We start from the raw sequence: 53,910 nt of genomic DNA on the forward strand, positions 1-53,910 counted from the left end.
CGGACTGAAGTCCGCACTACTAACCTTGTTCTTCCTGGTTCGTAGTGAGGACTTTAGTCCTTCTGATTGCGGACTGAAGTCCGCACTACTAACCTTGTTTATGATTATTTATCGGTCATGTTTTGAGATTCAGGCGACAAAAATTTTTCTTCAGGAACAGCACGAGAATCATGAAACTGCTTCCATACTTCTAAACTTAAAATGCAAGCAAGCAGCCACACAAAACCCGCAATATAACCAGCAATAACATCGGTAGGCCAGTGAACTCCGAGATAAAGCCGGCTCGAACCAATACCAGCAATTAATACAACTGTCAAGCCGTAAATCAACCAGCGCTGTCTCGGAAAGCGCGCACCCAAAAAATATCCTAGCAAACCGTAAACAACCATTGAAATCATTGCGTGTCCGCTAGGAAAACTGTAAAACTTTACCTCAACCGCGCGCTCCCAAAGTTGAGGTCGATCGCGCGCAAACAGTTGTTTTAAGAGCATATTTAAACCGATCGCCCCAGCGCCCGTAATTGCGATCGTTGTAGCTTCCGATCGATGTTGGCGCACCCACAACATAATACCCAAACTCACGCTCAGCATCAGCAGCAAATTGGGTTCCCCCAAAAATGTCAAGGCGAGCATGATGCGATCGCGCACCGGAGTGTGCAGGATCCTCAGATATAGTAAAATTGATTTATCGAAAGCGTAGGTTTCCTTTTCCAAAACCTCATGGGCAATGGTGGCAAAGGCCCACATCGCCAAAGCAGCAACAGCCAGGCCACCAAGCCGAATTGTCGAAATTAGCGATCGAATTTTAGAGAGCATTTTTTAATTAATTAACAATTAACAACGAAAAACAGGGAACAAAAAGTAAATATACCTAATTAAGCGTCAAATCCCGATCGCTAAAAGGCTTGCTGTGTATCTCTTCTTCCGACTTCCTTCTTCCTTCTTCCTTCTACTTACAACAAATCTAGGAAACGAAAACGCCCGATCGATCGTCTAGATTCCTGAGCAACTGTATTTTGAATGATTAATTGATTTTTCACTACCCACCTCGGCTTTACATCCCACCGGCGAATGATTTTACTATCAAAAAAACAGATTTTTGCAATTTTGTTGGCCTTGGGGTTGACAAATCTTTCTAGCTGTGCAAAAGATACCGGAGTAAGTGCGCCGATCGCCCAAGCCAACTCGATCGCCCAACGCCTCGTCTCCTCAGCAGTCGCCCAACAGCCCAACAGCCCCAAATTCGGTCAGCCGATCGCCTGTACCCTAGGAAAAGACTGTTTTGTCATGCACTACTTCGATCGCGATCCAAGCCCCGCCGCCGTTGAATTCGGCTGCGGGCGGCAAACCTACGACGGGCACGACGGCATAGATTTTGCGATTCCCGACGCCAAAGCAATGGCGAAAGGAGTACCAGTTGTCGCTTCGGCTGCGGGCAAAGTTTTGCGAGTGCGAGATGGTGTAGTCGATCGGCGCTTGCAAAACCAGACAGACAAAACCAGCGTCGCAGGTACAGAATGTGGCAACGGCATGGTAATCGATCACGGCGCCGGCTGGGAAGCCCAATATTGCCACCTCCGGCAAAACAGCGTGGTTGTCAAACCGGGAATGCAGGTACAAAAAGGCACTGTTTTGGGCATGGTAGGAAACTCCGGCGAGGCATCTTTCCCCCACGTACACGTCACTTTTCGCTATCAAGGTAAGCCCGTAGATCCGTTTGTTGGCCCCGATGCCAAAATAGGCTGCAACACCGCCCGCAATCCAATTTGGGACAAGCCGATCGACTATGTTCCCACCGGTTTAATTCGCGCCGGTTTTGCCCCCAAGCAGCCGGATGAGAACACTGTCTGGGCGGGACAATTTTCTGAGACTGCACTACCTGTAAATAGCCCGGTTTTACTGTTTTGGGTGCAGAGTTACGGAGTCCTTAAGGGCGATCGCGAACAATACAAAATATTTGCACCCGATGGCAAAACTATCGTCAACGACAGCAAGGAAATTCCCGCCCCCAGCCGCACTTGGTTGCCTTATGCCGGCAAAAGAAACAGCACAAATTCTCCCCTCACTCCCGGAGTGTGGCGCGCCGAATACCGGCTGACGCGGGGCGATCGGGTTTTAGCAGAAGTCAAGCGAGAAGTTGAATTGCGTTAGCGGCTAAGTTATACAATAGACAAGGTTACATAAATCTTTGCTAGATTGAGCTACCGCAGATTTAAGGCAGATTAACACAGATTAACGCAGATGCTTTTCCTGATTGGAAAGCGACGAGACATTTAAGTGAGTCCTGGTTAATTTAAATTTTTGTGGGCGTTGCTTCTAGCCCGCCCCTAAAAGTCAAAACTCAATGCACAACACCTTAACAATGTCATACAGTCAATTCACCAACCTAGAAATGATTGAAACCAACTTTGGCATCACCATTGCCGACCAAGTTGGTATTTTTGCCAATTTACCCAAATCCGAGTATAGCGACCTTCTCAGTCAAACCCTGCAAGAAAATATTTCTTTAGCTTTAGCAATTAATACCGAAAAAAGTCGATCTGAATTAATAGTTACACCTATTTTAGTGGAACTTAGAAAGCAGTTTAATTCTCAAATTAGCTTTTTCTCAGGAAAAGAGTTTAATGTAGATTTAGAAAAAGGATTGACGGGTTTTTGTGATTTTCTAATTAGTCGTTCTCCAGAACAACTTTTAATTAAAGCCCCGGTTGTCGCCTTAGTAGAAGCTAAAAATGATAATATCCAAGCTGGATTGCCACAATGTATGGCAGAAATGATTGCAGCTCAAATTTTTAATGAAAGACGAAACAATAATATTTCCGAAATATATGGAGTGGTCACAACCGGAACCAACTGGAAATTTTTACGACTTAGCAATCAAATTATGGAAGTCGATTTAAATGATTATTTTATTGATAATATTAGTCAAATTATTGGCATATTAAAATATTTGATAAGATAAGACGGCGAAGGTCATTCGCGACTACACAAATGAAGTCCGCCGGACGCCAACTCAAGAAGATCGCGTAATTTTAATCGTCCGGTTTTCAACCCGCTATACAAGCGGGTTTTGTTTGTACAGACGCGAAGGACCTTCGCCGTGTCTTTTTCTTCAACCGCGGTGTCTTCTTCAGATTTTCACAATGATTAGGGCAAATTTTCCCAAGCTTGAGCCACAATCTCACTCAGCCAGCGCCTTTGAGCCAAATCGAGCAGATTGTCGTCGGCGAGTACCTCAGCCTTTAACTCATCCAAAGACTGCGATCGCGATCGGGCTATTTGAATCACACCCGCGATCGCAGATGCCACCAATTCTTCATTCAGCGGCTGCTGTCGCAAAGCAATCATTTCTTGAGGATTCGTAGGAATGGGATAATTCATGAGATTGCATACCGAAGAAAGTAGATATTCAGCCACTGCGGGGCTTCCAGCCAATTAGCTAAAAGTCTGAGAACAATGTAAACTTATTTAAAACTAAATAAGTATTTGGGAGTATAGCTTACTTTGCTCCCTTGTCAACTCCCCCATCTTTATGAATTTATTGAGAATTGAGACCGTAAAATGCAAGAAATTCTTTATTTAGAAGTCCCGACACCGGATACAGCAGCCGTCTGCACTTGGTTGCAACAGGAATTCGATCCCGGAATCGGAGAAAAAATTATTACTCCTGACGGTTTTCGCCTGCTTTCCAACGTAACAGCAGCCGAATTGGTCAAATCTGGATCTCAAAATGCTAATCTAAAACCGACATTCGCTGATACTAAGTCAGAAAATCATAATTCGCGATCGACAGAACTTTCCACCTTTGTCTGGTCAGTCCAGCGCACAACTTATTTAAAAGTCTTTCGTCTAGAAGACGCGCCCGCTGGAGAAAGAAAGTTCCTGGAAACTCTGAATCAGGCTGTCAGAAACAAGTTTCCAGAACGATACCCGGAACCCCCCCTCATAGACCTCTCCAAACAGTCAATTTTTGACGCTCTTGCCCCCTATTACCCCCTCACCGTCAAATACTTCCAAAAAATGCCCAAAGGCGAATACGACCTTCAGCGCGTCTACTGGTGGGAGCAGCGCTGGCGCGAAGGCACTCGCAATCCTCAAAAGCCAAAGCAAGTAGTGTTCTTGAAGGAAGAAGGAAGAGGGAAGAAGGAAGAAGGAAGAGGGGAGAGGGAAGAAGGTTCGGCAACGGATCATGTAACGGATGTAGCGGATGTAACGGATGTTAAGGAGAAGAAAGAAGGTACAGTTTCGGTGTCGGATGTTGGCGATAGTGTTTACGACTTGATTTATATTGGCGGGGCTTTGGGGGTAATTCACGCCGCGGTTATGGCGAGATTGGGCTACCGAGTGCTGCTGCTGGAAAGAATGCCTTTCGGGCGGATGAATCGTGAGTGGAATATTTCGCGGGATGAAATTCAAAGCTTAATTGATTTGGGTTTGTTTACTGCTGCGGAAATCGAAACTTTGATTGCTAGAGAATACAAAGATGGCTACAACAAGTTTTTTGATGCTAACAATCCAACCGTTGCTCGCTCCCCAATTCTGCACACGCCAAAGGTGCTGAATATAGCTTTAGATGGCGAGAAATTGCTGTATTTGGCGGGAGTTAAGCTAACAGAAGCTGGCGGGGAAATTTGGGATGAAACTGAGTTTATCAGAGCCGATGTTGAAGCGAAAAAAGTAGTGGTTCAAGCCAGCCACTTGCCCACAAAAGCCGATCGCACAACCTCCGCCAGACTGCTCGTGGATGCCATGGGTTCAGCCTCTCCCATCGCTTGGCAATTGAACGGAGGACGGGCGTTTGACAGCGTTTGTCCCACCGTCGGAGCTGTCATTGACGGAGGATTTGAGCCTGGGGTTTGGGATTCTGAGTACGGGGATGTCCTCTACAGTCACGGCGATATCTCCCGGGGGCGCCAGCTTATTTGGGAACTGTTTCCCGCTGCTGGTGGAGAACTCACAGTTTATCTTTTTCACTACCACCAAGTACATCCCGAAAATCCCGGTTCTTTGCTGGAACTGTACGAGGACTTTTTCGCTATTTTGCCTGAGTACCGCCGCTGCGATCCCGACAAATTGGTGTGGAAAAAGCCGACTTTTGGTTATATTCCGGGGCATTTTAGCAGCAACAGCAGCGATCGCGCCGTGGCAGTCGATCGCCTAATTGCGATCGGCGACGCAGCATCCCTGCAATCTCCCTTAGTATTCACCGGTTTCGGCTCCCTCGTCCGCAATCTTTTCCGTTTAACTGACCTTTTGGATACAGCATTAAAACACGATTTATTAAGTGCCAATCACTTAAACCAAATTCGCGCTTACCAGAGCAACGTGTCAGTAACTTGGCTGTTTTCTAAAGGGATGATGGTTCCCACCGGCCGCAGTTTGCCGCCCCAAAGAATTAATTCAATTCTCAATACATTTTTCGGTATTTTGGCAGAACAAGAACTCACTGTAGCAGAAACTTTTATCAAAGATAGAGTCGATTGGCTAACTTTCAATAGATTGGCGATTGAAGCCGCCGGAAAAAATCCTTCTCTCCTGCTGTGGATTTTAGATTTTGTCACCTTGGGCGATGTTTGGCGCTGGTTGGGTAGTTACTTGACTTTTACTCTACTGGCTTTAGCTAGTTGGCTGTTTGGATGGCTGCCCAGCTTCGCCCGCAAGGTACAGCCTTGGTTGGAGCCCCGATATCCGGGTGTTTGGCTGTGGCTGTTGGCTACCAGCTATGCTCTCACCTACGGCATGGGAAAGGGGAAAAAAGAGTTTTGAGTTGATAGCTGAGTGCCGTCTCGATCGCCTTGAACACGGGAGGATCTCGCTGACGTTGAACACGCGAGCGAGACGCTCGCACTGCACTCAAAATAATATTTTTCCGGTCAAAACGCAAACGACGATCGGTATTTTTGGTAATTGGTAAATTTGAGCAATTACCAATTACCATAAAGAATTGGTTTAAAGCCGGAACCCCGATCGGGAGAAATTAAAAGAAGACGATTCATTACTCCAATCCTCGGACTTATGATTGTCAACGGTCAACGGTCAACGGTCAACGGTCAACCTATCGAAAACTCGGCAATTCAATTTCAGCTAGCGATCGGCGTTTTTTAGAAGCCCGCAGCGGATTGGAAATCAAGCTCAGCCAGTCTGGTTGTCCGACTGCTGTCGGTTTGACCGGGATCGATCGCACTTCCTGAAGGCCAAAGGTTTCAACAGAATTCAAAATTTGAACAGCCCTGCCCAATTCTGGGCTGCCTAATTTGGCCGCAGCAGTTTCTGGTTCAGGTTCAGCCACCGGCAGTTGAGGTTCCGCAACCGCAACGGGCGACTCGGTTTCTGGCTCAAACGGCTGGTCGGTTTCGCTCGGATGCAATTGAATTCCGGATGCTTGGGCTAATTTGTTAAGTTCCATATTTGCGATCGATTCAGGGTCGATCGCATATTCAGTCAGCGCTGCCTCTAGATGCTCTTCGGGATCTGACCAAGCTTCGACAGGAGAAGCGTTGAAGGCTGGTGGCACCCGACTATGAGAGCTTCTTACCGCTGCGAGCAAGGATTCTAATTGCTTGTGGGCGCTCTCCTCCGCATCATGAGGCGGCTCAATAATTGGAGATTTCTGTGGCCTTTCCAGACTTTTTTCCAAAGCCGCTTTGAATTGCAGGGTGTGGCGCTGCTGGCGGTGCAAGCGCGATCGCAATTCCCTGCAAACATTTTCTGTAGCTACTAGCTGGTGAAACTGTTCGTTGTAGCGCTGCACAGTAGACGCACATTCTCGCTCAACAACCGCTAACCTGGTTTGGCTGGTGGCTAACTGACTGCTTAAACTCTCCACTAAAATTTCTTGATTTTGCAGAGTTTGATGGGAAACTTCCACTTTCCCAAACAGCCGCGTCAATTGTTCTTGAGTGTTTTCTAGTTCAGCAGTCCGCTGTTCTAGCAAAACTTCGCGATTCTCCAAGTTTTTATGGGACTCTTCAAGAGCCGTCTCTAGCTGAGCGATGCGCTGCAAAAGGTCGCGGTTGCATTCGTGCAGCGCTTGCATGAGGGTGACTGGGGTCGATCCTTTGCTCTGACGCTGTTCGGCATTGCCGAGCAGATTTTTGAGATTGTCTGAAATCGCGGGCGATCCCGCATATGGCGGCTGTGTCTGAGATGGCAAATTGTTCGCCGAGGGTGTTGTGGGAATTGCATCTACGCTGATCGCGTTGGGAAAATCTACTGTTTGCCAGTCTTCTTCTGGCTGTTGGGGCACCCTTGCGGGAGTATCTATCGGATGGGGGGCGATCGGCTCAAAACCCCCAGCAGCAGCAAAATTTGACTGCAATCGTTCGTTGTCGGATTGAACAGCAGGGTGCGGTTGGTGCTGACTGGCTCGAAGATCAGCTTCTGACATGGCTTTTTGTCCCAATAGTCACAGAGTCTCAGATACAGTCTATCCTTATATATTCTCTATAAGGAAGTCATTGGTCATTGGGCATGGGGCATGGGGCATGGGGCATTGGTCATTGGGCAGAGAGGGCATGGGGCATTGGGCGTTGGCCAAACAGGGCGGAGCGAAGCGGAGGGATGGGGCATTGGTCAGGAGTCACAAGCAAAATTCTCCGACTCGGACACTCGGACATTCGGACATTGCGCGCGATCGGCTAAACTTTAACAACTGCAAAATGTTTGTCAACAATTGCTGGAACTTCCGCAGGTTTGATGCGACTGTAGCGAGTTTTGTCCGGCATCACAACTATATTTGGCCCTGCTTTGCACTGTTTGAGACATCCGGTGCCCTGAACAGTCACTTGCTCTTCTAAACCCCTCGCATTCAAAGCCTTTTCTAAAGCTTTACAGACTGCTGCGCCGCCCCGCTTCTGGCAGTCAGATTTTTGACATACTAATATTTTGGTTTGAGTTTTTGCCCTAGCTTTGACAGTCTGAACTGCTGTGGGACTGGTGACTTCGGTTTTGCCGATCGCGCTATCCTCTATCAATACCCCAGCAGGTACACTGGTAGAGTCGATTTGTTCGGGCGATCGAGCCAGAGTCAGACTGCGAGCTTTAAGTTTTATTTTACCGTTTTTCAAATTAAGTTCTTTCTCACCTGCCACTTTTACTCTCAACCCAGGAGTCAAAACAGGCGCTAAAAACGATCGTAATTCCTTGGCAAGTTTAACCAGATATTCTATTTTGCGATCGGTGCCAATCCGCAAATATTTAAGTTTATAACCATCTTCAATAATCAGGCTGAGGATTTCGCCTTCTAAACTGAATTCCGAAAGTTGCTTACCAGACTGATACATTGTCATAACTCCTTTACATCCGTTACATCCGTTACATCCGTTACCCCATCCGTTGCCGAACTTCCTTCAGGCTTTACCCGATTTGCCAGCAGCACTCCAGCAACTGCACCAATTCGCGCCGAGGGGCACTAACTTGTCTCAACACGCTTCGGAGCTGAGCAGCTTGTCTGACAGTATTGACTTTTGCCCGCAAAGGTTGATCGACCGCACACCAGCAGGGAATTTCGAGTTCTTGCAAGCGTTTGTAAACTTGCCACCTGTCTAGCCAACTAACTTGCACAATCTCACAAACTTCTAATTCTGGATCTGCTGGATTCATTTTTTAACAACAGTAATAATTTGCATTAATTTTTAGCCGGACCGATCGCGGGCAGAAGTTAAAAACCAGATTTCCGAAGAAAATCAGGGATTGTCAAAAGCCCTTTCTGAAAAATTCTGCCTTTTGCCTGCTGCTTTCTGCCTTCTGAAGATTTGCCCCACTTTCAGGAAGCATTCAGAACGAGCATCTTTTCCAAGCATAACCCAACTGCTAATTATTCTCAATAGGTTTACAAAAAAATTTTTCTACTCTACAAAATCTTCCACTATCGAGGCAGACCCTGCTTGACGGGCAAATCTGGGATGCTAAACTAACTCTATTGGCAACAAAACTGCCTATTGAGAGGAAAACACACATGGCCCAGAGTCAGAGTGCATTGAGACCGTTTGGCCACATAGCCGAAAACCCTGTTCTACTGGAACATTCAGTCACAGCACCGATTTGTGAAGGGATGAACGCGCTGCTGGCCAGTTTTCAGGCTCTATACCTGCAATATCAAAAACATCATTTTGTGGTGGAAGGGGCAGAATTTTACTCCTTGCACAAATTCTTTGAAGAAAGCTACGGAGAAGCTCAAGATAGCGTCCACGAATTGGGCGAGCGCTTGAACGGATTGGGCGGCATACCTGCAGCTAGCTTTAGCAAATTAGCCGAGATGTGCTGTTTCGAGCCGGAAGCCGACGGCGTGTATTCGTGCCGCCAAATGCTGGAACACGATTTGACAGCAGAGCAAGCAATTATAGGTTTGCTGCGCCGTCAAGCAGGGCAAGCAGAAAGTTTGGGCGATCGAGCTACGCGCTACCTCTACGAAAAAATCCTGCTAAAAACAGAAGAGCGAGCTTATCACATTTCCCACTTCCTCGCCCCCGACACCTTAGTCCAGTTCAACTTGAATTAACAACAGGTTCGTAGTGAGGACTTCAGTCCTTCTTCTCTTAATCAAGAAGGACTAAAGTCCTTACTACAAACCAGGTTCGTAGTGAGGACTTCAGTCCTTCAGGTTCGTAGTGAGGACTTCAGTCCTTCTTCTCTTAATCAAGAAGGACTAAAGTCCTTACTACAAACCAGATCAAAAAAAGCGAGCAGTGTTTTGAACTGCCCGCTTTTTTATACAAAGTGCGATGAACCCCCGAAAATTAAGGAGCTAAAGCACTACCGCGCAACAAGCTACCAATGGTTTTCGCAGTAATCTTCATTTGAATCAAGGGATTAGCCGGTACTACAGTCTTATACAAGTAGCTATCGAATGTGAGTTTCTGCACATCGCGATCGGCACACATTTCCACAAAAGCTTCGCGAGTAGCATCGGAACGGTAGAACACGCGCTGCAAAATGTCAAGCACCTTGTAAGTAATACCGTAAGCCTTATCCCACCGCTTGAGGTAGAGCTTAATTTCTTGTTCAGTCGGAATCCGCGCGCCCTTATTGGAAATCTCCACAATAGTTTCAGCGCACATCCGTCCAGACTTAGCAGCAAAATAGATACCTTCGCCCGAAGACTTGGTAACATAACCGGCGGCGTCACCGACGAGAGCAACTCGGCCGACAACCCGGCGGGGACGCGGATGTTCGGGGATGGGGTGGGCTTCCACTTTAATGATTTCACCGCCGAGGAGTTTTTTGGCAGCGCGGGCGCGGACTCCTGCTTGCAGCTTTTTGATATCGGCTTGATTGACTTTCATCGTGCCGGTACCGACAGCTACGTGGTCGTATTTGGGGAACACCCAGGCGTAGAAGTCGGTGGAAACATCATCGCCGACGTACATTTCGGCTAGACCTTCGTAGTAAGCCATTTTATCTTCTGGCAGGCGGATGCGTTCTTGGAAGGCGATCGCATAATTGTAGTCGCCAGCATCAATCGCCTTGGCTACGCGGGAGTTAGCGCCGTCAGCGCCGATTACCAAATCCACTTTCAGAGTTTTCTGAGTTCCCACAGCGGTGCCGTTGGAGTGGTCGGCGTAGTGGAGAATGTAGGGGTCAGTGTTGTTGGCAGGAATTTCTAATGTGTGGACGGTACCGTTAATTAGTTTGGCACCTAAGGAAGCGGCGCGATCGCGCAAAAAGCCATCGAGCACTTCGCGGCGGCACATACCGATATATTCGTGTTCGTTTTCGATGTTGATGTCCACCTCTACATTGGAGGGGGAAATCATTTTCATTTTTCTGACTTGGCGATCGATAATGCTTTGTGGCAAGTCAAATTCTTCGACCATGCACAGAGGAATTGCCCCGCCGCAGGGTTTAGCGTTGTCTAATTTGCGTTCAAATAAATAAGTTTCGATGCCTGCTTTTACCAATGTTTCGGCGGCGCAAGAACCCGCTGGTCCCGATCCAACAACTGCAACCCGTAGTGTCAAAGCTTTTCTCCCAATTTTTTCTATAAGTCTTTACCCAGTCAGATGTGATGGTATCACGGAGTTTCTGTGCTGTGGGGTGAGAATGGGAGATTTAAATGAAATGCAACAGAGCTTAACAATTGGATACAAAAATGGGGTTTTTGATGCTGGTTTCTATGCAAAATCTTAAATTTTTCATGGTAGATGAATGCGGATTGACGCTGATGTGCGATCGAATGAATTACTTTAGGGAAACGGGCCAAAGCCGTGTTAACTTAAGCCCAAAAGACCGCCAGGGACTGAAGTCCCTGTCTAATAGCGAAAGTCCTCTGAAGAGGACTGAAGAACTCATTAGTGCTCAGTCCTCTAAAGAGGACTTTCGCTATGAGGCAGGGGTTTAAACCCCTGCCGGACTGCGGGTTTGACCTTAAGCCCGATCGAACTGGGTGCAATTACGTTACATTTAAGTTAAGTAAAGCTCCTATATAAAATTTCAAATTGCTATGCTAGGTAATTTTCAACAAAGCCAACTGCGGATTGAGGTTGAAGCTTCGGAGACTGCGATTCGGGACAGTTTGCTGCGTCCCGTGCAGTTGCAGCAGTGGCTGTGGCCTCAGCAGTTTTCTCAGGGTTTGCCGGAAATGCTCGATCGAGAATTGACATTCACGAGTTGGATAGGCCCGGTAGCGGTGCAGCACTATGTTGATATTGCCGAGTCAAATTGTCTGCGACTGTTGTTGAGTCAGGGAATTGACGGGTTTCACGAGTGGTATTGGGGCGACGGTTGGGTGCAGTCTCGGTTGGAGGGAGTGTCGCTGCTACCGCTGAATTTGGGACAAACCGCTAGTTTGTTGCGTTTGCGGGAGTTTTTGGCGGGGAAGGGGAAGGGGAAGTAGGGCTAGGGAAATCGATCGCCCGATCGACTCAGCACAAATGGGATGAATCAAATCCATCATCATCATCACCCGCTCTGACGGCGAAAATGTAGCCTTAATTGCCGCTGACGAATTGGCAAGCTTAATAGAGACAGTATATCTGCTGCGATCGCGTGTTGATTACTGATGAAGCATTTGGTCTTATTTCTTATCTAGTAATTAGCTTACCTTGATTTCTTGCGGCCGTAATTACATTGTGGTTAGCAGTAAAAACTTTGATACCAGGAACAGTCACATAATCACCATCATCAGTAATTACTTGAACTACCCCTGCTTTATCCATTGCTTCGAGAATTAGAAGATCGTAGCCATCTAAAAGTTGAGTTTGAAATCTAATTAAAGATGCGTTAGTTGTAGTTTCATCAATAGTTACATCAGTCGATACAGCAATAGATGTTACCTGACCCCAAGCCGCTATAACTTCAGCTACTACGTTAGCTCTCTCTGTTGGCTCGTTATGGCGATATTCTTTTGGTTTTAATGTAGTCGAAAAAATTGCTCGTTCCGCTTGTTCAATATTATGTGCTAACTCTGCCAAAGAAAGCCCACAATATAAAAGCAATCCTTGAGCAGAAAGAATTTTTGTTAAATAAGCAGGATAATCATTTATTTGATAGCTCCTCGCAGAGGTACTGGCTGGAGTGTATGTCAGCCAGTACCATACATTAGTATCTACCAGAAAAATGTCATCCTTTTGAGGTATGTCAGACCCGATATCAACTACCTCGGCATTGACTGTATATTGGATTGCCATTATACATTTCCCACCTGTTGGCTGACAATTTCATTGATTGCATTGCGGGTTGCATCATCTGCTGCATAGTAGCGCTTTGAGTTCTTAATCACCTGTTTGAGTATTTGATTGCCTACACTATTAAGATGAGAAAATGTCAGCAGACGGTTTAAAGTGTCTGGGGAGATATCCCTAAGTAGCTGTCCAATGGCAAAATTGAAGAACGGAGATGCAAAAATCTCTACACCAGCAAAGTCAAGCTCCACAGCGTGCTCTGCCCGTAGTTCGGGGTATGTCAACTCATACACCTTCATACCGTCATCGGGTGTCATGCAAGTTTTCCCAATCAAAGTGCCAATCTTGTAAGATTTCATATTTCAGAAGTTCCCTCAGAAAAGTGGGGCGTCGCCGTCGGTGTCAGAAGCCAGCACATAAATGGCTTCATCACATTGGAGAGTAATGTTAACCAGTGTCCCTCCGAAAAAGGTTGGGCGATTTTGGTAAGTTTCCTCATCTTTGTTAATCAGGACATACCCATTGTGACTGAAAAACTCCAACTTTCCTCTATTCATCTTTACAAATCTTTTCAGATAGTCAAGTCCAACGCCCCCAGTTACATTACCGCGTCTGGTGGTATTTCCGGCTTCAAATGCCCATTTTAGGGCTTTGTCTGCTGGTAAATCAGGGAGATTTTGGAATAGGCGGACATTTTTGGGAATCCCAACACCGAAGTCAACCACAGTGAGTTTGAGTTCCTTTTTTTTAGGGTAGTGCTGTCCACAGCTAAAGACTCCGATTTCTGTTTGACCATGCTCAAAGGCGTTAGCGTAGATCTCCCAAACGGTTCCTACGATGACGTTTTGCAATTTTTGACTTATATCAACCCAGTCTCGTCCTAGCCATTTTTCTCCTAGGTAGTCAACCAAGCCATCTTTATCTTGTTTTTTATCTTCTCGATAAGGGATAGAATTACCCTGCCAAGATTCTTTATTCTCACAAAAAGCATACATGAATCCGTTTTGTTCAAGATTCATTTTTATGTTCTTATGAATACTATCCCAATTAATGTTTAATTTTATCGAGCGGGATTGAATGATACGAATCAATCCTCCCAGAAAAGCTACGGCATTTTGTCTGAGAAAAAAACATTTAGAAAAGTCAATAATTACTTCTGAGCAATCCTCATTTAGTTGCTCCGAAAGCTGAAACAGATTGTCAAAATCGTTCAGATTATCATTGATTGTAGGGATGTTAAGAGTCACGCTCATAATTATTCTATGGAAGGCTTGAGCCAGAAAGAAATTTAGTAAAATATCAATCAGCCGATCGCACTGTCAACCTCTGCGGTTCAATTCCCCCTACCTACCTAGCCCGCACCACCAACACCGAACAAGGAGCCTCAGCCACAACCTCAGCACTCACCGAACCCTCCAAAATCCGCTTCAAACCAGTCAAACCCCGACAGCCGATCGCAATTAAGTCTACTTTATGAATATTCGCCAAACGCAAAATCTCCTCGGCCGGTTCCCCCGCAACAATCTCCAACTCACTCTGGCAAGGCAACATTTCCTGATAAGATTGCAACAACTTCTCTACTTCTCGGTAAGCAATCTCATTTCCCTGAGCGTGAGGTCGATCGACCACCGCATCAAAATCCAGCGTATCAGAACTCACAACATGAACTAAAATCACCTTCGCCGTAGGTTCTAGTTTAAACTGCCCCACAGCTTGCAAAACCTGTGCTGCAAACTCAGAATTGTCGATCGCCACCAAAACAGTATTCAATATAATGCACCTTTAAATCTCAGATATTAAACTTTAAACTTCTCATTGATAGTCGCCTACTTTCCACAATTTAGCGCTTCCCACCAACATTATCATTAACTACACAGAAACCCGGTTTCTTAACATAATTGCGTAATTTAAGCAAGATATTGGAAGAAACCGGGTTTCTTAAGCCCGAAGTGCGTAAATCTCGATCGCCAACCTCAACTCTACCATCAAAAAATCACCCTCCCTCTTTATCAGTCCGCAAGCGCACCGAATCAGCATGAGAAGGTAAACCCTCAGCTTCCGCTAACACATTAATCGCCCTACCCACCTTTTTCAGTGCAGCCGGCGAATATTGAATCAAACTCGAATGCTTCATAAAAGTTTCCACACCCAGCGGCGAAGCATAGCGCGGAGCTCCAGAAGTCGGCAAAGTATGATTCGGGCCAGCCAAATAATCGCCCACAGCTTCCGGCGTCGATAAGCCCAAGAAAATCGCCCCAGCGTGCCGAATTTGGTCGAGCAAAGCCCAGGGATCTGCCACTTGCAATTCCAAGTGTTCGGGAGCAAACTCGTTAGAGAGTTCCGCCGCCGCCTTCAGGGACTCAACTACTACTACTAAACCGTAATTGGCGATCGCCTTTTCAGTCAAAGTCCGGCGCGGGTGATTTACCAATTGTCTGTCAACCTCAGCCACGACTTTTCTAGCCAACACCGAATCCGCCGTCAGCAAAATCGCCGACGCCATCGAATCGTGCTCGGCTTGAGCCAACATATCCGCAGCTACGTGTACGGGATTCGCCGAAGCATCAGCAATAATCAGCACCTCCGAGGGCCCCGCCAGAGAATCGATCCCGACTGTTCCGTAAACCAGCTTTTTCGCCAGCGTTACGTAAATATTCCCCGGCCCGGTAATTAAATCTACCTTGGGAATAGTTTCTGTACCGTAGGCCAAAGCTGCGATCGCCTGCGCCCCGCCTACCCGATAAATCTCATCAACTCCCGCTTCCTGAGCCGCTACCAGCACCGCAGGATTCATTTTCTTCTCCTGTCCGGGGGGAGTACACATCACCAGTTTCGGCACCTTGGCGACCTTGGCAGGCACCGCATTCATGATCACCGAACTCGGATAGGACGCCTGACCGCCAGGGATGTAAATTCCCGCGCGATCGACCGCAGTGTAGCGCTTGCCCAAAACAACCTCATCATCACCAAACTGCACCCAAGACTTGGGGACGCGCTGTCGGTGAAACGCTTCTACCTGTTTGCAAGCCAAGCGGATCGCATTTAATAATTCTTTCGATATTTGCTGGTAAGCAGCATCCAATTCGGCGCCACTCACGCGCAAATCCGTCGCATTTAGAGTCATGCGGTCAAATTCAGCAGTATATTGCAGCACAGCCTGATCGCCTTTGCGCCTTACAGCTTGCAGCACCTCCCGCACGGTGGCTTCTTTGTGAATAACAAGTTCGTCGTGGGTGCGATCGCAGATTCGTCGCAGTTCAGCTTGTGCCTCAACCCACTGAGTAATAATTCGCAGCATGGAGATTAGGAATGCCGTCAATAATTCACTAACATTTGCTTGACAATTGGGGATTTTTGTGACTATCTCCTGGATAAGTCAGCCACCACCAGTCCACAAGCTTCAACCGCGAGATTCGCGGCAGTTTCAACCGCTTCAGTGCAGCGTTGTAAATCTCTGTCGATGATTTTGCAACACTGAGAGCTTTTCTAGGAATTGCTCGCCAGAGCATCTGGTGCGGAGGGATAGAGGGAGGGAGAGGGGGAGAGGGCGAGAGGGGGAGAGGGGGAGAAGGTGCGGAGGGAGAGGGGAAAAATCTTCTGCCCTCTGCCTTCTGCCTTCTTCCCTCTTCATTCTTCCTTCTGCCTTCTTCCTTCTTCATTTTTCCCTTCTTCCCTCTTCCTTCGACGAAGCCCAAATAACCCGTACTCTTTGTTATAGCTTAACTTGGATTTTTCCGGGAATGGGATTTTGAGCCGAATTGATGCTATATTAGTTTTTTCAACACCTGATAATTTTTTATAAAAAAAACGCCAAGTTATTGTATACTTGAAAATTGCGCGCAATAAACCGTGACTTTAACTCGTGACGGTGGAAACCTCGCAAAACGCCTCGATCGCAACCTTGTCATACCTTTGGGTATCGTCACAGGTAAAAAAAAGGCCGTTAAATGAGTCAATTAAAAATTATTGCGCGATCGCCCTTGAAAAAGTAGCTGGAGGCTCAGCTTGAATCTGAGCGATCGGCTCATGGCTGACTCAGCTTTAAAAAAAATCAAGCTTTTTGCGGCTCGCACCCGAAAAGATTGTCCCTCAAAAACTCCGTGTCTTGAGACTATCTTGAGACTGTGATGTATCAATCAATACCTACTTCCACAAACTGAACTATGGCAAATATTAAGTCCGCCGTCAAACGAGTCAAAATCGCCGAGCGCAACCGCTTGTACAACAAGTCCTACAAGTCAGCGGTAAAAACTTTGATGAAAAAGTATTTTGCAGCCGTTGAGAAATACGCAGCAGCTCCGACACCAGAATTAATGCAAGAAGTCCAGCAGCGGATGTCTGAGGCCTACAGCAAAATTGACAAAGCTGTGAAAAAAGGTGTACTGCACCGCAACAACGGCGCTCGCAAAAAGTCCCGCTTGGCAAGAACCCTCAAGCCCCACGAAACACAAGTAGCATCCTAAGACAGAAGAAGGAAGTTCGGCAACGGATTTTGTAACGGATGTAACGGATGGAAGTCCGATGGATGTCGGAAGAAGGAAGAAGTTCGGTAACGGATGTAACGGATGTAACGGATGGAAGTCGGAAGAAGGAAAAAAGCAGCAGGAAGTAAGGAAGAAGGAAAAAAGTAGCAGGAAACAAGGAAGAGAGAAGATTTTCCCCCTCTCCCCCCTCTCCCCCTCTCCCTCTCCCCCTCTCCCCCTCTCCCCCCTCTCCCCTCTCCCCTCTCCCCCTCTCCCCCTCTCTCTCTCATTCGCCCATGCAGCTCATCGATACTCACGTTCATATCAACTTTCAGACTTTCAAGTCGGAGTTAGAAGCCATTCGAGAACGCTGGCGCGAAGCTGGTGTGGTTCGATTGGTTCATTCTTGTGTAGAACCCGAAGAGTTTGCTGGAATTCAAGCAATTGCCAATCAGTTTGCAGAAGTCTCTTTTGCGGTGGGGCTCCATCCCCTAGATGCCACCAAGTGGAAAGACGAAACTGCAAGCCTGATTAGGGAATTAGCAAGTTCTGACTCTCGGGTAGTGGCGATCGGCGAAACTGGACTAGACTTTTTTAAGGCTGACGATCGCCAACAGCAGTTTAAAGTGTTTGAGGCACAGCTTGAAATTGCCCGGGAACTTGACAAACCAGTGATTATCCACTGCCGCGACGCCGCTGCCCCGATGGCCGAAATGCTGCGGAACTTTTGGCAAAAACGCGGGCCCGTGCGCGGGGTGATGCACTGCTGGGGAGGTACGCCCGAAGAAACCCAGTGGTTTTTAGATCTGGGTTTCTACATCAGTTTTAGCGGCACAGTCACCTTTAAAAAAGCCTTGCAAATACAAGAATCAGCTTGTATGGTAAATAGCGATCGCATCCTAGTCGAGACAGATTGTCCTTTTCTCGCGCCCGTACCCCAGCGGGGAAAACGCAACGAACCAGCTTACGTCTACTACGTAGCCGAGCAAGTTGCTAAATTGAGAGGAGTTTCTCTCTTGACTTTGTCCCAGCAGACAACCGAAAATGCCTGTCAGCTATTCGGGTTGTCACTTTAGCTACTAGCGCATAGAGAAACGAGGAAAACAGGTGGAGTTCGGGGGAAAAGATAGGAAAAATCCCATCTATATCCTGATACAAAAACCGGATTCATCCTTAATCTCAGATTCTTTGGGAGTTGCCGTAGTGCGATCGGATTTGCGTCCTATAATAAAAAGAACCGACCGATCGGGCGATCGCTGGCGATCGGGCCCCATCGCAGTCACCAAACAGCTAGCTTAGGCTGCGCTAACCAACCTTCCGGGCAGACAAAAACCTCAAGCAATACCTCAAACTTACACTCAATTTTACACATCAAAAGCAACTTGGAAATTCAGCAATTTGGCAATAGCTGTCCAGTCAATTTTAGGAGTCAAATGTGTAGGGTATTTATCCTGGAGTACCAAGAGATCGGAGCTAAAAAAATCTCGATCGCAGCCAGAACCCGCACAAAAAAAATGCGAGCAACCAATAAAAATAACCGTTGCAGCAGTTGGTAGGCGATCGAAAACATCATATAAATTCTCTCACACAATCCATCAAAAAAACGCAACAAGGTAAAAAAGCCCAGCCTTGGCGCCATGTAAAAAGCTAGAGCCACTGCGGAAAAAGGACACCCATGACCACTAAAGATTACACAGAATTCGCCTTCACCTTGCCCGATTTGATCGAAATCCAGCGGGCAAGTTTTCGCTGGTTCCTAGAAGCCGGACTGATCGAAGAACTCGACAGCTTCTCCCCGATTACAGACTACACGGGAAAGCTGGAACTCCACTTCATCGGTAAAGACTTCAAACTAAAGCGCCCGAAATACGACGTAGACGAAGCCAAGCGCCGGGACAGCACCTACTCGGTGCAAATGTACGTCCCCACCCGCTTGATTAACAAAGAAACAGGCGAAATCAAAGAGCAAGAAGTCTTCATCGGCGATTTGCCGTTGATGACCGAACGCGGCACTTTCATCATCAACGGGGCGGAACGAGTAATCGTCAACCAAATCGTGCGATCGCCCGGCGTATACTACAAATCGGAAACCGACAAAAACGGTCGCCGTTCCTACAACGCCAGCCTGATCCCCAACCGCGGCGCGTGGCTCAAGTTCGAGACCGACAAAAACGATTTAGTCTGGGTGAGAATCGACAAAACCCGCAAGCTGTCAGCCCAAGTTCTGCTCAAAGCCCTAGGCCTGACAGACGGCGAAATCTACGACAGCCTGCGCCATCCCGAATACTTCCAAAAAACGATCGAAAAAGAAGGACAATTCGGCGAAGAAGAAGCTTTGATGGAACTCTACCGCAAACTGCGACCGGGCGAACCCCCCACCGTAGCCGGCGGCGAACAGCTCCTCAACTCGCGCTTTTTCGACCCCAAACGCTACGATTTGGGCCGGGTAGGTCGGTACAAACTCAACAAAAAACTGCGGTTGACAGTCCCCGATACGATGCGGGTACTGACATCCCAAGATATCTTGACGGCGATCGACTATTTGATCAACCTGGAATTCGACATCGGCTCCACCGACGACATCGACCACTTAGGGAACCGCCGCGTCCGCAGCGTCGGCGAACTGCTGCAAAACCAAGTCAGAGTCGGATTGAACCGCCTAGAACGGATTATCCGCGAACGGATGACAGTATCCGACGCCGACTCCCTCAGCCCCGCCTCCCTAGTCAACCCCAAACCGCTGGTAGCAGCAATCAAGGAATTCTTCGGTTCCTCCCAGCTATCCCAGTTCATGGATCAGACAAACCCCCTAGCAGAACTCACCCACAAACGCCGGCTGTCCGCCCTCGGCCCCGGAGGCTTGACCCGCGAACGCGCCGGATTTGCAGTGCGGGACATTCACCCGTCCCACTACGGCCGGATTTGCCCCATTGAAACACCAGAAGGCCCCAACGCCGGACTGATCGGTTCCCTAGCAACCCACGCCCGCGTCAACCCCTACGGCTTCATCGAAACACCTTTTTATCCAGTCGAAAAAGGACAAGTATTGCGGGACAAAGCCCCCGTATACATGACAGCCGACGAAGAAGACGACTTGCGCGTCGCCCCCGGAGACATCAGCCTCGACGAAAACAACAACCTCTTGGGCGAAACCGTAGCCGTGCGCTACCGCCAAGAATTCACCACCACCACCCCGATGCAGGTGGACTACATGGCGATTTCGCCAGTCCAAATCGTCTCTGTGGCAACATCGCTGATCCCGTTCTTGGAACACGACGACGCCAACCGAGCTCTCATGGGCTCCAATATGCAGCGGCAAGCCGTGCCGCTTCTCAAACCAGAACGTCCCCTAGTCGGTACCGGCCTAGAAGCTCAGGCCGCCCGAGATTCCGGGATGGTGGTAGTTTCCCGGATCGACGGCGAGGTGATTTACATCGACGCAACCCGGATTATTGTCAAGCCCATGGCGGTAGATGCCGAGTCGAATTCCAGCGAAGAACATTTCATGATTCGCGAATACGACGACCTCAAAGCCAAGCAGCCTTCGGTTTGGAAGCAAAAATATGCCGGCTGCATCGAACACGAACTGCAAAAATATCAGCGATCGAACCAAGATACCTGTTTGAACCAGCGCCCGCTGATCTATGAGGGCGATCGCGTCGTAGCCGGCCAAGTGCTAGCAGACGGTTCCTCCACCGAAGGCGCCGAACTAGCCCTGGGCCACAACATCCTCGTAGCATATATGCCCTGGGAGGGATACAACTACGAAGACGCCATGCTAATTAGCGAGCGCTTGGTGTACGAAGACGTATACACTTCGATCCACATCGAGAAATACGAAATCGAAGCCCGCCAAACCAAACTCGGCCCCGAAGAAATCACCCGCGAAATTCCCAACGTCGGCGAAGACGCCCTGCGCCAGCTAGACGAACAGGGCATCATCCGCAAAGGCGCTTGGGTAGAAGCCAGCGACATTCTCGTTGGGAAAGTCACGCCCAAAGGCGAATCCGACCAACCGCCGGAAGAAAAACTGCTGCGGGCAATTTTCGGGGAAAAAGCCCGAGACGTGCGCGACAACTCCCTGCGCGTACCCAACGGCGAAAAAGGCCGCGTGGTGGACGTGCGGGTTTTTACCCGGGAACAGGGCGACGAACTGCCCCCCGGCGCTAACATGGTCGTCCGCGTCTACGTAGCCCAGAAGCGCAAGATTCAAGTCGGCGACAAAATGGCCGGCCGCCACGGCAACAAAGGTATCGTCTCCCGGATTCTGCCGATGGAAGATATGCCTTATTTGCCAGACGGAACTCCGGTTGACATCGTGCTCAATCCCTTGGGCGTACCGTCGCGGATGAATGTCGGTCAGATTTTCGAGTGCTTGCTGGGCTGGGCGGGCGAAAATTTGTCGATGCGGTTCAAGATGGTGCCGTTTGACGAAATGCACGGGGCTGAAAAGTCGCGGGAAACCGTTCACGGCAAGTTGGAGGAGGCGCGCGAAAAAACAGGCAAGCCTTGGGTATTTAACGAAAATCACCCGGGCAAAACTATAGTTTACGACGGCCGCACCGGCGAACCGTTCGATCGCCCCGTCACAGTCGGCATCGCCTATATGCTCAAACTCGTCCACTTGGTAGACGACAAAATCCACGCCCGGAGTACAGGCCCTTACTCGCTGGTAACGCAGCAGCCTTTGGGCGGCAAAGCGCAGCAGGGGGGTCAGCGGTTCGGAGAAATGGAAGTTTGGGCTCTCGAAGCGTTCGGCGCAGCTTATACTTTGCAAGAGTTGCTGACTGTCAAGTCGGACGATATGCAGGGTAGAAATGAGGCTTTGAATGCGATCGTCAAGGGCAAAGCCATTCCGCGCCCCGGTACGCCGGAATCGTTCAAAGTGCTGATGCGGGAGTTGCAATCTTTGTGTCTCGACATTGCCGTGCACAAGGTGAATACTAACGACGAAGGCAGCGAGCACGTTGAAGTCGATTTGATGGCGGATGCCGGCGGCAGGCGATCGCCCTCCAGGCCCACCTACGAATCGCTTTCTCGCGACGAACTCGACGAAGATTAGGGATTTTAGAATTTAGATTGAAGAATTGTTTGACAGTATTCAATCTAAAATTTAAAATCGACAATCTCAAATAAAAATGCCTCAGCAGTGTTCGTACCACTGTTGAGGCGAATCAACGCTCTTAAGAGGAGAGACGCTGACATGACTATTGTAACAGTTATCCCTGGAATTGAAGGAGCATTAGACCTGGAGACAGGCTGTATTAATTGGCAAGGCAGTAAGTTTGGTAACGGTTACGGACGCAAGTGGATCGATGGCAAAACGGTATTAGTCCACCGATTAGTCCTCGAATCGAAAATAGCAGGATTCCTCGATTCCAGTTATTTTGCTTGCCACACCTGCGACAATCCAGGCTGCATCAACCCGGAACATCTCGTAGCGGGGTCTGCTGCTGAGAATACCGGACAGATGATGGGGCGCGATCGCAAAACTCCCAGACGCAAAAGTATTCCGGGAAGTGGTAAATTGTCTATCCAACAACTGCGGGAAATTCAGACTAAATATTTATCTGGAACAGCAAAGAACCACCTAGCAAAAGAGTATGGGGTACAACATGAAACTATTACTAAGATAATTCAGGCAAATATCCCCGATAATTTCACCACAGTTTCCCCACGCTTTGTAGGAGAAATTCAAGATAACGGCTGCATAATTTTCCAAGGCGCAAAAGACGGTGCCGGCTATGGCAGGTATTTAACAAAAGATGGGAAACAGGCAACAGTGACTCGTGCTGTTTTAGCAGAGAAATTAGGATGTGAACTTCCAACTTATATGGATGCTTGTCATACTTGCGATACTCCCAGTTGTATTAATCCAGAACACCTCTGGGCTGGTACTCGTTCTCAGAATTTATTAGATGCTTCCCAAAAAGGACGCACCCAAGGAAAAAGTCATCCCCTTTCCAATGCCAAATTAGACTGGGAAAAAGTGCGAGAAATCCGGCAAAAACTAGCAGCAGGAGAAAGAATGAAGGATCTAGCTGAAGCATACAGCGTAAATCCGATAACTATACACAATATTAAGTATCACATCACTTGGAAGGAAGCAGGCGAAGAGGTTCCGATTCCTCGTATGGGTGGATATCTCGATCGCAAGCTGACTTTTGCTCAAGCACAGGATGTGCGAGAAAGAATTAAAGCTGGAGAATCTCTTGCTAAAATTTCTCGCGAATTGGGAGTGTCCAAAAATGTCATTTATGACATTAAAACTAATGCCACATATAAAGGAGTCTGATATTGATGTAATTGGCAAACAATCAATCAAAACAGATTAATTAGAGCAAATAATTTCAAGTAAATCATCGATTGGAGTCTAGAATGGCTAAGATAGAACAACGATTTGATTACGTAAAGATTGGGTTAGCTTCACCAGAAAGAATTCGACAATGGGGAGAGAGAACTTTACCCAATGGTCAGCTTACAGGCGAAATCGTGAAACCAGAAACCATAAATTACAGAACATTAAAACCGGAAATGGACGGGTTGTTTTGCGAGCGCATTTTTGGGCCTGCAAAAGATTGGGAATGTCATTGTGGTAAGTACAAAAGAGTGCGTCATAGAGGCATTGTTTGCGAGAGATGCGGTGTTGAAGTTACTGAATCTCGCGTCCGCCGCCACCGCATGGGATTCATTAAATTAGCAGCTCCAGTAGCTCACGTTTGGTATCTCAAAGGCATCCCCAGTTACATGGCAATTCTGTTAGATATGCCCCTGCGAGATGTCGAACAAATTGTCTATTTCAATGCCTATGTTGTGCTGAATGCTGGTAATGCTGAAAAGCTCCAATACAAGCAATTGCTCACTGAAGATGCTTGGCTGGAAATAGAAGATGAACTTTACAGCGAAGATTCCACTCTGACGGGGGTAGAAGTAGGAATTGGTGCTGAAGCTTTACAAGTTTTGCTGCAAAATATTCCGCTAGAAAGCGAAGCGGAAAAGCTGCGGGAAGATATTGCTAATGCTAAAGGCCAAAAACGGGCGAAGTTAATTAAACGCTTGCGGGTAATTGACAACTTTATCGCTACGGGTTCTCATCCCGATTGGATGGTTCTCAGTGTGATTCCGGTGATTCCTCCGGACTTGCGGCCGATGGTGCAGCTAGACGGCGGGCGTTTTGCAACGAGCGACCTCAACGACCTTTATCGGAGAGTCATCAACCGCAACAACCGATTGGCGAGACTGCAAGAAATTTTGGCGCCGGAGATTATTATTCGCAACGAAAAGCGGATGTTACAAGAGGCTGTGGATGCGCTGATTGATAACGGCCGCCGGGGCCGGACTGTGGTGGGCGCAAACAACCGTCCGCTGAAGTCGCTGTCGGACATTATTGAGGGGAAACAAGGTCGTTTCCGGCAAAACTTGCTGGGGAAACGGGTTGACTATTCTGGACGTTCGGTGATTGTGGTGGGGCCGAAACTGAAAATTCATCAGTGCGGTTTGCCGAGGGAAATGGCGATCGAGCTTTTCCAGCCTTTCGTCATCCACCGCCTCATCCGCCAAGGATTGGTCAATAACATCAAAGCAGCCAAAAAACTGATTCAACGCAACGATCCCAGCGTTTGGGACGTGCTGCAAGAGGTGATTGAAGGACACCCCGTCATGCTGAACCGGGCTCCTACGCTGCACCGTTTGGGGATTCAAGCCTTTGAACCGATTTTGGTGGACGGGAGGGCGATTCAGCTTCACCCGCTAGTCTGTCCGGCTTTTAACGCTGACTTTGACGGGGACCAAATGGCGGTACACGTGCCTTTGTCTCTGGAATCTCAGGCGGAAGCGCGCTTGCTGATGTTGGCTTCTAACAACATTATGTCGCCGGCAACCGGAAGACCGATCGTCACTCCTTCTCAAGATATGGTGCTCGGTTGCTATTACTTGACAGCCGAAAATCCTAACGGTCAAAAAGGAGCAGGTAATTATTTCTCCAACCTTACCGATGCGGTTGTAGCTTACGAACAAGGAGTCGTGGACTTGCATTCCTACGTGTGGGTGCGGTTTCAAGGCGCGATCGAAAATACAGAACCCGAAGGTGAACCGCTGAAAGTGGAGCGATCGACTGACGGTACTGTGACGAAAGAATACAAGTTCCGCCGCGTTCGGGAAGATGCAGAGGGTAAGAGGATCAATCAGTTTATTCGGACTACTCCGGGCAGGATTATTTATCACCAAACGATCGAATCGGTAATTAACAATTAGGAATTGGGTAATAGGTAATAGGTAATAGGTAATGGGTCAGTCTTGGACGAAAAAAATGCTTGGATGTGCTAGACAGCGGTAAGGTGCGCATTGCGTACCCTACATATAAGTAAGGTGCGCATTGCGCACCCTACATATAAATGTTATGCGACGTAAATTCTGTACCAATTACCAGTTACCAGTTACCAGTTACCAGTTACCAATAACCAATGACCAATGACCAATGACTAAATTACTAACAGCAGAAAAATGACAGAAAATAAGGAAAATAAGGAAATTGTTTTTCGCAATCGAGTTGTTGACAAAGGTCAGCTCAAAAAATTAATCTCTTGGTCGTTCATGAACTATGGAACGGCCCGCACGGCGCAAATGGCCGACAAACTCAAAGACTTGGGTTTTCGGTTTGCGACCAGAGCGGGAGTTTCAATTAGTGTAGACGACCTGCAAGTACCGCCAATCAAACGGCAACTGCTCGAAGCAGCCGAAGAAGAAATCCGGGTAACTGAACAGAAATACACCAGAGGCGAAATCACCGAAGTCGAACGCTTCCAGAAAGTAATCGACACCTGGAACAGCACCTCAGAAGACCTCAAAGACGAAGTAGTCAAGAACTTCCGAGCCACAGACCCCCTCAACTCGGTGTACATGATGGCCTTCTCCGGGGCGCGCGGGAACATCTCCCAAGTGCGGCAGCTCGTCGGAATGCGCGGATTGATGGCAGACCCCCAAGGGGAAATCATCGACTTGCCAATTAAAACCAACTTCCGAGAAGGCTTGACCGTTACCGAGTACATCATTTCCTCCTACGGAGCGCGCAAAGGCTTAGTAGATACCGCCCTCCGCACCGCCGACTCGGGCTACCTAACTCGCCGCTTAGTAGACGTATCCCAAGACGTAATCGTCCGCGAAGTAGACTGCGGAACTCAGCGGGGAATTCGCGTCCGCCCCATGACCGACGGCGCTACCGTGCTGATTCCCCTGAAAGATCGTCTGCTGGGGCGGGTTTTGGCCAAAGATGTGGTGGATCCCAAAACCAAAGAAATCGTGACTTACGGCAGCGAAAGAGCTGTCCGCAACCAGCCGATTACCGAGGAGCTGGCAGGGGAAATCGGCAAGTCGGGAGTGCCGGAAGTTTATTTGCGATCGCCCCTAACCTGCGAAGCCACCCGTTCCGTTTGCCAGTGCTGCTACGGCTGGAGCCTCGCCCACCTGCAAATGGTGGACATGGGAGAAGCGATCGGGATTATTGCCGCCCAGTCGATCGGCGAACCGGGAACCCAACTCACCATGCGTACTTTTCACACGGGCGGGGTGTTTACTGGAGAAGTCGCCAAACAAGAACGGGCACCCTTTCCCGGCACCGCCAAATTCAAGAACTTGCGTACCCGCCCCTTCCGCACCAGACACGGCGAAGAAGCCCTCGTCGCCGAAAACAACGGCAAACTCGTATTCGAGGGCGAGGGCTACGAAGAAGGCAAATCGGGAGCTAAAAATCAGAAGCTGAAAGTAGAATTCGCGATCGTCCAAGGTTCCACCCTGATGGTCAAAGACGGACAGCGCGCCGTCCCCGGACAAGTTTTGGCAGAAGTGCCGATCGTCGGGCGCGCCGCCCGCAAAACCACCGAAAAAGTCACGACGGACGTAGCCTCCGACTTAGCCGGAGAAGCCAAATTTGCCGACTTGGTGCCGGAAGAAAAAACCGACCGCCAAGGCAATACCACCCGCACCGCCAGCAGGGGCGGGCTGATTTGGATACTTTCGGGCGAGGTGTACAACTTGCTCCCGGGCGCGGAACCTGCCGTCAAAAACGGATCGAAGATTGCAGCCAACAGCGTCATCGCCGAAACCAAACTGATCTCCGAACACGGCGGCGTAGTCCGCATCGCCGACGAACGAGAAATCGAAATCATCACCGCTCAAGTGCTGCTAGACCAAGCGATCGTCCGCGCCGAAAGCGCCGGCGGCCGCGACCACTACATCATCGAAACCGCCTCAAACCAGCGGTTTTCCCTCAAAACAGCGCCCGGGAGCAAAGTCATCAACGGCGAAGTCGTAGCCGAACTGCTCGACGACAGCTACCGCACCGCCACCGGAGGCATAGTCAAATACGCCGGAGTCGAAGTCCACAAGCGCGGCAAAGCCAAACTCGGCTACGAAGTCGTCAAAGGCGGCACCCTGCTGTGGATTCCCGAAGAATGCCACGAAGTCAACAAAGACATCTCCCTGCTGCTAGTAGAAGACGGCCAGTACGTCGAAGCCGGAACCGAAGTCGTCAAAGATATTTTCTGCCAAACCAGCGGCGCGGTAGAAGTTACCCAGAAAAACGACATCCTCCGGGAAATTGTGATCAAGCCGGGAACCCTGCACTCGGTCGATCGCCCGCCGCTCACCTTGGGCGAAGGTCAAATAGTCAGCGCGGGTCAAGAAATCTTCCCCGGCTTGATTGCCGAAGAATTGGGCTATGCCGAATACATCGAAACCCCCGAAGGCCCGGCCTTGCTGCTGCGCCCCGTCATCGAATTCCCCGTACCCGACAAACCGCCCGTACCGAGCCAAACCGCCCTCAACGAGTCGATCGCCCTCAAAGCAGTCCAGCGCCTCCCCTACAAAGACGGAGAGCGCGTCAAATCCGTCGAAGGACTCGAACTGCTGCGGACTCAGCTCATCCTAGAAATCGGTTCCGGGGCGCCGCAACTGGCAGCAGATATCGAACTCCTGCCCGATGAGGAAGACGCCTTAGCTTTTGGAGCCGACGGTTCCGGCCCGGCTTGGGGCGACACAGGGGCGAACGCAGCCTCCCAAGAACTAACTTTAGTCGAAGGCGAAGAAGTTCCAGCTCCTTCTCGGATTTTCCGCTTGCAGCTAGTGATTTTGGAATCGCTGGTAATTCGGCGGGACGTATCGGCAGATCCGACCCAAGGCAGCACCCACACCAGGCTGCTGGTAGAAGACGGACAGTCGATCGCCGCCGGTGCAGTAGTCGCCCGTACCGAGATTCTCTGCAAAGAAGCGGGGATCGTCCGGGGCATCCGCGAAGGGCAGGGCGAACCCATCCGCCGGTTGTTAGTCATGCGCGATGCCGATTCTGTCACAGTTTCAGTAGCGGGTACGCCGGAGGTGAGCCCCGGTCAATTGCTCGTAGCCGGTACAGAAGTAGCGCCAGGAGTGATTCTGGAAGAGTCCGGTCAAGTCGTGAAAGTTATACCTGCCGACGGTACCGGAGAACAAGCCAAAATAGTTTTGCGGGTAGCCCGCCCTTACCGCGTCTCGGGCGGTGCAGTGCTCCACGTAGACGACGGCGACTTGGTGCAGCGCGGCGACAACTTAGTCATCCTGGTGTTTGAGCGGGCCAAAACTGGGGACATCATTCAAGGTTTGCCCCGGATTGAGGAACTGCTGGAAGGGCGGAAACCGAAGGAGGCTTGCATCCTGGCCAAGCGCCCGGGAACGGCTCAAGTGGTCGCCGACGACGATGTGGTCGAACTCGCCGTAGTAGAAGACGACGGCCGGATCGAGCAGTATCCTTTGTTACCTGGCCAAAACCCGATCGTCTCCGACGGACAGCGCGTCGGCGTCGCCGAAGCTTTGACCGACGGGCCCGCCAACCCCCACGAGATTCTCGAAGTATTTTTCCAAGTCCTCAAAGAGCGCCAGCCCACCTTCGAGGCTGCTTTGGAGAGTTTCCAGCAGGTGCAGACTTTCCTCGTCAACGAAGTGCAGTCGGTTTACCAGTCTCAGGGCGTGGACATATCCGACAAGCACATCGAAGTGATCGTCCGCCAGATGACCAACAAAGTGCGGATGGAGGACGGCGGCGACACCACCATGCTCCCGGGCGAGTTGGTGGAACTGCGGCAGGTGGAACAGGTGAACGAGGCGATGTCGATTACCGGCGGGGCGCCGGCGGACTACACTCCGGTGCTGCTGGGGATTACCAAGGCTTCGCTCAATACCGACAGCTTCATATCTGCTGCTTCCTTCCAAGAAACGACGCGGGTGCTGACTGAGGCTGCGATCGAGGGCAAGTCCGACTGGCTGCGCGGCCTCAAGGAAAACGTGATCATCGGCCGCCTGATTCCTGCGGGTACTGGGTTCAACGCCTACGAGGATGCCAGCGTTCAGGATGCGGGTTTTGACGGTGCCGTGTTTGACGACGACATCCAGGATTTGCAGGAGGATGTGGTGTTGGACGATCGCACTGCGCGCCGCAAGTATACGATCGAGAGTCCTTTTGATGTTGGCCGCAGTTCTGATGTTGACTCCGAGGACGATTTTGAGGAAGTTGAGGTTGATGAGGACGATTTTGTCCCTGATACTGATGATGATTCCTTAGGGGCGATCGTCGATGAGGATGATGATGATATCGGTTACGACTTCGATGAGGACGAAGACTAAAACGAGTGTTTTGAGATAGATTGCCGCGCAGCCAGCGAGCCTGAAGTGCGCGGCAATTTTTGAGAAATCCTCCGAACCAACAGGCGCCAGCGTTGGTTCGGAGGATCTTAAATTTTTGGTCTCAAAACTTAAAACTCAAAATTCACAGCCGAAAGTGCGATCGGCACATCTAATATCATGTACGGTCGATTACCAGTAATAAAAACGGTTTGTAGTGTGGAATGCGAGTCCGCTCTTTTTGCGGACTCGCATTCCACACGTGCGTACTATCTTATGCGGGTAGATCGAGCGGACACGATATAATCGCTAGAAAAAAGAAGGCAGAAGATATTCAGCCGCAGGCATGAATCTGAATTCAATAAAACTTGAAATTTAAAAATTTTAATTGTTTGAATTAACCGACAATTAAAATTATTTCTTCCTTGTAATACCAATTTTAAAATTTATGCAACAGTAGTTGTAGGGTGTGGAGCCACGAAAAATTCATAGCTGCATACCGACAATTTGACCGATCGGCACCTGGCCGCAATGCTCTTACAAACAAACACAACATTTAGTGTGCTGCAATTTTTTGTCAAAATGCTATTATAAACACGGTGGCATTTTTCAAGCCAGTCTGCGAAAATAACTATTTGTTCAGATGTAGATTTAAGTACGAATTCCTAGGTTAGATTGAACACTAGGTCTTTAAGAAATATCAAGACGTTTCTCAAAAAGTCGATCGAATAAAAGCCGGCCACTGAATAAGGGGCGAAGACGCCAAGTTTTCGGTAAAATACCGCTAACCCAAGCGTATTGAACTACAAACTTCGCGGCTTCCCTCCGTTACATTAGTTACACTCTTACGATGAGGAATCCGTTGCTGAACTTCCTGCTTCAAATATGGTGCGCTCACTCAGGGAGCAAGGCTTTAATCCGATCGACAAACTCTTGATGGTCTACTACAGGTTTAGAGATGTAACCGTCGGCACCGCTTTGATCCAGAAAAGTTTCTCTATCACCGGCCATCGCGTGAGCCGTCACCAATATAATTGGCAGCGAGGCCGTTTGCGGGTCAGCTTTCAGCAGTTGAGTAATCTTAATGCCGTCAACAGATTTTCCCTGGTACACGCTGCGCGAAAGAGACACGTCCATTAAAATCAAATCAGCAAGGCCAGCAGCAGCAATCTGCATCACCTCTTCTACATTTTCCGTGTGCTTGACAGCTAAGCCCCCCCGCTTAGTCAGTATTTTGGAAAAAACCCGAGCATTGACCAAATCGTCCTCTACAATCAGAACGGTTTTCATAAATAAATATGGGAAGTATGCAAACTTTGCGACATGAGTCCAAAGAGGAACACGGCACGGGGACTAGATTCCCCGTCAAAAATGCAGAGTTTTTAGCGCCATCAGCCGGGAACCCTGCAAAACCCGCATATATTCCTTGAGCGACTACCGTGAGAGGGTGTACAGATGCCCAGAAGCATCCATTACCATCAATTAGACTACTACATAGACAATACTTCGGACAGTTTTAGATCTAATCGAGGATCTCAAACCCTTGATGGCTATAGGGATGACTATTTTTTCAATCTTTAAGTAAGCGCCTGAGTTTCAAAAAATCATTAAAAATGCAAGGGCTTACGCTGTAACGCTTACAGAGTCGTTAAAAAACTGTCCGAAGTATTGACATAGAGACAGATACATTTAACCCGGTAGAAGCTGAAAATCAACCTCTACTGTGTATGGCACAATTTGGTAAGATGCAATCTTACGCCTTTGTGTCGCGGATCTGTCACAGCCTTTAACAAAATGCTAAAAGTGCCATTTATATCGCGCCCGATGCCATGACCGCAAGAAGGACAAACTGTGAGTTAGCCTTCTAACTTTTTGTGGTTCTGTCCATACTTTGAACAGGTTTTAGATGTATATTTTTCAGTCAGGTCTGCTACAATACATCCGCGCTTAGATGCGGAAATGCTTCAACGTATAATAGGGTTAACCTATTGATATTACTACAATCTATCACAGTCTACTAGAATATTCCAAATAATTGTCTACCTTGGATAGAGTGTTTAGTTGTTTTTTAGAACTAGACCTGACACTGACGCTCCTCTCATGATTCCCCGGTAGCAAGTTTTTAGTAACCTGTTGTCGATTTAAATTGCATATTTGAATTTTCTATTCCCCTTCACGATCGCATTTTCCCCCCAGGACTAAGAATCTCCCTCTCCCTGTCGAACATAACAGACAATCTCGGGGTTGCTGCTGCTTATCCTGTCTTTGGGTCAAGGCTCCGACTTGTACCTTTTTAGATTTTAGATTTTAGATTTTAGACTGGCCGCGATCGATCGGATAGGGGTTTGGAGGTGGACTGGGGTTGACTGCTGCTGCATTACTTTTTGGTAACTGCTATGAGAGTCCCGGAGCCTTGACAATTATTTTCTTTCTTGCTCTTAGAGTCAAGCAATGTTTATTGACCTACTCGGGCCCCCGCATTCGGAGTGACGAATATAACGGGGATGGTTGAGGATTCGCCATTCTGGGTTTTGACCGCTGGAGACTGCTTAAAAGATAGACTCTTTGGTCGCGATCGAGCTAGTGTCAGAGGCTTGAGAGTTCGCCCGGAGAGATTTTGACGGCGCCCAATTCTGAACGATCGGCCTTTGTGAGCGATTATAAGGAAAAGCATGACCGCGAATCAACCTTCTCGCGGCGGGCGGTAAATCGACAGGTAGGCGCAAAGGTAGGCAACATAGACGTTAGTGTAAGAGTAGAGAGTAAGAGGCAAGTGTTGCCCGTCTTCGGCACTCTCACCAGTGCTTTCACCTGTTAAATTTATTTTTCTCCTCTCGCGCTCGCGGTTTGGTCGAACTTTCGGTTCGCTGCACCAGCAAACGCTTTTCATTCGATACAGGCAACCTGAGCATGATTGACCCCGCCCAAAAACGGGTACCGTGCCCCCCACAATCGTCGTGGAGATCCCAAAATTTTAGATCGTAGTTCCTACTCCCTGATTCAAAGCTGCGAGTAAATCTAAAATCTAAAATCTAAAATCTAAAATCTAAAATCGACTGACAGAGGCTGTCTTCACTCAGGAATTAACGGACATAAGGACTCATGGCTAAACAACTAAACCTACTTTCCGGGCAAGTAATTTCTACGCCTCTGCACGCCGAGATGCAGCAATCGTACCTCGAATATGCCATGAGTGTGATCGTCGGGCGAGCTTTGCCTGATGTCCGCGACGGTTTAAAACCGGTGCACCGTCGAATTTTGTACGCGATGCACGAACTCGGTTTAACACCAGACCGACCTTACCGCAAGTGCGCCCGGGTGGTTGGAGATGTTTTGGGAAAATATCACCCCCACGGCGACCAATCGGTTTACGACGCTCTGGTACGCATGGTTCAGGAGTTTTCGAGCCGCTATCCTTTGCTTGCGGGTCACGGCAATTTCGGTTCGGTGGACAATGACCCGGCTGCTGCGATGCGCTACACGGAAACGAGGCTGGCATCGATCGCCCACGAAGCCATGTTAACCCAAGTCGGCGATGCAACTGTTGATTTTACTGGCAACTTTGACAATTCGCAGCAGGAACCGACGGCGCTACCTGCTCAGTTGCCGTTTCTGCTGCTCAACGGCTGTACTGGCATTGCTGTGGGCATGGCTACTAATATCCCGCCGCACAATTTGGGCGAGGTGGTAGACGGTTTAATTGCTTTGATTGAAAATCCGGAGATCTCGGACGAGAAGTTGATCGAACTAATTCCGGGCCCGGATTTCCCAACCGGAGGGGAAATCGTCTCTACAGAGGGCATTATTGATGCCTACACTAAGGGTCGAGGTAGCATTGCGGTCAGGGGTGTGGCTGGGGTGGAAGAAGTGCCTGGGAATCGCAAGGTACGGACTAAAACGGCGATCGTCGTGACGGAGTTTCCGTTTCAGGTAAATAAGGCGGCTTGGATTGAAAAGGTGGCGGAGTTGGTGAATGCCGGCCGCTTGGATGGTATTTCTGATTTGCGCGATGAGAGCGATCGCGAAGGCATTCGAGTTGTAATTGAGCTCAAGCGAGAATTTACTCCTGAAGCAGTTCTGGCTCGTCTTTACCAACAAACTGACCTGCAAACAAATTTTGGCGCGATTTTGCTGGCAATTGTCAACGGTCAACCCCGACAGTTGACCCTCAGACAATTGTTGCAGGAATTTCTGGATTTCCGAGAATTAACTCTTACCCGCCGCTACAATTACGAGTTGCAGGCAGCAGAACGCCGCTGTCACATTGTCCAAGGCTTAATGTTGGCTTTGACAAATCTCGATACGACGATCGACATTCTCAGAAATGCTCCTGACGGTTCTACGGCTAAGCAAACTTTCCAAGTTCGACTCAATTTGAGCGAAAGTCAATCTGATGCGATTTTGGCGATGCCGATGCGCCGGCTGACTGGTTTGGAAAGAGAAAATTTGCAGTCTGAGTTGGATGAGCTGACGGGTAAAATTCAAGAATTGCAGCGGTTGTTGAGCGACAGGCGCGAATTTTTGAAGGCTTTGAAGAAGGAATTGCGATCGCTCAAACGCAAGTATGCTGACGAACGCCGCACTAAATTTGCCAATGGAACCGGACGCGCGAAAACCGCCCAAACACAACCTGCTGGCAAGAAAAATGCTGGTGTGAAGCCTTTGTTGCCGGCAATAATTTCGCCTAATTTATTGCCCGATATTGAACCGGAGGAAACTATTGTTGAATTTTCGCACAAGCAGTACGTGCGACGCTTGCCCGCTGGGGAACGTCCGCGCTCGAAAAGTCGCGAAAAATCGGTTTCGGCTTTAGAAAAAAATGAAGATTTTATTGTGACGGCAAACCTCACAAAAACCGATCGCACTTTGGTCGTCTTAACTCCTAACGGCAAAGCTTATCCGCTGAAAGTCGCCGATATTCCTAGTAGCAGCCAAAAAGACCGGGGAACGCCGATTGTCGGTTTGTTGTCGCCCAGTGCTACTAAAGAAAGTGCCGGTCGCGCTTTTTCGGAAATCACAGTTGCACACTTTATTTTGCCGGAAAATTCGGAGGCTGCGGATTTAGTAACTCTGACTCAACAAGGCAAAATAAAGCGCTTGCCGATGCAGGAATTTGCTGAGTTGACTAATCGCGGCGTGACTGTTGTTAAACTCAAGGAGGACGATCGACTCCGCAATGCTAGTCTAAGCAAAGTTGGCGATCAAGTGGTCGTCGCAACTTCGGGAGGCCGAGTCCTCCGCTTTGATGTCGATGACGAACAACTGCCGCCCATGGGCCGCACCGCCCAGGGTTCTCAAGTCACCAGGTTGCGGAAGCAGGAACAGTTGGTGGGTTGTATTACGATCGACCCGGAGGACAGTCTGGTGCTATTTTCGGAGTTGGGTTGGGCTAAACGAATGCCTGCGGGTTCTGTCAGGCTTACTAACCGCGGCGAAATTGGCACTCAAGCTTTTCGCTTTGCTGAGCCTAAGGATGCTTTGGTTGGATTGCTGCGGGCTGTTGCGGGTACGGATGTTAAACTTTTTACTAATTCTGGCCGCCTGCTGCGATCGCAGGCTGATGCTATAGCTTTTTGGGGGAAGGATGCTCCGGGCGATCGGGTTTTTGACCTCAATCCTGGTGAAAGAATTATCAAGGTTATCAGCAGTCAGTAGTCCTTGGGTATGGGGCATGGGGCTCCGTGGGCATGGGGCTCCGTGGGCATGGGGCTCCGTGGGCATGGGGGAATTAATCTGACTTCTGACTTCAACATCCATCCGTTAAATGATTTCAATTCTGTACACTGCTCGTTACCGAACTTCCTCCTTCAATATGCCAATTGCCAATTACCAAATTAGTCCTGGATGTAAAAAGAGGTTTGACGCGCGAATTATAGCGGTAAGGTGCGCATTGCGCACCCTACATAGGTCGGTTGTGCATAAGTTCTAAAATCTAAAATCGTCTGATGGCGCAAGTTGTATTAGAAAATATCTACAAAAGTTTTCCCCTGGGCCAAGGAGAACAGGAAAAAGTAGCAAACAACATCGCCCCAAGCGTCTCAACAGAGACTCCTAGCTCTTCGTCTAACACTGTTTTGCGGCGGATTAACCTGACCGTCAAAGACGGGGAATTCATGGTGTTGGTGGGGCCTTCTGGCTGCGGAAAAAGCACTTTGCTGCGATCGATCGCTGGTTTGGAAGTTTTGACAGCCGGTAATATCTGGATTGGCGATCGGCTCGTTAACGATTTGCCTCCTAAAGACCGAGATATCGCTATGGTATTTCAAAATTATGCTCTCTACCCTCACTTAACAGTCTACGATAATCTCGCCTTTGGATTGCGCCGCTCACAGAAGGAAGAAGGTACGTCCGCTTCTTTTGTAACGGATGTAACGGATAGAAGGAAGAGGGAAGAAGGAAGAGGGAAGAAGGAAGAGGGAAGAAGGAAGAGGGAAGAAGGAAGAGGGAAGTCGGGAGAAGAGAAAGACGCAGAAAAAACAAGCAGGGAGAAGGTAGAAAAAATTAGGAATCAAGTAAAAGAGGTGATTAATTATTTAGCTTCTCATACTGTAAACAACGAGCGAATATATACTTTAGGGGAGGACTTTTTAGTGGGAACAACTCGCAAGCTTCCTCTCGGTTTGCGCTATTTGTCGGAACGGGAAAAGGCGGTAGGAGAACGAGTCCGGGCGGTAGCTCAATTATTGCAAATAGAACCGCTTTTAAATCGCTTACCGAAACAACTTTCGGGAGGACAAAAGCAGCGGGTGGCTTTGGGTAGGGCGATGGCTCGAAATCCCGCAGTGTTTTTGATGGACGAACCGCTATCAAATCTTGATGCGAAGTTGAGAGCGGAAACTCGATCGCAAATTGTGCAGTTACAGCGGCAATTGGGCACTACCACTATTTATGTGACTCACGACCAAACTGAGGCGATGACTATGGGCGATCGCATTGCGATTATGAATGCTGGCCAGCTTCAGCAAGTCGCTAAGCCTCTAGAGCTTTACAACAAGCCGGCGAATCTGTTTGTGGCTGAGTTTATCGGTTCTCCGCCGATGAATTTTTTGCAGGTGCAGTTTACCGCCCCGCTGTTGATTTCTCACCCGCAATTTCGCTTTACTTTGCCCGATATTTGGGCGAAAAATCTACAAAAATATGACGGGCGAGGCCTCATTTTGGGCATCCGCCCGGAACATCTGAGCATTCACCCTCCTGCTACCAAAAATCTGTCGGTACAAGTGGAAATTGTGGAGGCTTTGGGACACGAAACTTATTTGCGGGTGTGTTTGACTGAGGATCCGGCTGTGCGGATGCAGGTGCGGGTTCCTCCTGAGCGATCGATCCGTGTTGGTGAGGAGCTTTGGCTGGCGATCGCCCATGATAAAATTCACCTGTTCGATCCTGATACCGAATTGGCGATTTTTCCTCGGTAGGTAAAATCACAGCGATCGTTGTTACCGAAATCACATTCCACAAACTTGCTTTTTTTTCAAGTGACTGTTATATTAATTTACATAAGCCTTACAAAAGTTAACGAAGAGAGTTCATACTATGCAAGAACAAAAACGCAACGCTTGGAACTGGGGCTTCAGCGAAGGAGCTGAAAATTGGAACGGTCGTTTAGCAATGATTGGTTTCTCTGCCGCTGTCATCATTGAATTGGTTTCCGGTCAAGGCTTGCTTCACTTCTGGGGTCTGATCTAATTTTCTAGTTAAGATTTTCAGACACTGCAAAGGTTGGGAGTTCCATCAGGGACTCCCAAAATTTTGCCCAAGCGATTTAAGCAGCCCAATTTTGGCACGGCGATCGACTCGCAGCAAATAGCGAATTGCAGCCGTGCATTGAGCAGTACAATGTTTAACAGCGAGCGGTCTTTTTGGGATAGGGGGTTCCACCCCAAAAGAGTAAATCACTCTTTTGGGTGATGCGACAGAAATGCTCTAGCGGATATATTCTTTTAAGATGCTGTTGCGATTGGGATGGCGCAACTTCCGCAGGGCTTTAGCTTCGATTTGGCGAATCCTCTCGCGAGTGACGTTAAAGATTTGACCAATTTCCTCCAAGGTCTTCATCCGTCCGTCGTCTAAGCCGTAACGCAGCCTCAGTACATCCCGTTCTCGGGGGCTGAGAGTATCCAAAACGCTTTCCAAATCTTCCCTGAGCAAGTTCTTTGAGACTTGATCTTCTGGCGTTTCCCCGTCAGATTCAATAAAGTCTCCCAGGCGCGAGTCTTCCTCTTTGCCGATCGGAGTTTCTAAAGAAATTGGCAACTGTGCAGATTTAGCAATAAAGCGCAATTTCTCGATCGTCATCTCCATTTTGGTGGCGATTTCTTCTTCCGTAGGCTTGCGGCCCATTTCCTGAGAAAGCAGCTTGGTAGTTTTCTTGATCCGCGAGATGGTTTCGTAAAGGTGAACCGGGAGGCGGATAGTCCGGGATTGATCGGCGATTGCTCTGGTGATGGCTTGACGTATCCACCAAGTTGCGTAGGTGGAAAACTTGTAGCCTTTTTCGTGATCGAATTTTTCAGCGGCCCGGATCAGACCCAAAGAGCCTTCTTGAATCAAATCTTGGAAAGACAAACCGCGATTCATGTACTTTTTGGCGATCGACACCACCAAACGCAGGTTTGATTGCACCATCTTCTCCTTGGCGCGCCGCCCGACGTGGAGTCGGTGACGGAAAGCAGGTAGTGCCATCTCTACAGCAGTAGCCCATTCGTTGTCTTTGGGTTCGCGGTCCAACTCTTCGAGAAGTTGTTCTCGAACTCGCTCTAATTCCAGCAAATCTGCAATCTTGCGGGCGAGTTCAATCTCTTCGTCAGCTCGCAACAGTCGAATCCGACCGATTTCTTGCAGGTAAAGACGAATAGAGTCTTCAGTATAATGCTTTTTCTTTGCCTGAGCCCGACGGCGGGCTTTCGCGCCTTTGCCAGCTTTAGTGTCGTCCTCCTCAGATTGAGAGTCTAGAAAATCTTCTCGATCGTCTTCTTCGTCGATAAAGAGTTCCAACTCGCTTTCCGGTAGAACGCTTTCGGCGTTCCTAAGCAACTCGATTGTTTCCATTGTGGGTGTAATTTTGGTTTCGAGTACGGTGTTAGCCTGGATCATGCCGCCTTCCTCATGCTCCTGAATTAAAGAATAAATAACAGTGGAATAGTGTCTGTTTGTAGTTTAGACAAGTTAGCCAGTATTGACATGGACGCAGGAAGAAATCGTGGGATTTTCGGTCTGCTAAATGAAGCAGTGACCGAAACTGCACCAATTTTATGAGTCAAAGTTCGAGTTCTGGGAAAGAAGTAGCCAGCGCATTCACTCGATCGCATACTTTAACGTCGCAACCTCGGATTGAGCGTGCGGCTTTTTCTTGTTTGGGCGAGTTAACGCATTATCTGCGATACCTAGCCCAGAATAGAAAACCCGGAGATGCGATCGCACCTCAAAAAATACTGGCTTTTTTACTCGGTACTTCGATGTTTTACCCGTACAAGTTTTCTGGCACGGAACCCTCTAACTTTTATGTTATGGGTGTCCAAATTTTGATTTGCTTGCTGCTTTACTCTGGTCGTCAGACATCACAGTTGCACGGCAAATTTTCGCCACCTTGGATGCGGTTCTGCTGCGTCAAATTTAACAGCAGAGAGTCGAAGCACCACACTGTGAGAATCGGATCTTGCAAAGACCCTTATGATTGTAGCCGTTCTCACAAAAAATGGAAGCTATTTTCCGTTTTTTGTCAAGAACCTAGAAAACTTTGTCAGCTTAGCTTGACAATACTGACTCATGTCTTGCTCAGCTAAATCCTGAGAACGGCCCGGAAAAACTTGGGCGCGATCGAACGGCGCTGTTTTGTGTGGATATCTGGGTTAAAAGCTGCGGCGCAGTCTGCCAAAGAGTTAGCAGACAATTTTTGACTTGCCGGAATTGAGACCAATACAATCCGTGTAGGTGCACCCATCTTTACCCTGTTTCCCTGAATAGAATCATACGCAATCTGCGATTGAATAAAGCTTGCGAGCTTTAGTTGTAAGCCGGCAACTCTGGATGAGAGACCGACGATCGCCCCCAATGAAGCGTTGCGGGTTTAGTAGTGCAACAGGGGCTGTCTTTGTTAAGTTAGCTCAATTTTGAAAAATTGGGCCTGCTTTTGACATTACATCACATTAAGTTCGTAACGTCACATTCTCATTTAAGCTTGCGTGTGAGCTTTGCTGTCTGAGCGATAACAGCCAGAATGAGACAGTTTGCTAAGAGTTCCCTCGTGCGGTAATTGTTACGCAGCGAACTGCTCAGGTATTGCTCGTCTCTTTAGCTAATATCTACATTCATTTTAATCTCACAAACAACTTAAGTCGAATATTACTAAGTTTAGCTCGATCTCGCCAAGGTAGATCTTCCCGATCGGCGATCGCCTTGATGGCGCTGCACTCGATGGATTTGAGAAACTCCAAGCCCAAGAGAGCAGCTAGCCGTTCTACCGACACCTGTTCCCTCAAAAAATGCGACAGTATACCCGCAATCCCAACCATTATGATATAGCTGATTCCATCGAAAATCTCAAATCGAAAATTGTCTGACCTGGTTGTTGAAAAGACGTGCAACTTTATACTTGCTTAAAAAATATCCGCTGCAATATAAAGACGCCATGAAGCCTTTCTCCACAATTCTAAGTAATATTACGGAACGACCTGCTATATTTAAAGCCAACTCATACTATTTTAGATGAAAGATTGGGGATTGGGCATGGGAATGATTCATGGGATCGGCGCTGGGATCGGACAAAACAGTTGTATTCTGTTGGGAAACAAAGAGCGGCAAAACCAGGCTCGGGCTTAAGTATAAAGGCTGGCGCCAAGGACAAAAAATTGGCCCTCAACATTACCCTATTAAAAACAACTGTGCAACCGATCGCGATCGCCACTCCTGTTCCGCAGTCAATCACCCCTGGGCGAGTCGAAATCTCCGACAACCGCGATCGAATAATTAAACTGCCTCAACTGCACCATAATAAAAAGCTTCAAGGGCTGCGACGCAAGTTTTGTCGCCGTACAGACGCCCTTGTCGTTGCGAAATTCGATCGGCAATACTCTGCCTCCATTCCGATTCTAACCCCAGCCTCACAGCTATTTCTACGTATTCTGCTGCGGTTTGAGCAACTGTTTCGGTCACTCCCAGCATTTGCAAAATCCCAGAGGAATGGCGGCCCCGCATAAATTCTCCCGGACAAGTGACAACAGGTAAATTGCACGCGATCGCTTCCAAAGTCGTGTGGCCTCCAGACCAACCGAAACTGTCGAGAAAAACATCAGACAAAAGTTGAAGATTCCAATAAGCTTTCTCATCCATTTTAGGTAAAATCGCGCAAAAATCAGCGCTATCCAAACCGTACTTAGCAAAAGTCCGCTGGAGGCGCTGCTGAAACAGTTTACCAATATCAACATTCGGACGCGATATAAAAGCAAACTGAGCTTGAGGAACCTGTCGGGCAATTTCCGCGAAAATATAGTCGTGTTGCGGCAGGTATTTGCAGAGAGTTTGACAGCAGAGGTAAACAACAGCCTTCTCCCGCAGGCCAAAATTTGCACGGGTGGCCGTTGCTGCAGGAATCACTGGCTGCGGGTAAGAAATGCCAATATTCGGCAAGCGAATTAATTTTTCTGAATAATGCAAAACTGCATTTTCCGGTTCCATCAAATCGCTGGAGAGGAAGTAATCGACCGTGGGCAATCCTGAAGTCACCGGGTGCGCCCAAGAGGTACACTGAATGGGAGCAAGGCGCAAGGCGGCAAGTTGAGTTATTTGCGGTTGCAGCCCAATATCGAGGAATACCAGTACGTGTAATTGGTCAGCAATAATTTGTTGGCAGATTAATTCTAAGTTGCCGGGGATGTAGTGGAAGGTATCGCTGTAAAATCGGAACTGTTGAGTAAAGTTGTCTTGCGTCTCGGTAATTTGATAGCAATAGATTTCAAATTCGCTGCTGCCCTGTTGCAGCCAGCCGAGGGTTAATTTGCCCACTGTATGTCCCCACAAGCAGCCAGAGATGTAGCCGATGCGAATTTTGCCGCTTTTGCTGGGGGGAGGTAGCGGTAAATCCTTTGCCCACTGCCGATAGTTTGCAGCCATGACTTTGCGAACAAATTGCCCGTACTGTTTCTGGATATCTAAGTCGTTGCCGCCTTGATAAGCTAGAAAAAAGTTGGTGTGCTGACTGATAATTGTTAAAGCTTTTTGTTTGCCTGCATCTGTATCGAGGTTGGTTTGTTGGATTAACTGTTTGATTCCCGTCTCGAACCGATCGCGATAAACAGCTATTTCCTCTACACTTTCATAAATCACCGGCAGAATTAAATACTGTCCCGGATTAAAAAAGCAGTCTTCGGGAAATAAACTCGACCCATCAACCGCAACTGCGATCGCTTCTGAAGTTCTCCCGGATGCCAGAGAGGCCAAGACTAAATTGCGGTAAAGACTGGCGCCTGCTGGATAAAGCTCGATCGCCTCCCGGCAAACTTGAATGGCGGCTGCATATTCCTCTAAATGTTGGTAACACTCAGCCAAATTTAAGTATAATTGAAGGTCGCCTGTTTGAACTTCTAAAAATTTCCTGTACTCGATAACGGCTTGTTGGTATTCGCCGCGCCCGTAGCAATCGCTGCCAAAATAAAGGTATGCTTGAATTGGGTCATTTTTGAGACGGCGGGCAAATTCGAGATTGGCGACAACTTCAGCAGCATCGGGCTGCAATTGCAGGGCAGTTTCGTAAAGCTCGATCGCGCGATCGACTTCGGTTTGCGACAGCAGCAAATTGCCCAGATTCAGGTAGCTGCCAAAATGAGCGGGATTAAGTGCGATCGCTTGACGGTAAATTGACTCAGCTTGATTAATATTACCGATTTGTCCTAAAATATTACCTAAATTATTATAAGCATCAATGCAGTTGGGTTCGAGGGCGATCGCCTCTCGATAAGCTGTGACGGCACCGATAACATCCCCGGTTTTTTCCAAGACCAAACCCAAGCTGTAATGAGTGCCAGCTACGGAGGAATCCACTGCCAAACATTCGCTCAGCACCTGTTGCGCTTCTCGATACCGGTCTGTGGCATAATAAAGTATACCGAGATTTTGCCAAGCATCTACTTGATTTGGATCGTACTGCAAAACTTGCTTGTACTTCTCCTCTGCTGCGATAAATTGTCCGGCTTGGTGCAGGTTTAAAGCTTGACTGTACAGTTCTTGTGCGATATTTTTCCGGTCGGATTGCTGCAAATCGTAAATTGATTGAATCGCATCTCGATTTCGCAATTGCTGAAAAGTTGACCGCTCGTAATTGCCGGATGTATTGACATCCCAACTGAAAACCTGCAAGCCATTCCAAGCATTGCTAAATTCAGGCGCTGAAAAATCTAGCAGCAGTTGGCATTGAGGATTAGCGACGACAAAATCCCAGTTGGCTTGACGCGGAGTTTCCCAATTGCTATTGCTGACGACAATCAGTGCCGAGTCTGCTAAAAACGGTTTGGATAACAGTAAAGCTAGTAAGTGCGATCGATAATCATGAGCGGCATCATAAAATAATACACCAATGCGATCGGGTGATTGTATTTCCCGCAAATCCCAGAAAAATTCCTCAAAATTTTGATTGCAAAAGAAAACTTGTTCTGATATATTAAAATTGGCTAAGTTTTGTCCTAAATTATCGCTGCTGTCGCCAAAAGTATCAAATTCCGAAAAGTCATCAACGGCACAAGCTGTTATTTCTGCATGATTTAGCAGCGTACCGATTAAGCTTCCGCCTTGAAAGCAGCCGATTTCGCAGTAAATTTCATCGGGAGACATACATTCGACAGCCCAATTTAGCAACTGCATTGCATTGGCTGTCGTTGTGGTTTGAAGTGAGTTGATTATTTGCTGAAATTGATGGGACTTTGGTTCGGCTTGCGGTTGTCCCCAGTTATTGTACAACTCGGATATTTGTTCGAGAAATCTTTGGTATTCCATCTTTTGCGTTTGGTTCTTAAATGGTTCGTAGTGAGGACTTTAGTCCTCATAAAAGAAAGGACTGAAGTCCTTACTACGAACCTTTTTTAGAGCTAAATTCCTGAGGGAAGAAAGGACTGAAGTCCTCACTACGAACCTTTTTTAGCGCTCGATTCATGAGAGAAGAAAGGACTGAAGTCCTTACTACGAACCTTTTTTAGCGCTCGATTCATGAGAGAAGAAAGGACTGAAGTCCTTACTACGAACCTTTTTTAGCACTCGATTCATGAGAGAAGAAAGGACTGAAGTCCTTACTACGAACCTTTTTTAGAGCTAAATTCCTGAGGAAAGAAAGGACTGAAGTCCTCACTACGAACCTTTTTTAGGAGATAAAGTCCTCGGGAAAGAAAGGACTGAAGTCCTTACTACGAACCTTTTTTAGGAGATAAAGTCCTCGGGAAAGAAAGGACTGAAGTCCTTACTACGAACCTTTTTTAGCGATCGATTCATGAGAGAAGAAAGGACTGAAGTCCTCACTACGAACCAATCTTTCGTATTACTGTTGGTTGCGGAGGCGGGGATTGACAAATTCGTTCAATCCTTCTCCCACCAAAGACAGTCCGACTACCATTAAAGTCATGGCTAAACCGGGAAACAAAGCTGTCCACCAAATACCGGTAGGTAGGGCGTCTAAAGCTAAGCGCAAATCGTGTCCCCATTCGGGGGTTTCTTCGGGAAGTCCTAAACCGAGAAATCCTAAACCTCCTAATGTTAAAATGGCATCGGCGGCGTTGAGCGCGAACAGCACCGGTACGCTCTGAATCACGTTGAGAAATAAGTAGCGCGACAGCACTGTCCAAGTGTCTGCACCCATGGCGCGGGCGGCTTCGACAAATAATTCGGTTTTGACGCTGGCGGTGTGATTCCTGACGACGCGGTAGTATTGAGGGATGTAGGAAATGCTCAGGGCGATCGCAGCATTCAATACTCCTTTTCCCACGACAAATGCTAAAGTTAAGGAAAGCAGCAATCCCGGCAACGTATAAATTGTATCCATTAAAAATAACAGCGCGCGATCGAGCTTTCCGCCCAAATAACCGCTAACCAAACCCAGCGGCACTCCGACAAACAAACTCAACGCTGTCGCTAAAATCACGACTTGCCAAGCCGCCCGCGAAGCAAACAGCGTGCGCGAAAAAACATCGTAGCCGCTGCGGCTGGTACCAAACCAATAATTCGCCGACGGCGGTTCGTGAATCGGGTTAATCAAAGCATCGGTAGGATTTTGCAGCCATCCCCAAGCTTGCATTGCCGGAGACAAGGTTGCTACTATGATAAATAAGGCAGTTATTGCCAAACCCGCCCACATCATTTTCATTGACAGGCTTGACGGTGAGGCAATGTTGAGAAATCGCGGTAACTGAATTTTGGTTAGTGTCATTTTTAGCTATTTACTCAGCGAACATTAGTCTAATTTTTGCTAAATTTTCCTGGGCTGCTGTACAGTTTTCATCGAAAGTCAGCGCTAGTTCAAATGCCGATACTGCATCCGACCAGCGCTTCAGGTTAATATAAGCTAGACCCAAACAGCAAGCCGGGTCGGTGGTAGTGAAACTTGGCTCGAAAGGTTCTCCTTTATAGTAGCTGCTATCTTTGCCCAGTTTCAGGCAATTCTCAAAGTAAGCAACGGCACCTAACGGAAATCCTAAATTAATTAATGTCATGCCAGCTATATAATTTAGGGGAGGATAGTTGGGACACCATTCTAGACCTCGCTGACAAAGTAACACGGTTGTTTCATAGTCTTTATTTTGGAGCGATCGCCCTGCTAAAGTAAAAACGGCGTTGCTTAATCGGGGTATGAAAAAAACAAGTTGAAAATCCCCAAGCTTTGTCGATACTGGTTTCCATGACTGGTATATTTAGCCTTTCCTACCGTAAATCAGCAACGCCAAAACGGCGTCACTCTAATTTTATCAAACATCATCGCAGGCGATCGACCAGGTTCGTAGTGAGGACTTTAGTCCTTCAGGTTCGTAGTGAGGACTTTAGTCCTTCAGGTTCGTAGTCAGGACTTTAGTCCTTCAGGTTCGTAGTCAGGACTTTAGTCCTTCAGGTTCGTAGTCAGGACTTTAGTCCTTCCGAAAGCGCGGACTGAAGTCCTGACTACGAGCCAATGCGATTGCGGTCATTCTCTACAGACACAATCTTACAAATTGCTGGCAATTAACTCGCGGTACTGGCTTTTCGGCTTAACTCCCTTGAGCTCAGTCACCAAAGCCTTATCTTTAAAATACTGAATCGTCGGCGTACCAATCACGCCAGCATTTTCAGCAATTTCCGGATCTTCTTCGATGTCAATTTCCACATAGTGAATTTTGCCATCGAACTCGTCTACTACTTTGCTCAAAATCGGTTTGAGACTGTGGCAGGGGCCGCAACTCGGAGCCGAGTATTTGACCACAATCAGCCGATCGCTCTCGTGGAACAACTTCCGCAGAGCAAAACCTCCTTCGTGGCGGGTGTCGTTGATATCAAAATTCTCGCTGGTTTTGCGGACTTTGGGAGCTTCCGGCGCGGCGGGTGGTCGATCGGATTCCTCGGCTTGATGAAATTCTTGCATTAAACCGTTGGACGACAGCCAGCGCTCTGCGAGCATCGCCCCCATACAGCCGCTGCCGGCCGCAGTGATGGCTTGGCGAAACTCGTGGTCTTGCACGTCGCCCACGGCGTAAACTCCCTCGACGCTGGTTTCTACCGAACCGTGTTTGGTGGCAATATAGCCTACTTCGTCGAGTTCTAGTTGACCTTGGAACAGTTGAGTGTTGGGAGTGTGACCGATCGCGTAAAACAAACCCTTCACCAGCAAATCGCTCTCGGCACCGGTTTCAATATTTCTCAGTCTCACCCCGTCCATTTTGCCTCCCGGCACTCCCAAAATATCCACGGCTTCGGTGTTCCAGTGGACGGTAATTTTAGGATTGCTCAGCACTCGGTCTTGCATGGCTTTGCTAGCGCGCATCCGATCGCGCCGCACCAGCATGTGGACGTGAGAGCCGTATTTTGTCAGATAAATAGATTCTTCCGCTGCCGTATCGCCCGCGCCGATGACAGCTAAATCTACTCCTTTAAAAATTGGGGTAGCGCCGTCGCAAATCGCACAGGCAGAAATGCCGTGACTCCAAAATACGTGCTCGCTAGGCAAACCCAACCTTTTGGCAGTCGCGCCTGTAGCGATTACTATGGCGTGGGTTTTGATTTCTCGGTCTTCCGATCGCACTGTAAACGGACGCTGGCTCAAATCGACGTAAGTTACATCTTCCGTGTATAACTCCGCACCCCAGCGCACTGCTTGAGCTTTCATCCGATCCATCAGTTGCGGCCCGGTGATGCCTTCGGGAAAGCCGGGGAAGTTTTCGACTTCTGTGGTGGTCATCAGTTGACCGCCGGGGATGCCTCCGGTTTGGTAGCCTTCAAAGACTATGGGTTTCAGGTTGGCTCTCCCGGCGTAGATGGCTGCTGTGTAGCCTGCTGGGCCAGAGCCGATAATTACTAGGTTTTCTACGGTTTCCTTGGTCATAGCTATTTAGCTGAACTCATAACGACTTCGTTTAATTTATTGTAGCAGATTTAAAGCTTGAGGCTATACGATTTTAGATTTTAGATTTTAGATTTTAGACTTTAGACTGGCAATGATTGATTTTGTATGGGTTTGCAGCTTGCTTACAGTTGCATTCTTTTTTTTCACTTAGGTTGATGCGATGGTGCGATCGAGTGTATCTACTATTTTTCAGGGAATGAGGGCGATCGGGACAATTAAAGCTAGTTTGATAAGCAAAAATGATACTAAAACTAATTTTATTTTAAATGTTCAATCAATTTCCCAAAACCCCCAAAATTACCCCCCTTCACTATTGATTCCATTCTCATTTGCTTGACGAATTTGCGCCGTTTGAGCTATTATACAATTCCGATACTCAAGGGGTGCTATGACTAATTTTTGATTTTAAGCCTGAAACCCTTTAAAACCGTAAAATTATCAATTTTGTAAATGTAATATCTACAATTTTTTATGCGAAATACGCATTTTACGGTTTAAGAATTGTAACGTAAATTTGGGTTAATTTGACAAAAAACAGTGTTTGTGATATGTAATGCGCGATCGGGGAAAAATGCGATCGAGATTTTTACTTTCTTCCCAGCAGAAGATTATCTACTACTACTTCTTCTTCTTCTTCTTCTTCGTGTTCTTCGCGTCTTCGCGGTTCAATCATAGGAATTCCTCCGCGTCGAAAAGACTAACCGATCCATCGCACAGGCGGGACGCCCGTGCCACAATTAACAGAGAATTTTGTACTTGTGTCTGATGGATAAAACCAAGATATTGTTTGTGTGCAGCCAGAATAAGTGGAGGAGTTTGACTGCCGAGAAAATATGCCAGAAAATTAGAGGGTACAGCGTGCGATCGGCTGGAACGGAAAAAGGTGCGAGAATTAGAGTAACTGAGGGTTTGATTGGCTGGGCAGATCTAATATTTGTGATGGAAAAGAAGCACAGCGATCGACTTGGCAGCAAATTTCCCGACAGTCTTAAAGGCAAGAAGGTTATTTGCCTGCAAATCCCCGATAATTACAGATATATGGAACCCGAGTTGGTCGAGATTTTGCAGGCGAAACTGAGTCCGTATCTGGAAATGTCCGATAATCAGACGAATTTTATGCAGCGCGTTCTAGAACCGGAGGTTATGGATACTTGGGAAGAAGCTGTCGAGTACGACTCGATGGATTTTACTGAGGTGAATGCTGCTTTTGCTAAAAGTGCGAGATCTCTCGGGCCGATGTGTGGGAAAATCTTGGATGCTGGGACTGGTACGGCGAGAATCCCGATCGCCCTTGCTCAAATGCGTCCGGCTTGGGAGTTGACTTGCATCGATTTGTCGGCAAATATGCTGAAGCTAGGACTGGAAAATGTGGAAAAAGCGGGAGTTCGATCGCAAATTAATCTAGAATTAGTTGATGCTAAAGCCATGCCTTATCCCGATCGCTATTTTGACATGGTGATTTCCAACAGCATTATCCACCATTTGCCCGACCCGCTGCCGTTTTTCCAGGAAGTCAAGCGAGTGTTGAAACCGAACGGAGCAATATTTTTGCGGGATTTACTGAGGCCTCTCGATGAGATAACCAGGGATAATTTAGTTCAGATGTACGCCGCAGATTGCAATTCGCATCAGAAACAATTGTTCGGCGATTCGCTGCAAGCGGCTTTTACGCTGGATGAAGTTGAGACGATGATGCAAAATGCCGGATTGCATGGGTTGAGGATTTATGAATCTTCGGACAGGCATTGGACGGCCGAGCGCGCTTGGATGTAAAGTGTGGATTGTGCGATCGAACTAAATTTTTCCTACTCGCTCCAGAATTATCTCCTATCCCATGAAAGTTGTTCGTAGTGAGGACTTTAGTCCTCAAATTTTCAGGAGGACTAAAGTCCTTACTACGAACCAATTTTTGCCGCTTGTCTGCTCGATCGACTTTTGAAATTTGGAGGAGGACTAAAGTCCTTACTACGAACCAATTTTTGCCGCTTGTCTCCATCTACTTGGCAAATTTGGAGGAGGACTAAAGTCCTTACTACGAACCAATTTTTGCCGCTTATCTGCTCGATCGACTTTTGAAATTTGGAGGAGGACTAAAGTCCTTACTACGAACCAATTTTTGCCGCTTGTCTGCTCGATCGACTTTTGAAATTTTGAGGAGGACTAAAGTCCTTACTACAAACCAGTTTTTGCCGCTTATCTACTCAATCTAACTTTATAGTACCGAAGATTACCCGATCGCGCCCTCTGTCTTTAGCTTGATAAAGCGAACAGTCGGCTGCTGCAATCAAATCTTTTTTTGAGATTGTCGGTCCAGGAACCGTACTCGCTACTCCCAAACTCAGTGTAACACAAGCAGACACTGGTGAGTTAATATTTTCAATTGCCAGTTTTTTCACCGAGACTCTAATATGTTCTGCAATCGAGACAGCAATCTTTGGTGAAGTTCGAGGCAAAATTACCGCAAATTCTTCACCTCCGTAACGAGCCACCAGCATTTCCTCCGAAACTTCGCCTGCCGAGTCATTTACCGCCTCAACAATTTTTTGTGCTACCTGCTGCAAACAAGCATCTCCCGCCTGATGTCCGTAACTATCGTTGTATTTCTTAAAAAAGTCAATATCACATAAAATCAAAGATATTTCTGCTGCTTCTTGTCCCAATCTCTGCCATGTTTTATCTAAATATTCGTTAAAACAGCGGCGGTTTGCTACCAAAGTTAAACCATCGGAGTTAGCAAGGCGATACAATTCGGAATTAGCTGTTTTTAATTGAGAATTAGCTGCTTCTAGTTCAGATTGTATTACCGATAAATTGTAATAAAGCTCGCTAATATACCAAGTAGCTTGTTGGTGAATTTGAGCTAAAGCTACCAATACTTGATGCACGTCTAACAGTCGGTAAACTTGAGGTGCTAACTGCACAACAATCGGCTCGTAAAGTAGTTCCGGCGGCCGCTGCACGGCTCGCTGAGCAGCCATGACAATTAAGGCTACTTCTGGTAAAATCAAAGTATCGGTTTGAGCTATTTGATACAAAGCCAGAATTGGTCTGCAAGCAAATATATCTACTCCGTATGGGCGACTCATCCTTTCCATAAATCGCCTGCGCGATATCATTCCTAAAAAATCTCCATTTACGGTCAAGATAACTCCCGGAAGCAGGGGGTGAGATTGAAACAACCGAGCTACTTCTTTGGCTAGGAATGAAGCTTCAATCTGAAAATCAAAGACAGCCAAATCCTTAAGAGTAGACTCTAAAGTTAAATTTTCGGGTGGTTTTTCAGGGAAGTTAGATGGCGCGATAAATTCCACAGACACAGCGCATATCCGAATGAACAATACAGCAGCAACAAATCTAGTGTCAGCTCTTAAATTATCTTAACATTTATTGATGAGCATTGGCTGTATTCTTGACTACAGTGTTTGTTTGAGGAGCGGCTGATTCGTTAACTTCGGCAGTGGCTGCATTGCATTGATTCATCCTCACTTAATTATGGATTTGTTGAATTATTACTCGATTTTTTACTGTTGGCTTTTACTGTTGGTGTTTAATTATAAAGATGTATCCGATTTGAATATGTTGTATGAAAGCTGCCAAATGCAGGAGTTCGATCGACCTAAACAATCTAAACTATTTCCTGGAGGGCATTCAAATAACACTCACAGACCGATCGTCCGAAACAAACCAAAAGCACTTGGTCGATCGAGCTATTGTTGGCGAGAAACTGCTTAACTTCAGACACAGCAATTTTGGCAGCCCGGTCTATGGGGAAACAAAACAGGCCCGTACTGATAGCCGGAAAAGCAATTGTGCGGATTTTGTACTGCTCGGCCAAAGTCAAACTGTTGCGGTAACATCGAGCTAACAGCTCATCCTCTCGACGAGTACCAATTTCCGAGACGGGGCCAATTTTCCAAACGGGGCCGACGGTGTGAATTACCCAGCGACAAGGAAGGCTGTAACCGCCAGTAATCTTAGCCTCACCAGTCGCACAGCCATTCAATTTTCTGCATTCTTCCAACAAACCGCGGCCGGCCGCCCGGTGAATGGCTCCGTCAACACCGCCGCCTCCCAAAAGAGTTTCGTTGGCTGCATTGACGATCGCATCCACCTCTTGCTTTGTAATATCGCCTTCAATAACTGTTATGCGTTCTAACATCGCTATTCAAAATTTTAAATCTCAAATCGAGCTTAACAAATTGGAACAGGGCCCGCAATGCAAACCCAACTCTCCCAATTTCCGACGGGCAAATTTATCTGCCGTTAGTACGGCAATCCTCTGCTGGTTTGTGAACGAGACTTTTTTTATGAACCGCAGAGGACGATATTGACGCAGAGGAAGAGAAGAAAAGAGAGAGAGAGAGAAGAGAGTAGCAGCTATGCTGACAGCAATTTCACAATTCCCTCACCAACCCCAAGTTCCGATTCCTCCCTTAAAAGGGCCGACAATATCTTTGGTAATCCAGCCTCCGTAAAAATCCCCCGGTTGAGATTCTACTAATTCCCCGTCCACATAACAAGCATCCATCAGGCTCGGATAAAAAGCTACATAATCTTTAATAGCTGCAAAAACCTGATTGGGATGAGGATAAAACCAAGCAGCATTTACAACTTCCTTCGACCCTACCGTCACAGTGTAATAACCCGCTTGTCCCTTCCACTCGCACCAAGATCCCCGTGAAGTTTTATGCAAATATTCCATTTGGATGTCCTCGGGAGAGATATAGTAGGCAGGAGGGTGACTTGTTTCCAATACCCGCTGAGCGCGGCGCGTGTCGGCGATCGTCATTTCATTAAAAATTATCTCTACGTGTTTGGTCGATTCCTCCAGGCGAGGGGGACGCGGATAATCCCAAACAGACTCTTGACCGGGGCCTGGCTCTATGCGATCGAACTTCACTTGCACAATCTCTCCTCCAAAAACAATTAGCGACTTATCGTGACAATTTAATGTACCCTTAGTCTAGTCGCTACTTCAGGCAATCACCAGCTTTCTTCAACTCTCCATCATATGAGCATTCGCGGTATAGATGTTTCCGACTACCAGCCCAACGTCAATTGGCAAGCAGTTGCCAAGGGAGGCATTCTCTTCGCATTTGTCAAATCCACCGAAGGTGCAACGTTAGTTTCCCAAACTTTCGCCCGGAATTGGACGGGAATGAAAGCTGCGGGGATTCAACGCGGTGCTTACCACTTTTTTCGACCGGCAAGCAGCATCCAAGGACAGATAGATTTGTTCTTGAAAACTGTCAAACTCGAAGCGGGGGATTTGCCGGCAGTCTTGGATGTGGAAACTACAGGCGGTTTAAGCGGGGACGAGTTGTGCGATCGCGCCACAACTTGGCTAGAAGCAGTCGAAAAAGCCACCTTGATGCGACCAATTATCTACACCTACCCCGGTTTCTGGGACAACCTCGGGACACAGCGGTTGGCAGATTACCCGCTGTGGATTGCTCACTATACCAGTGCCGAGGAACCTTGGGTACCCGGGGGCTGGAAGACTTGGACTTTTTGGCAGTACAGCGACACCAGCACCGTATCGGGAGTTTCGGGCAATGTAGATGCCAATATTTTTGAAAGTGTCCGAGAAGGTGCCATCAATTATAAAGTTGCAGACATCCAGAAGCAATTAAGAACTAAAGGCTTCTATCAAGGCGCGATGGACGGCAAATTTGGAGCTACCACCACAGCCGCTCTCATCTCGTTTCAAAAATCTCAAAATCTCAATGCAGACGGCCTGGCAGGCATCAAAACCTGGGCTGCGTTGATGAGAAAATCTCCCAAAGTAATTGTCCCCCCTCCAACTCCGACACCAACTCCCAAACCAACTCCGACACCAACTCCCATATCAGCCGCGCGGCTGACTGAGCTATTCTCATCTTATCAAGCTAGCGCTAGCCAAGATACTGCCTTGATTTGGCTGCAAAGTCAAGTTTCTACCTCTGTTTTAGGAGAATTTGCTCAAAAGTGGCGGACAACTGCCGCACCTCAAGATACTAATTTGCGATTGATAGATGTCGGCAAATTTTATCGCGGTTTGGCAGAACAAGACCAAGCTTTAGATTGGCTGCAAAAACAAATTTCGCCGGCTGTTATTGCCGAGTTTGCACAAAAGTGGCGCGCTCAATCTACTGTCCCAATTTCTCCGATTCGGCTGATAGATGCGTGCAAGTTTTATCGGGCTGCACCTAATCAAAACCAGGCTTTAGATTGGCTGGAAGGGAAAATTTCGCCGAGAATTCTCTCGGAGTTTCTTCGCCGATGGCAGAATGCTGGCGGTGACGGCAAGTAATATTATTTCCGGTAAAATAACCATTGTCGGGTTGGTAGTGAGGACTTCAGTCCTCAAAGTTTTTAAGAGGACTGAAGTCCTCACTACCAACCAATCTTATTTGTATGGGGTACAGATTGGTAATTAGTAAGCTGTTGCACCAATAAACATTGCATATTTAGGACGGGCGGGACGCCCATCCCACAAGAATCTCATTTTTTTTGATATGCAATTTAAATGCCGCAACAGCTTAATTGGTAATTGAGCTTTTACCCTTCTGGCTAAAATCGCTCTAAGTATATCCACTTAATTAAACGTAAAATAGAGATTACGCTCAAGCTTGCTGTGT

41 protein-coding genes and 1 pseudogene are annotated in these 53,910 nt (G+C 47.8%); 19 read left to right on the forward strand and 23 right to left on the reverse strand.

Features of this window, described 5'->3' with window-relative positions:
- Positions 1–104: 104 nt before the first annotated feature.
- Positions 105–815, reverse strand: coding sequence for a phosphatase PAP2 family protein (locus JGK39_RS06095; protein ID WP_293251177.1), 711 nt, complete (start codon positions 813–815; stop codon positions 105–107).
- A gap of 255 nt (positions 816–1,070) precedes the next feature.
- Between JGK39_RS06095 and JGK39_RS06100 the strand changes: the two genes are divergently transcribed.
- Entirely contained in the window at positions 1,071–2,150 is a 1,080-nt protein-coding gene (locus JGK39_RS06100) for a M23 family metallopeptidase (protein ID WP_293251179.1), read from the forward strand.
- Between the two features lie 193 nt (positions 2,151–2,343).
- The gene (locus JGK39_RS06105; RefSeq protein WP_366048779.1) at positions 2,344–2,961 is read left to right on the forward strand and encodes a hypothetical protein; all 618 of its coding nucleotides are present in this window, start codon (positions 2,344–2,346) and stop codon (positions 2,959–2,961) included.
- Positions 2,962–3,146: 185 nt separating this feature from the next.
- On the opposite strand, the gene JGK39_RS06110 is transcribed toward JGK39_RS06105, so the two are convergent.
- Positions 3,147–3,380 carry a hypothetical protein gene (locus tag JGK39_RS06110; protein ID WP_293124983.1) on the reverse strand — a complete coding sequence of 78 codons (234 nt, stop codon included), beginning with the start codon at positions 3,378–3,380 and terminating at the stop codon, positions 3,147–3,149.
- Between the two features lie 180 nt (positions 3,381–3,560).
- On the opposite strand from JGK39_RS06110, the gene JGK39_RS06115 reads away from it, so the two are divergent.
- The gene (locus JGK39_RS06115) at positions 3,561–5,765 is read left to right on the forward strand and encodes a flavin-dependent dehydrogenase (protein WP_293295956.1); all 2,205 of its coding nucleotides are present in this window, start codon (positions 3,561–3,563) and stop codon (positions 5,763–5,765) included.
- Between the two features lie 289 nt (positions 5,766–6,054).
- Here the strand turns inward: JGK39_RS06115 and JGK39_RS06120 are convergent, their stop codons facing one another.
- From JGK39_RS06120 to JGK39_RS06130, 3 genes are all read right to left on the reverse strand, one after another.
- Positions 6,055–7,386, reverse strand: coding sequence for a hypothetical protein (locus JGK39_RS06120; protein ID WP_293251183.1), 1,332 nt, complete (start codon positions 7,384–7,386; stop codon positions 6,055–6,057).
- A 250-nt stretch (positions 7,387–7,636) separates the two neighbouring features.
- Positions 7,637–8,281 (reverse strand): (2Fe-2S) ferredoxin domain-containing protein, encoded by a 645-nt coding sequence (locus JGK39_RS06125; RefSeq protein WP_293251185.1) that lies wholly within the window; start codon positions 8,279–8,281, stop codon positions 7,637–7,639.
- A gap of 73 nt (positions 8,282–8,354) precedes the next feature.
- Positions 8,355–8,600 (reverse strand): Asr1405/Asl0597 family protein, encoded by a 246-nt coding sequence (locus JGK39_RS06130; protein ID WP_293251187.1) that lies wholly within the window; start codon positions 8,598–8,600, stop codon positions 8,355–8,357.
- 355 nt (positions 8,601–8,955) lie between these two features.
- Between JGK39_RS06130 and JGK39_RS06135 the strand changes: the two genes are divergently transcribed.
- Positions 8,956–9,498: a Dps family protein gene (locus JGK39_RS06135; protein WP_293251189.1), complete on the forward strand. Its 543-nt coding sequence runs from the start codon at positions 8,956–8,958 to the stop codon at positions 9,496–9,498.
- 238 nt (positions 9,499–9,736) lie between these two features.
- Here JGK39_RS06135 and chlP read toward each other — a convergent pair whose 3' ends face one another.
- The gene (gene chlP / locus JGK39_RS06140; RefSeq protein ID WP_293251191.1) at positions 9,737–10,957 is read right to left on the reverse strand and encodes a geranylgeranyl reductase; all 1,221 of its coding nucleotides are present in this window, start codon (positions 10,955–10,957) and stop codon (positions 9,737–9,739) included.
- A 482-nt stretch (positions 10,958–11,439) separates the two neighbouring features.
- Here chlP and JGK39_RS06145 point away from each other — a divergent pair, with 482 nt between their 5' ends.
- Positions 11,440–11,832 carry a hypothetical protein gene (locus tag JGK39_RS06145; RefSeq protein ID WP_293295958.1) on the forward strand — a complete coding sequence of 131 codons (393 nt, stop codon included), beginning with the start codon at positions 11,440–11,442 and terminating at the stop codon, positions 11,830–11,832.
- Between the two features lie 55 nt (positions 11,833–11,887).
- Positions 11,888–11,983 (forward strand): annotated as a pseudogene (locus JGK39_RS06150) (prevent-host-death protein); the annotation flags it as partial.
- Positions 11,984–12,019: 36 nt separating this feature from the next.
- Here the strand turns inward: JGK39_RS06150 and JGK39_RS06155 are convergent.
- The 5 genes from JGK39_RS06155 to hisD all read right to left on the reverse strand — a co-directional run bounded on the left by JGK39_RS06155 (position 12,020) and on the right by hisD (position 15,917).
- A complete protein-coding gene (locus JGK39_RS06155) occupies positions 12,020–12,625 on the reverse strand; it encodes a hypothetical protein (protein ID WP_293295959.1) in 606 nt (201 codons plus the stop codon).
- Positions 12,625–12,978 carry an STAS-like domain-containing protein gene (locus JGK39_RS06160; protein WP_193976172.1) on the reverse strand — a complete coding sequence of 118 codons (354 nt, stop codon included), beginning with the start codon at positions 12,976–12,978 and terminating at the stop codon, positions 12,625–12,627. Before JGK39_RS06160 ends, JGK39_RS06155 begins: the two co-directional genes overlap by 1 nt.
- 15 nt (positions 12,979–12,993) lie before the next feature.
- Positions 12,994–13,872, reverse strand: coding sequence for an ATP-binding protein (locus JGK39_RS06165; protein ID WP_293295961.1), 879 nt, complete (start codon positions 13,870–13,872; stop codon positions 12,994–12,996).
- A 94-nt stretch (positions 13,873–13,966) separates the two neighbouring features.
- Entirely contained in the window at positions 13,967–14,392 is a 426-nt protein-coding gene (locus JGK39_RS06170; RefSeq protein ID WP_293295972.1) for a universal stress protein, read from the reverse strand.
- A 220-nt stretch (positions 14,393–14,612) separates the two neighbouring features.
- On the reverse strand, positions 14,613–15,917 hold the full coding sequence (gene hisD / locus JGK39_RS06175) for a histidinol dehydrogenase (protein ID WP_293295963.1): 1,305 nt from the start codon (positions 15,915–15,917) through the stop codon (positions 14,613–14,615).
- An 865-nt stretch (positions 15,918–16,782) separates the two neighbouring features.
- Between hisD and rpsT the strand changes: the two genes are divergently transcribed.
- The 7 genes from rpsT (at position 16,783) to JGK39_RS06210 (ending at position 29,730) form a co-directional block, all read left to right on the forward strand.
- The gene (gene rpsT / locus JGK39_RS06180; protein ID WP_293251197.1) at positions 16,783–17,082 is read left to right on the forward strand and encodes a 30S ribosomal protein S20; all 300 of its coding nucleotides are present in this window, start codon (positions 16,783–16,785) and stop codon (positions 17,080–17,082) included.
- A 296-nt stretch (positions 17,083–17,378) separates the two neighbouring features.
- The gene (locus JGK39_RS06185; RefSeq protein ID WP_293251199.1) at positions 17,379–18,158 is read left to right on the forward strand and encodes a TatD family hydrolase; all 780 of its coding nucleotides are present in this window, start codon (positions 17,379–17,381) and stop codon (positions 18,156–18,158) included.
- Between the two features lie 31 nt (positions 18,159–18,189).
- A complete protein-coding gene (locus tag JGK39_RS06190) occupies positions 18,190–18,381 on the forward strand; it encodes a hypothetical protein (RefSeq protein WP_293251201.1) in 192 nt (63 codons plus the stop codon).
- 376 nt (positions 18,382–18,757) lie between these two features.
- Complete coding sequence (gene rpoB / locus JGK39_RS06195) at positions 18,758–22,144, forward strand: DNA-directed RNA polymerase subunit beta (RefSeq protein WP_293251203.1); 3,387 nt, start codon at positions 18,758–18,760, stop codon at positions 22,142–22,144.
- Between the two features lie 141 nt (positions 22,145–22,285).
- Positions 22,286–23,377 carry an HNH endonuclease gene (locus JGK39_RS06200; protein ID WP_293251205.1) on the forward strand — a complete coding sequence of 364 codons (1,092 nt, stop codon included), beginning with the start codon at positions 22,286–22,288 and terminating at the stop codon, positions 23,375–23,377.
- An 83-nt stretch (positions 23,378–23,460) separates the two neighbouring features.
- Positions 23,461–25,335, forward strand: coding sequence for a DNA-directed RNA polymerase subunit gamma (locus JGK39_RS06205; RefSeq protein ID WP_293251207.1), 1,875 nt, complete (start codon positions 23,461–23,463; stop codon positions 25,333–25,335).
- A 249-nt stretch (positions 25,336–25,584) separates the two neighbouring features.
- Entirely contained in the window at positions 25,585–29,730 is a 4,146-nt protein-coding gene (locus JGK39_RS06210; RefSeq protein ID WP_293251209.1) for a DNA-directed RNA polymerase subunit beta'', read from the forward strand.
- A gap of 891 nt (positions 29,731–30,621) precedes the next feature.
- On the opposite strand, the gene JGK39_RS06215 is transcribed toward JGK39_RS06210, so the two are convergent.
- On the reverse strand, positions 30,622–31,017 hold the full coding sequence (locus tag JGK39_RS06215; protein ID WP_293251211.1) for a response regulator: 396 nt from the start codon (positions 31,015–31,017) through the stop codon (positions 30,622–30,624).
- A gap of 1,393 nt (positions 31,018–32,410) precedes the next feature.
- The gene (locus tag JGK39_RS06220) at positions 32,411–32,617 is read right to left on the reverse strand and encodes a hypothetical protein (RefSeq protein ID WP_293251213.1); all 207 of its coding nucleotides are present in this window, start codon (positions 32,615–32,617) and stop codon (positions 32,411–32,413) included.
- 212 nt (positions 32,618–32,829) lie between these two features.
- Between JGK39_RS06220 and JGK39_RS06225 the strand changes: the two genes are divergently transcribed.
- The 3 genes from JGK39_RS06225 to JGK39_RS06235 all read left to right on the forward strand — a co-directional run bounded on the left by JGK39_RS06225 (position 32,830) and on the right by JGK39_RS06235 (position 37,413).
- On the forward strand, positions 32,830–35,382 hold the full coding sequence (locus JGK39_RS06225) for a DNA topoisomerase (ATP-hydrolyzing) (protein WP_293251215.1): 2,553 nt from the start codon (positions 32,830–32,832) through the stop codon (positions 35,380–35,382).
- Positions 35,383–35,801: 419 nt separating this feature from the next.
- Positions 35,802–37,142: an ATP-binding cassette domain-containing protein gene (locus JGK39_RS06230; protein WP_366048792.1), complete on the forward strand. Its 1,341-nt coding sequence runs from the start codon at positions 35,802–35,804 to the stop codon at positions 37,140–37,142.
- A gap of 118 nt (positions 37,143–37,260) precedes the next feature.
- Positions 37,261–37,413, forward strand: coding sequence for a chlorophyll A-B binding protein (locus tag JGK39_RS06235; protein ID WP_106150125.1), 153 nt, complete (start codon positions 37,261–37,263; stop codon positions 37,411–37,413).
- 237 nt (positions 37,414–37,650) lie between these two features.
- Here JGK39_RS06235 and rpoD read toward each other — a convergent pair whose 3' ends face one another.
- Complete coding sequence (gene rpoD / locus JGK39_RS06240; protein ID WP_293251219.1) at positions 37,651–38,820, reverse strand: RNA polymerase sigma factor RpoD; 1,170 nt, start codon at positions 38,818–38,820, stop codon at positions 37,651–37,653.
- Positions 38,821–38,978: 158 nt separating this feature from the next.
- Here rpoD and JGK39_RS06245 point away from each other — a divergent pair, with 158 nt between their 5' ends.
- The gene (locus JGK39_RS06245; RefSeq protein WP_293251221.1) at positions 38,979–39,509 is read left to right on the forward strand and encodes a hypothetical protein; all 531 of its coding nucleotides are present in this window, start codon (positions 38,979–38,981) and stop codon (positions 39,507–39,509) included.
- On the opposite strand, the gene JGK39_RS06250 is transcribed toward JGK39_RS06245, so the two are convergent.
- The 6 genes from JGK39_RS06250 to trxB form a co-directional block, all read right to left on the reverse strand.
- Positions 39,506–39,667: a hypothetical protein gene (locus tag JGK39_RS06250; RefSeq protein ID WP_293251223.1), complete on the reverse strand. Its 162-nt coding sequence runs from the start codon at positions 39,665–39,667 to the stop codon at positions 39,506–39,508. The genes JGK39_RS06245 and JGK39_RS06250 overlap by 4 nt on opposite strands.
- Positions 39,668–40,034: 367 nt before the next feature.
- Positions 40,035–40,238: a hypothetical protein gene (locus JGK39_RS06255; RefSeq protein ID WP_293251225.1), complete on the reverse strand. Its 204-nt coding sequence runs from the start codon at positions 40,236–40,238 to the stop codon at positions 40,035–40,037.
- A 454-nt stretch (positions 40,239–40,692) separates the two neighbouring features.
- Positions 40,693–43,710: a tetratricopeptide repeat protein gene (locus JGK39_RS06260; protein ID WP_293251227.1), complete on the reverse strand. Its 3,018-nt coding sequence runs from the start codon at positions 43,708–43,710 to the stop codon at positions 40,693–40,695.
- Between the two features lie 535 nt (positions 43,711–44,245).
- Positions 44,246–45,130: an ABC transporter permease gene (locus tag JGK39_RS06265; protein WP_293251229.1), complete on the reverse strand. Its 885-nt coding sequence runs from the start codon at positions 45,128–45,130 to the stop codon at positions 44,246–44,248.
- 10 nt (positions 45,131–45,140) lie between these two features.
- Positions 45,141–45,479 carry a tetratricopeptide repeat protein gene (locus JGK39_RS06270; RefSeq protein WP_293251231.1) on the reverse strand — a complete coding sequence of 113 codons (339 nt, stop codon included), beginning with the start codon at positions 45,477–45,479 and terminating at the stop codon, positions 45,141–45,143.
- Positions 45,480–45,898: 419 nt separating this feature from the next.
- Positions 45,899–47,269 carry a thioredoxin-disulfide reductase gene (gene trxB / locus JGK39_RS06275; protein ID WP_293251233.1) on the reverse strand — a complete coding sequence of 457 codons (1,371 nt, stop codon included), beginning with the start codon at positions 47,267–47,269 and terminating at the stop codon, positions 45,899–45,901.
- Positions 47,270–48,055: 786 nt separating this feature from the next.
- Here trxB and JGK39_RS06280 point away from each other — a divergent pair.
- The gene (locus JGK39_RS06280) at positions 48,056–49,063 is read left to right on the forward strand and encodes a methyltransferase domain-containing protein (protein WP_293295969.1); all 1,008 of its coding nucleotides are present in this window, start codon (positions 48,056–48,058) and stop codon (positions 49,061–49,063) included.
- Positions 49,064–49,491: 428 nt separating this feature from the next.
- On the opposite strand, the gene JGK39_RS06285 is transcribed toward JGK39_RS06280, so the two are convergent.
- From JGK39_RS06285 to JGK39_RS06295, 3 genes are all read right to left on the reverse strand, one after another.
- The gene (locus JGK39_RS06285) at positions 49,492–50,607 is read right to left on the reverse strand and encodes a GGDEF domain-containing protein (RefSeq protein ID WP_293295970.1); all 1,116 of its coding nucleotides are present in this window, start codon (positions 50,605–50,607) and stop codon (positions 49,492–49,494) included.
- A 308-nt stretch (positions 50,608–50,915) separates the two neighbouring features.
- Entirely contained in the window at positions 50,916–51,449 is a 534-nt protein-coding gene (locus JGK39_RS06290) for an O-acetyl-ADP-ribose deacetylase (protein ID WP_293251239.1), read from the reverse strand.
- A gap of 246 nt (positions 51,450–51,695) precedes the next feature.
- Positions 51,696–52,190 (reverse strand): DUF427 domain-containing protein, encoded by a 495-nt coding sequence (locus tag JGK39_RS06295; RefSeq protein WP_293251247.1) that lies wholly within the window; start codon positions 52,188–52,190, stop codon positions 51,696–51,698.
- Between the two features lie 111 nt (positions 52,191–52,301).
- Here JGK39_RS06295 and JGK39_RS06300 point away from each other — a divergent pair, with 111 nt between their 5' ends.
- The gene (locus tag JGK39_RS06300; RefSeq protein WP_293251241.1) at positions 52,302–53,582 is read left to right on the forward strand and encodes a GH25 family lysozyme; all 1,281 of its coding nucleotides are present in this window, start codon (positions 52,302–52,304) and stop codon (positions 53,580–53,582) included.
- Positions 53,583–53,910 lie beyond the last annotated feature (328 nt).

The organism is Microcoleus sp. PH2017_12_PCY_D_A (assembly GCF_020738565.1).
Classification (GTDB): domain Bacteria; phylum Cyanobacteriota; class Cyanobacteriia; order Cyanobacteriales; family Microcoleaceae; genus Microcoleus.

Bases quoted from the DNA above. Each gene is read 5' to 3' on its own strand.
- JGK39_RS06210 (WP_293251209.1), top strand. From the start codon at position 25,585: ATGACAGAAAATAAGGAAAATAAGGAAATTGTTTTTCGCAATCGAGTT.
- JGK39_RS06280 (WP_293295969.1), top strand. From the start codon at position 48,056: ATGGATAAAACCAAGATATTGTTTGTGTGCAGCCAGAATAAGTGGAGG.
- JGK39_RS06205 (WP_293251207.1), top strand. From the start codon at position 23,461: ATGGCTAAGATAGAACAACGATTTGATTACGTAAAGATTGGGTTAGCT.
- rpsT (WP_293251197.1), top strand. From the start codon at position 16,783: ATGGCAAATATTAAGTCCGCCGTCAAACGAGTCAAAATCGCCGAGCGC.
- JGK39_RS06300 (WP_293251241.1), top strand. From the start codon at position 52,302: ATGAGCATTCGCGGTATAGATGTTTCCGACTACCAGCCCAACGTCAAT.
- JGK39_RS06255 (WP_293251225.1), bottom strand. From the start codon at position 40,238: ATGGTTGGGATTGCGGGTATACTGTCGCATTTTTTGAGGGAACAGGTG.
- JGK39_RS06165 (WP_293295961.1), bottom strand. From the start codon at position 13,872: ATGAGCGTGACTCTTAACATCCCTACAATCAATGATAATCTGAACGAT.
- JGK39_RS06185 (WP_293251199.1), top strand. From the start codon at position 17,379: ATGCAGCTCATCGATACTCACGTTCATATCAACTTTCAGACTTTCAAG.
- JGK39_RS06120 (WP_293251183.1), bottom strand. From the start codon at position 7,386: ATGTCAGAAGCTGATCTTCGAGCCAGTCAGCACCAACCGCACCCTGCT.
- JGK39_RS06250 (WP_293251223.1), bottom strand. From the start codon at position 39,667: ATGGGTGCACCTACACGGATTGTATTGGTCTCAATTCCGGCAAGTCAA.
- trxB (WP_293251233.1), bottom strand. From the start codon at position 47,269: ATGACCAAGGAAACCGTAGAAAACCTAGTAATTATCGGCTCTGGCCCA.
- JGK39_RS06105 (WP_366048779.1), top strand. From the start codon at position 2,344: ATGCACAACACCTTAACAATGTCATACAGTCAATTCACCAACCTAGAA.
- JGK39_RS06110 (WP_293124983.1), bottom strand. From the start codon at position 3,380: ATGAATTATCCCATTCCTACGAATCCTCAAGAAATGATTGCTTTGCGA.
- JGK39_RS06155 (WP_293295959.1), bottom strand. From the start codon at position 12,625: ATGGCAATCCAATATACAGTCAATGCCGAGGTAGTTGATATCGGGTCT.
- rpoD (WP_293251219.1), bottom strand. From the start codon at position 38,820: ATGATCCAGGCTAACACCGTACTCGAAACCAAAATTACACCCACAATG.
- JGK39_RS06145 (WP_293295958.1), top strand. From the start codon at position 11,440: ATGCTAGGTAATTTTCAACAAAGCCAACTGCGGATTGAGGTTGAAGCT.
- JGK39_RS06160 (WP_193976172.1), bottom strand. From the start codon at position 12,978: ATGAAATCTTACAAGATTGGCACTTTGATTGGGAAAACTTGCATGACA.
- hisD (WP_293295963.1), bottom strand. From the start codon at position 15,917: ATGCTGCGAATTATTACTCAGTGGGTTGAGGCACAAGCTGAACTGCGA.
- JGK39_RS06235 (WP_106150125.1), top strand. From the start codon at position 37,261: ATGCAAGAACAAAAACGCAACGCTTGGAACTGGGGCTTCAGCGAAGGA.
- JGK39_RS06200 (WP_293251205.1), top strand. From the start codon at position 22,286: ATGACTATTGTAACAGTTATCCCTGGAATTGAAGGAGCATTAGACCTG.
- JGK39_RS06265 (WP_293251229.1), bottom strand. From the start codon at position 45,130: ATGACACTAACCAAAATTCAGTTACCGCGATTTCTCAACATTGCCTCA.
- JGK39_RS06260 (WP_293251227.1), bottom strand. From the start codon at position 43,710: ATGGAATACCAAAGATTTCTCGAACAAATATCCGAGTTGTACAATAAC.
- JGK39_RS06135 (WP_293251189.1), top strand. From the start codon at position 8,956: ATGGCCCAGAGTCAGAGTGCATTGAGACCGTTTGGCCACATAGCCGAA.
- JGK39_RS06215 (WP_293251211.1), bottom strand. From the start codon at position 31,017: ATGAAAACCGTTCTGATTGTAGAGGACGATTTGGTCAATGCTCGGGTT.
- JGK39_RS06290 (WP_293251239.1), bottom strand. From the start codon at position 51,449: ATGTTAGAACGCATAACAGTTATTGAAGGCGATATTACAAAGCAAGAG.
- JGK39_RS06225 (WP_293251215.1), top strand. From the start codon at position 32,830: ATGGCTAAACAACTAAACCTACTTTCCGGGCAAGTAATTTCTACGCCT.
- JGK39_RS06125 (WP_293251185.1), bottom strand. From the start codon at position 8,281: ATGTATCAGTCTGGTAAGCAACTTTCGGAATTCAGTTTAGAAGGCGAA.
- JGK39_RS06115 (WP_293295956.1), top strand. From the start codon at position 3,561: ATGCAAGAAATTCTTTATTTAGAAGTCCCGACACCGGATACAGCAGCC.
- JGK39_RS06220 (WP_293251213.1), bottom strand. From the start codon at position 32,617: ATGAAAAGCGTTTGCTGGTGCAGCGAACCGAAAGTTCGACCAAACCGC.
- rpoB (WP_293251203.1), top strand. From the start codon at position 18,758: ATGACCACTAAAGATTACACAGAATTCGCCTTCACCTTGCCCGATTTG.
- JGK39_RS06095 (WP_293251177.1), bottom strand. From the start codon at position 815: ATGCTCTCTAAAATTCGATCGCTAATTTCGACAATTCGGCTTGGTGGC.
- JGK39_RS06245 (WP_293251221.1), top strand. From the start codon at position 38,979: ATGAGTCAAAGTTCGAGTTCTGGGAAAGAAGTAGCCAGCGCATTCACT.
- JGK39_RS06130 (WP_293251187.1), bottom strand. From the start codon at position 8,600: ATGAATCCAGCAGATCCAGAATTAGAAGTTTGTGAGATTGTGCAAGTT.
- JGK39_RS06100 (WP_293251179.1), top strand. From the start codon at position 1,071: ATGATTTTACTATCAAAAAAACAGATTTTTGCAATTTTGTTGGCCTTG.